We start from the raw sequence: 51,029 nt of genomic DNA on the forward strand, positions 1-51,029 counted from the left end.
GTAGGCAACAAAGAGTTTATCGCCCCTAGGCAGAACCCGAAGGGCAGCGCATGTTTGGCATTTATGCTGCGTTATCGCCTATTTATGTGGAATAACCACACTTCATAGGCTCTGTCTTGCCTAAAAACCAAACATGCTGCTGCAAATTTAACCATCAAAGTTCAACACGCCCTCGAAACATAAATACTAAAAACCCAAGCAAAGGCTTGGGTTTTTATTATGTATGGGTTTGGTTTATTTACGCTTCTAAGTATTTAGCTTTAAACAATTGCTACGCACAAATTCAGAGGGTAGCTCTGTGATTACTGCTGCGCGCTGTTTGTGGCAAAGGTAGGTATACACTTCGTATTCAAAATCATCATTAATTGCGCGGCCAACTTGATAAAGCGCTGAGGTAAAACTGCTATCAACCCTAAAATGATCTTTTACCACATAGTCTTTACTCAAATACCAATATAATTGAATACCTTCGTTTTTAGCGTATTGGTTAAGTACGTCTTTTAACGTTGAGCCGTTTTCAAAGCGTCTGGGTGCACTGGTTCCTGTCCAGCTAGCTGGCATAGGATCAACGGTTCTACCGCGCTCTGCTAAAACACGTTCAAGCGTTTGCTCCGGCTTTTTAAGTTGCAGTACAAACTTGTCGCGCTCCCTATCGGATTTTACTTGATTACGGATAGACGAATAAAAGCGAGAAAGCCCCTCGGCGGCTGCGTTCTTACTCTCTTTTATATCAAACAGGGGCCCTGTACCTACTAACACGTAAACTGCTAATAAAATTAACGCAACAGCTAGTATTAAGTGCTTAATCCAAAACCACATAACTCATGCTCATTTAGTATCATTATTTATTTATACCACTACTTTTTATAAAAAGAAGGGGTATTTTTATCAGGGCGTGTTTTAAAGCGGCGGTGCAGCCACATATATTGCTCAGGTGCGGCATTAATTGCTTGTTCAACACGTTGATTTACGCGTATTACATCCGCTCTATCATCGCCGCTTGGGAAGTTTTCAAGCTCAGGTACAATTTCTAAATGGTATTTACCTTGCTCATCTCTGCGGCTAATTAAGCTCATTGTTTCGCAGTGCTTGCTTGCTGCAAATAATAACGTGCCTGTGGTTGTTGCTGCATCTGGCACTGCGTAAAAAGGCACAAATTCACAGCGGTTTCGGCCGTAGTCTTGATCCGGTAGATAATAGCAAACTTTTTTATTTTTAAGCGATTTTAACAAGCCTTTTACGTCTTTTCGTCCAATTAAATACTCGTTAGAACGAAGGCGTCCATTGGTCGTAAAGTATTCCATGAGCGCATTATTGTGCGGGCGGTAAAACCCAAGCCCTTGGCATTTGGTGCCCATAACACGACTTGCCATTTCTAAATGCAAAATATGTGGCACTAATAGCAAAACGCCTTTACCTTGTGCCTGTACACGCTCAAAGTGCTCTAAGCCTTTGATAGAACCATAAGCTTTTTTAACGCGCCATTGCGGCCACCACCAAGCCATGCCCGTCTCAACCATGGCAATACCGGTATTTTCCATGTTTTTAAGTACAAGCTGTTGCTGCTCGGCTTCGCTCATATCAGGAAAACACAGTTTTATATTAACCTCGGCAATATGGCGGCGACGCTTCATAAACCTGTGTACCAAGCGCCCAAGCAACTTACCTAAGCTAAGTTGAAACTTTTGTGGTAACCACGAAATCAAATATAAAAAGAAAACGCCAATCCAAGTTAGCCAATAGCGAGGGCCTAAAAATGAGGCTTTAAAAGGAGATGAGGTGACCACAAAATACTCTCTAAAATAAAAACGCTAGTTTAACGCTTCACATAATAAAATACAAAAAGCCAGCAATGGCTGGCTTTAAGCGTTACTAATTAACTTATTAGGCTTTTTTTAAACCTTGGTTTATGCTGCGTAAATCGGCGCTTGTTAGTGTACCAGCCGCTTGCTTTAAGCGAAGCGTAGATAACACGTAACGATAGCGCACATCAGCTAAGTTACGTTTAGCATTATATAAATTTTGTGTGCTTACAAGCACATCAACGATAGTACGGGTACCTACTTCAAAGCCCGCTTCAGTGGCTTTAAGTGCACTTTGCGCTGATACCACAGCTTGCTCTAAGGCTTTGTAAGTTGCGATGTCTGATACAACTTGGTTGTATGAAGTAATTACGGTACGCGTTACGGCGCGGTAGTTAGTTTCGTAATCTTGACTTGCAGAAACATAAAACGCACGGGCTTGTTTAGTTGCCGCAACGGTTGCGCCACCTGTGTACAGCGGTACACTCAAATTAACCGCAACCGATGTTGAATCGGCACGTGGTTGGTCGTTAAAGCTTAAACCATTTATATTTTGATCAGTTAACGAGTCACCGTAGCTGGCATCAAGTGTTAACTTAGGGTAGTGACCCGCTTTAGCTAGCGTAATTTGATCTTTAGCAATATCAAGTGTCACTTTTGATACTTGTAAGCTGATATTGTTGTTTTCAGCGACTTTCACAAAGTCAGTCGGTTTTTTAATCGGTTTTACCGTTGAAAATGTGTCGGTGTTTAAAAAATCAAGCTTTGCATGGTATTTACCGGTGATTTCACGCAGTTGCTCGCGTGCTGTTTCAACAGCATTGCTAGCAATAATTTCTTGTGCTACTGAGTTATCATATTGTGCTTGCGCCTCATGCACGTCTGTAATCGCTGTAAGACCAACTGCGTAGCGCTGTTTTGTTTGCTCTAACTGACGTTCTATGGCGCGCTTTTCGGCTTGCACAAATTCAAGGTTATCAATGGCGCTTAATACGTTAAAATAGCCCTCAGCCACGCGCACAATTAAGTTTTGTTTGGCGTTATCGTATTGTGCATTGGCTTGCAGTGCTTGTTTTTCGGCAATATCAAGTGTGTTCCAAGCACCTAGGTCAAATAAGGTTTGGCTTAAACTAACACCGCGAGTGAATTGGTCGGTTTCGCTATTGATTTTAACTTGGTCAGCTAAGTTACCAACGCTCTGAAAAGAGGTAGAATCGCTTTTTTCATAGCCCATGCTTACGCCAATTTGCGGCAGTAATGCACTCATTGCTAAGTCGCTTTCGTAAGATTGCGCATCAGCTTGCGCTTTCGCTTTTAAAACAGTGGGATCGTTAGCAGTAGCAATTTCAAAAACTTGCATTAAATCTTCAGCACTTGCTGTGGTTGTGCCTAATGCGCACGATAAACTAACGAGCGCTGCAAGGATGTTTTTTTTCATGTTAGGTTCAGTCCTTAGACAAATTTTGTACTAAAAGCATGGTAACGTGTTTTGACCAATAACTAAAAAAGAAATTGGTAAAACAGTATGTTCAAATGTAACAGAATATATTAACAAACTTTAATCGTTCAAATAAGCGGGATGTATAATATGGCAGATAAAAGCCTGGTGCAATTTACACATAAAGATGTGAGCTTAAAAGCAGTTAAAAGTCTGTATAATGGCTTTTTTAAGGTGGATATGTATGAGTTTGAGCATAGCCTGTTTAATGGTGGTACATCGCAACTTATAAAGCGTGAAATATTAGAGCGGGGCGATGCAATCGCTGTTCTACCTTATGATGTAACTACGCAAAGTGTCCTTTTAATAGAGCAAATACGTATTGGTGCTATTAACAGCAAACACTCGCCCTGGCTGCTAGAATGTATTGCCGGTATGACCGATGGCAGCACCGATTATGAGAGTGTGGTAAAAAAAGAAGCCTATGAAGAGGCTGGGCTTGAGCTTACAGAACTTGAATTTATGCTTTCTTACCTTTCAAGTCCGGGTGGGACCACTGAGCGCTTACATTTATACTTAGCACGAGCAGATTTAAGCCAAGTACAAAGTGGTGTTTACGGCCTAGAAAGCGAAGGTGAAGATATTAAAACCCATATTTTAACCCTTGATGATGCGCTTTCGCGCCTCAATAACGGGGAAATAGATAACGCGGCAACGGTAATCTGTTTACAGTGGTTGGCGTTAAATCGAGAAAAAATAAGCAGTAAGTGGACATAATTTAACTTTTTAATACGGCGGTACTTTGACAGCACTTTTAGCAACCCAACGATATATTCAGAGCCTCCCAAAGTACATGACACTTTGCGAGCATAATTACGTGCGTCTTTCAAAACTATTACCTAAAGAGCGTAGCGCGAATAGCGTGCGTGAAATTAAATTAGGTCATAGTGAATTTGCCATTATCATTGACGATAGTGCTAAGTACACATTGGATATTTCTATCAAACAGCTAACAGGGATGGTTAAAGGCGTTTCTCCTTTGTATTTAACAGTCAGGCTTTATCAAGATGCAAAAGTGGCTGAAATTATTCATCACGATTACCATCAACGGATAAAACCCTCCTATGGTTATCCAAACCCCAAAATGCACCAAAAAGATGAAAAGTATCAACTTAATGCATTTTTATATGACTGGTTAGTAGCCTGTGTAGAGCATGGCCAAGCAGTACTAAATTGGGATATAAACAATGGCTTGGTTTGATGAGCATTATCACTTTAATACCTCATCGCTGCGTGTTGCGCACATAACCGATAGCCATTTATTTGCCGACCCTAACGCAGAGTACTTTAACGTAAACACCGCCGCGCATTTTGCACAAGCATTAGCGCACATGGCCACGCAGTCATTAGATGCGGTTATATTTGGTGGTGATTTAACACAAGATCATAGTTTTGAATCTTATTTATTATTTGCTGAGCTTATTAATAACGCTGATTTGACCTGCCCAGTATTTTGGGTACCAGGCAATCATGATGAGATTGCCATGCTTAATCGCATCAGTGGTGGGCAAATAGTGTCAGCTAAACGCATTCTCGCACAAGGGTTTGAGCTGTTACTCATTAATTCAAAAGGGCCTACACCTGCAGGGTGGGTATCTCGCGAGCACTTAAATGAAATCACGGAGTATTTAGCAAGTTCGCAATCGCAGCATGTGGTGTTTTGTCATCACAACCCGCTTGCTATTAATGGCTACCTAGATAAACACATGCTCGAAAACGGCCCGCAATTATTAAACGTATTAGTGAATAGTGGCAATGTTGGCGGACTATTTCATGGCCATGTACACAATCAATACATGCAAACTTTTAGAGGGCTGAGTATTTATGCAACCCCAGCCAGCTCGGTGCAATTTACAAAAAATAGCCCGCAATGGCACCAAGAAAACCTCGGCCCCGCTTATCGAATGTTGCATTTAACTAAACAGGACAATGCTTTAACAGTTAAAACGGATGTTGTATGGTTAAACGCGTAATTTATATTCATGGTTTTAATAGTTCTGAAAAATCATATAAAGCTGTGCGCTTTGGCGAGCTTATGGCAAACTATGACGTTGACTATTGTGTACCACGTTTAAATCACGAGCCCTTACAAGCTATTTTGCAGCTTGAGCATTTATTAACGCCAGATACCGCGTTACTTGGGAGCTCATTAGGTGGGTTTTATGCCACCTATTTGTCGCAGCGTTATAACCTGCGAGCAGCACTAATAAACCCAGCAGTAGCACCGTTTAACTTATTAGCGCCGCTTATTGGCCACAATTATAATCCGTATCAAGATTATCATTATGAGTTAAATAGCAGCCACATGGATGCATTAAAAGCATTGTATGTGCCTAAATTAACATCGCCCAAACTGCTTTATTTGTTACAGCAAACGGGAGATGAAGTGTTAAATTATCAACACGCAGTAAATTATTTTTCACAATGCAAACAGTTAGTTGAGTTTGGTGGCGATCACAGCTTTGTAGGTTTTGAACGCACCTTAGATAGTATTGTAGAGTTTCTTAAATTACCTAAAACAAATTAGCCTAAGCGCATAAAAAGATAAAAATTATGAGTCAGCAAAATTATAATGCCGAAGCCATTGAGGTTCTCAATGGATTAGAGCCGGTAAAACGCCGCCCAGGTATGTACACCGATACGGTACGTCCGAATCATTTAGGCCAAGAAGTTATTGATAACAGTGTCGATGAGGCCATGGCGGGCCATGCCACTAAAATTGATGTGATCTTACACGAAGATAACTCACTTGAAGTTATAGACGATGGCCGTGGTATGCCGATAGATATTCACCCAGAAGAAGGCATTCCGGGGGTGGAGCTGATTTTTACCAAGCTACATGCAGGTGGTAAATTCTCAAATAAAAACTACCAGTTTTCGGGCGGTTTACATGGCGTAGGTATTTCGGTTGTAAATGCGTTATCTACACGTGTAGAGGTTACCGTAAGGCGCGATGCACAACAGTACAGAATGGCCTTTGAAAACGGTGATAAAGTTGAAGACTTAAATGTCATAGGCACCGTGGGTAAGCGCAATACGGGTACAACGGTTCGATTTTGGCCTGATGCGAGTTACTTCGACTCAGCTAACTTTTCTATTACTAAATTAAACCATTTATTAAAAGCAAAAGCGGTTTTATGCCCAGGTTTGCGCATTAAGTTTGTCAATAAACAAACAAAAGAAACGCAAGAATGGTTTTACGAAACAGGCTTAAAAGATTATTTAATTGAGGCTGTTAAAGGCTTTGAAGTACTGCCAAAAGACCCATTTGTAGGTGAGTTTTCAAGCTCGATTGAAGGAGCCGATTGGGCTGTTGTATGGCAGCCTGAAGGCGGCGAGTCGATTGCCGAGAGCTATGTAAACCTAATTCCTACCGCACAAGGTGGTACTCACGTAAATGGTTTGCGACAAGGCTTACTTGAAGCAATGCGCGAATTTTGTGAATTTAGAAACTTATTACCGCGTGGCGTAAAGCTTACCCCTGATGACATTTGGGAGCGCTGTAGCTATGTGTTATCGGTAAAAATGCAAGACCCACAATTTGCTGGCCAAACCAAAGAAAAGCTTTCTTCTCGCTCATGTGCAGCGTTTGTAGCTGGCGTGGTTAAGGATTCTTTTAGCCTATGGTTAAACGAGCACACAGATACCGCTGAACTGCTTGCCGAATTGTGTATTTCAAATGCACAGCGTCGTTTACGTGCAGCAAAAAAAGTGGTGCGTAAACGCGTTACCTCAGGCCCTGCACTGCCTGGTAAGTTGACAGACTGTAGTGCAGCCGATAACGACCGTACCGAACTATTTTTGGTAGAGGGGGACTCAGCTGGCGGCTCAGCTAAGCAGGCTCGCGATCGTGAGTTTCAGGCAATAATGCCGCTGCGTGGTAAAATCTTGAATACGTGGGAAGTAGAGTCAGGGCAAATATTAGCCTCGCAAGAGGTGCACGATATTTCGGTGGCGCTGGGTATTGACCCAGACTCAAGTGATTTAACCGGCCTGCGTTATAATAAAATTTGTATATTGGCCGATGCTGACTCGGATGGTTTGCACATTGCTACTTTATTGTGTGCATTGTTCGTACGTCACTTTCCGCAGCTGGTTAAAGCAGGGCATGTTTATGTAGCGATGCCTCCGCTGTTTAGAATCGATATTGGTAAAGAGGTTTATTACGCCCTCGATGAAGACGAAAAAACAGGTATTTTAGCCCGCATAGAGGCTGAGAAAAAACGCGGCAAGGTTAACGTGCAACGATTCAAAGGGCTGGGCGAAATGAACCCCCTACAGCTGCGCGAAACCACAATGGATCCAAACACGCGCCGCTTAGTGCAACTTACACTTGATGAAGAAGAGCAAACATTAGAAATGATGGATATGCTACTTGCTAAAAAACGCTCATCAGACAGACGCCAGTGGCTAGAAGATCATGGTAATAAAGCACAAGTTTAATAGGCTTGTGTTTAACACTTGGAGAGGCAAATGAATAAAATACTAGGAAGTTTATTGTTGCTTGGCTTAACAACAGCCCCAGCAATGGCAAAAGACATACTAGACAAACTCACCGTAGCACCTGGGTTTGAAGTAAGCTTATTTGCTGATAATGTTGAAAACGCGCGCCAAATAGCAGTATCAAAAAAAGGCATTGTTTACGCAGGTTCTCGTAAAGCCGGAAATGTATATGCGTTAATTGATCATAACAGCGATGGTGTAGCCGATAAAAAAATGGTAATTGCTGAAGGGTTAAACATGCCCTCTGGGCTAGCAATTAAAGATGGCGATTTATACGTAGGAGAAGTACACCGTATTATTCGCTTTAAAAACGTCGATACACAGCTAAAAGACCCTAAATTTGATGTTGTTTACAATGCGTTGCCATCGGATCGTCACCACGGGTGGAAGTTTTTACGTTTTGCGCCCACCGGCGAGCTTATTATTCCGGTTGGTGTACCGTGTAATATATGCGCCGAAGATGAGCGCTACGGACGTATTTTTGCATTAGATGTAGAAACTAAACAAATTAAAACAATAGCCCAAGGGGTACGTAACTCGGTAGGCTTTGATTTTCACCCCAGCACGCAAGCGCTTTGGTTTAGTGATAATGGCCGCGATATGATGGGTGATGACATCCCACCGGATGAAATTAACCGCGTAAGTAAAGAAAACGAGCACTTTGGTTTCCCTTACGTTCACGCCGGTGCCATTTTAGACCCTGAGTTTGGTAAAGGTAAAAACATGAGCGACTACAGTGCGCCAGCGCTTGCACTAGGTGCTCACGTTGCGCCTTTAGGTATTCATTTTTACACCGGCAAACAGTTCCCAGCTAATTACAAAGAGCAGTTATTTGTAGCGGAACACGGCTCATGGAATCGAACAAAAAAGTCTGGTTATAAAGTGGCTTTAGCCAATGTAGAACAAGGGCGTATTACTAAATACACACCGTTTATTACCGGCTTTATGCATAACGAAACAACATTTGGACGCCCAGTTGCATTTGCACAATTAAATGACGGCAGTCTGCTGATAAGCGACGATTACGCAAACGTGATCTACCGCGTAAGCTATAAGAAAAACTAGGTAAGCTTTAATGAGTGATACAGATACCTTGCTGATGCAAGGAATTGAACAACAAACAATGGGGCGCTTTACCGAAGACGCCTACTTAAATTACTCTATGTACGTAATTATGGACCGTGCATTACCGCATGTTGGTGATGGTTTAAAACCGGTTCAACGTCGTATTATTTATGCTATGAGCGAGCTGGGATTATCGGCCGCGGCTAAATATAAAAAATCGGCTCGTACGGTAGGTGATGTATTAGGTAAATACCACCCGCATGGCGACAGTGCCTGTTACGAGGCTATGGTATTAATGGCGCAGCCGTTTTCTTACCGCTACCCGCTGGTGGATGGCCAAGGTAACTGGGGTGCAGCAGATGACCCTAAATCGTTTGCGGCCATGCGTTATACCGAAGCGCGCTTATCAAAGTTCTCTGAGGTATTACTTAAAGAGCTAGGCCAAGGCACCGTTGATTGGACGCCAAACTTTGACGGCACCATGGATGAGCCATTAGTACTACCTGCACGTTTACCGCATATTTTATTAAATGGCGTAACCGGTATTGCGGTAGGTATGGCAACTGATATTCCACCACATAATGTGCGCGAAGTGGCCAGTGCGTGTTGTTTATTACTTGATAAGCCTAAAACTGAGCTTGATGAATTACTTGAGCTTGTACACGCGCCTGATTACCCAACCGACGCTGAAATAATTACCCCAAAAGCCGATATTCATAAAATATACAAAACCGGCCGAGGCTCAATTAAAATGCGCGCGGTGTATACTGAAGAGCACGGCGATATCGTGATTACTGCGCTGCCACATCAATGTTCTGGGGCTAAGGTGCTTGAGCAAATAGCGGCGCAAATGAATGCTAAAAAGCTGCCAATGGTTGCCGACTTACGTGATGAGTCTGATCACGAAAATCCAACCCGCATCGTGATAGTACCGCGTTCAAACCGCATTAAAGCTGAGCCGTTAATGGCGCACTTATTTGCCACTACCGACCTTGAAAAAAACTACCGTGTAAATTTAAACATGCTAGGCCTTGATGGCCGCCCACAAGTGAAAGACTTACGCAGTATTTTATCTGAGTGGTTAACGTTTAGACGTGAAACAGTACGTAGGCGTTTACAGCACCGTTTAGATAAGGTGCTGGCGCGGTTGCATATTTTAGAAGGTTTACTCGCTGCCTTTTTAAATATTGACGAAGTGATTGAAATTATACGCACAGAGGATAAACCAAAACCTGTGTTAATGGAGCGCTTTGAGTTAACCGAAATCCAAGCCGAAGCTATTTTAGAGTTAAAACTTCGTCATTTAGCAAAACTAGAAGAGTTTAAAATACGTGGCGAGCAGGATGAGTTGGCCAAAGAGCGCGACAAGTTAGAGCTTACCTTAGGCTCAGACCGTCGTATGTCAACGCTCCTTAAAAAAGAAATTCAAGAAGCGGCCGACATGTACGGCGACGAACGTCGCTCACCGGTTATTGAGCGTGTAGAAGCTAAAGCACTTAGTGAAAAAGATTTAATACCGTCAGAGTCGGTAACCGTTGTGCTTTCTGATAAAGGGTGGGCACGTGTTGGTAAAGGCCATGACATCGACGTAGAGGGGCTAAATTACCGGGCGGGTGATGAATACAAAGCCTCAGCTAAAGGGAAGAGTAATCAGCCAGCGGTATTTTTAGACTCTGCGGGGCGTGCATTTGCAACGGATGCGCACAGCTTGCCATCGGCACGAAGCCAAGGTGAGCCCATGACAGGGCGCTTTAACCTCACCACAGGCGCTAATTTTGAGCATGTGGTAATGGGTGAAGACAATCAAGTACTACTTATGGCGTCGGATGCAGGTTATGGCTTTATAACCGAGTTTAAAGATTTAGTAAGTAAAAATAAAAACGGTAAAGCCTTGGTAAGCGTGCCAAAGGGCGGCATTTTACTATCACCCATAAGAGTGAACGATGTAGCGACCGATTACTGCATGGCTATTTCGAACGAAGGACGAATGCTGTTATTTCCATTGCGCGATTTACCAAAACTGGGTAAAGGTAAAGGCAATAAAATCATCTCTATTCCGGGTGCTAAAGTACAAGCACGTGAAGAGTTTGTAAAAGTACTTGCTGTAGTACCGCAAGGCAGTAGCGTTACACTCCATGCTGGTAAACGAAAGCTAACGCTCAAACCGGGTGACTTGGAGCATTATCATGGCGAGCGTGGACGCAGAGGTAATAAGTTACCTCGAGGCTTACAACGTGTTGATGAAGCTGTTGTCGAGTTTACGCCGGCTGATGAGCAAAGTGATGACACGTTAGCTGAGGAATAAACCCGTAATAGATACCTCTAACGGCCTGCTTTTGCAGGCCGTTTTTGTTTACCCTGTGTTTTTCAGCTTACAGCTGTTCGCTATTGTCTCGAGTTCGTCATAAAATCACGTTATAATAGTGAAATATGCGCGGCTTATAGCGCATTGCACACACATTTTGGAGAAAAGTTTGTTAGCTGTTATACGTATTTTAATTATGGTGCTGTTTATATTTTTCAGCTGCGTGTTTGGGTTGTTACTGTCAATTGTGAGGCCGTTTCATCCTAACAATGTGCATGTGATTGCGGGTTGGTTTGCTTCGATGGCTAAAATGCTTGGAGTTAAACTTGTATTAAAACGCCACCCTGATGCAAAAAATATTGGCCCTGCAGTGTATATATCTAACCATCAAAACAATTATGACTTATTTACCGTACCTGCCATGGTGCCTAAAAATTGCGTAAGTTTAGGCAAAAAAAGTTTAAAGTGGATCCCATTTTTTGGCCAGCTTTATTGGTTGTCGGGAAACATATTAATAGATAGAGCAAATCGCTCTAAAGCAGCAGGTACAATTTCAAAAGCCGCTGAAAAAATTAAACAAAATGGTTTATCTGTTTGGGTTTTCCCTGAAGGCACTCGAAGCTACGGTCGTGGTTTGTTGCCTTTCAAAACGGGGGCATTTCATACCGCTTTAAGCGCAGATGTACCCATAGTACCGGTATGTATGAGCACAACAGATAAAACTATTAAGCTAAACCGCTGGGATAATGGTACAATTTACATTGAAATGTTAGCGCCTATATCACTTGATAAAGAAGTGAGTGCCCGTGAACAGGCCACTCAAGTGCATAGTATTATGGCTGCTAAAATAACTGAATTAGATGCTCAAGTGAGAGATAAATAATGGAAAACTGGCGTGAAATAAGTGAAGACATCGTAAGTTCACTACTTGAAGATGGCTCTGATCCTGAAATACTTTATGAAGTTGAGCATCATTTTGTATGCGAAGATTTTAGCAAATTAGAGCAAGCTGCGCTGGCTGCTTTTAAATTAGGCTACGATGTTGAAGAGCCGGCAGAGCTTGAGCTAGAAGATGGCAGCAAAATTTGGAGCTTTGATATTGTCGTCGAAGCTGAGCTAGACGTTGAAGTTATAATGGAAGACGTTGAGAAACTTGCAGCCCTAGCTGTTGAGTGTGACGTTGAGTACGACGGTTGGGGCACTTACTTTCAAGAGTAAGGCGTTAGCTAGTTGATAAAAGCGAGCATTTATATGCTCGCTTTTTTGTGTTTAGGGCAACATGATTCTTTAAACTTTTGCCTATTTTAGATATTAATGCACATTTTTTAGTGTAATGGCGCACTAATCCCCGCCTTTATTTTGCCTTATTTAACGGCAAAAAATATAATTTTTTAGTATTACCAATTTTATTTTTGTTATAACCAATTATTATTTTTCATGTAAAAATTTAATTTATCTAAATTTATTCATTAAAAGTTAAGCTTGCTATATTTTTATTGGTAATAGAGTTTTTCCGGCGTACTACTTATTTATTAAATAGAAAAAATATTTTTATTTATCGCTAATCTGTCCCTAATATATAACCTGTTGAATAGCTAACATTATTTAAAGTTTTCAAATACAATTATTAATAAAACTAATACTTATTTGCTATTAGATTTGCTGTTGACATATTGGTAACAAAAAATATAGCCTTTACCTCGCCATGCGGCATTAATATTGGTAAGTCCAATTTGGGGTTTTATATTGATTTTTGCAACCTGAATTGTCTTGCCAAATCAATTCATACACAAAAGTAGAAACCTGTTTATACAGTGTGATCTAAGTTTTAGTGGCTACCACAAAACTAAGTAGTTAGGTTATTTTTATGTTCAGGTTTAAAGGAATAAAGATAATGATTAACCATAAAAAACTGTTTTTTTACAGCGCAATTGCGACAAGCTCAGCACTATCACATGCTGCAACAATTAATAATGCAGGCTTTGAAAGTGGCTTTAGTAACTGGAACGAAACTGACCCAGCCGCTATTTCCTCAGATGCTTACAGTGGCTCAAAATCGCTAAAAATTCAGGGTAGCCCAGCACGCGTTTATCAAGTAGTCGATGTGCAGCCTAACACTGAATACACCCTAAGCGCTTATGTGCTCGGTAAAGGTCAAATTGGTGTAAACGACTTAAATGGTTTATTTAAAAACCAAACCTTTAATGTTTCTTCGTGGACTAAAGTAACAAAAACATTTACTACGGCTAATACCAATTCACTGCAGGTTTTCGCTAAACATTACAATAACACCAGCGATGTACGATTTGATAATTTTGCCTTGGTTGAGGGTAGTGGCAGCAATGATGGCGGCTCAGATGGCGGCAGCGATAACTCAAATGGTTCAACAATTCCTAGCAGCATTACCAGTGGCAGCATTTTTGATTTAGAAGGGGATAACCCCAATCCTTTAGTTAACGATAGTACTTTGGTGTTTGTCCCGTTAGAGGCGCAACATATTACGCCTAATGGTAATGGCTGGCGTCATGAGTATAAGGTAAAAGAAAGCCTGCGCGTTGCTATGACTCAAACCTATGAAGTGTTCGAAGCTACGGTAAAGGTGGAAATGTCTGACGGTGGAAAAACGATTGTATCACAGCACCATGCAAGCGATACCGGCACTATATCTAAAGTGTATGTATCAGATACTGATGAATCGGGCTTTAATGATAGCGTAGCGAACAACGGAATTTTTGATGTGTACGTACGTTTACGTAATACCAGCGGTAATGAAGAAAAGTTTGCTCTAGGTACTATTACCAGTGGTGAGTCATTCAACTTACGAGTGGTTAATAACTACGGTGATGTTGAGGTGACGGCTTTTGGTAATTCGTTTGGTATACCGGTAGAGGATGATTCGCAGTCATACTTTAAGTTTGGTAACTACTTGCAATCACAAGACCCATACACATTAGATAAATGTGGTGAGGCCGGTAACTCTAACTCGTTTAAAAACTGTTTTGAGGATTTAGGCATTACAGAATCAAAAGTGACGATGACCAATGTGAGTTATACGCGCCAAACTAATTAATCAGCGACTCAATCACGGCCACTCACCTGAGTGGCCGCATTAAAAATTTTTTTATAACCACTTTTTATTTTTAAAATACAGCCCTATACCACCTGTAAGCACAATCAAAAAAATCACAAATGTACTAAATGCATAGGGGTTTTCGGTCCCAGGTATACCGCCTACATTTACCCCTAAAAGGCCTGTTAAAAAGCCCAGCGGTAAAAAAAGCGCCGCCACAACTGACATAACGTACATGCGTTGATTTAGTTGCTCAGACACTTGGTTGGTAATGGTTTGCTGAATAATTTGTGCGCGCTCTATAGCGCTATCTAGCTCTTCTAAATAGCGAATAAGTAAGTTAGTGGTTTCGTTTAGTTTTGCTTTATCTTCATCTTTAAGCCAAAGGTAGTGGTTATTTATCAGTAAACTTAGCGCTTCTTTTTGTGGTTTTAAGTAACGTTTCAAGGCAATAGTTTGACGCCGTAGTTGTGATAAACCTTGGTTATCAAATTTTTTGCTTGGCTCGTCTATTTCCTCTTCAAATTCATCCAAGGTTTCATCGAGCTTATTAATGACACTTTGCATCCGTGATGTCAGCTTTTGGGTTATACAGCAAACCAGCTCAGAAATAGAGCATGGGCCTTGGCCAGCATTAAGCTCTGCTAATATATCTTGGATTGAAAGTAAGCGACGCTTGCGCGTAGTAATAACTATTGATTCGTTAATAAATAATCGAATTGAAACCATGTCCTCAGGGCTTTGTGCAGGATTTAAATTTACACCACGTAAAAACAGCATATGGCCATTGGTACTGGGTGTTAAGCGTGGGCGAGTTTCATCAGCAATAAGCGAATCAAGCTCAAAGTCACTAAGATGTTCTTGGTTTTTTAACCACGTTACTGCCTCGCTTTGGCTGTAGTCCATATGTATCCACAGTTTACCTTGTTTAGGGTGCCAGTTATTTAAATCGCGAGTGTTTTCTATGGCGTGCGCACCACCTTTTTCGTCAAGCACCAATGCATGCAGTAAACCATTAATCATATTTAAGGCCTATATAATAGTGTGTTTTTAATACAAATAACTATAGCGTATCTGCAAAGTGCTTTTTTAAAGCTACCTTAATTTTTTAGTCAGTTAGCTTTAAGGCTTAATCCCATATGCAGCCTTTAATTGCTAAATAAAACGCTAAGCAACAAGGTGGGCATTGTGTGGTCAGTTTCTATAAAAGATCAATTTAATTTACTCATCGACTAGATAAATTTATTTCGCTGGTGTTTTTTTCGCCTTAGCGTATAAGTCACTTTTTTATTAAGGGCACATTTATGACAGCAAAGTTGACCGTGGGTTGGCGTGAGTGGTTGAGTTTACCGGAGCTTGGTATCGAGAAGATTAAAGCAAAGGTGGATACTGGCGCCCGCACCTCATGTATTCATGCAGTTAATATTGAAGAGTACCAAAAAAATGGCGAAAAATGGGTGAAATTTATAGCGCAACCATTACAAGGTGATGAACAAACACAGGTTAAATGCTCCGCGAAGGTTAAAAAAATTAAAGCTGTAACCAGTTCAAGTGGGCAAAAAGAAATGCGCTATTTTATAGAGACCACACTACATGCAGGCCAACATAGCTGGCCTATTGAAGTGACGCTAACAAATAGAGCAACAATGAAATTTAGGATGTTACTTGGCCGTACAGCCATGGAAAACCACTTAGTCGTTAACCCGGCTTTATCACATTTATTAGATAGTTAAGGTTTTAACTATGAAAATTGGTATTTTATCTCGCAGCAGTAGTTTGTATTCAACGCGACGCCTAATAGAAGCGGCAGAAGCCCGCGGGCATGAAGTAAAAGTAATTGATGCGCTACGTTGTTATATGAACATAAACTCACAGCAGCCAGAAATTCACTATCGTGGTGAAAATTTAAAAGATTTTGACGCCATTGTTCCACGTATTGGGGCATCGGTAACGTTTTATGGCTGCTCAGTGTTGCGACAGTTTGAAATGATGGGGGTTTACCCGGTTAATGAATCAGTGGCTATTTCTCGTTCGCGCGACAAATTACGCTCACTTCAGCTGTTATCACGTAAAGGTGTAGGCATGCCGGTAACAGGTTTTGCCAGTAAGCCAGATGATGTAAAAGACCTACTAGAAATGGTAGGGGGGACACCTGTGGTTATTAAGCTACTTGAAGGCACACAAGGCATTGGTGTTGTACTGGCCGAAACGCGTAAAGCAGCTGAAAGTGTGATTGAAGCGTTTATGGGCTTAAAAGCCAATATTATGGTTCAAGAATACATTAAGGAAGCTGGCGGTGCCGACATTCGGTGTTTTGTATTAGGGGATAAAGTAATAGCGGCCATGAAGCGCCAAGCGCAAGAAGGCGAGTTTCGCTCAAACCTTCACCGTGGTGGTAGCGCAACATTAGTACGCATTACCCCAGAAGAGCGTAAAACAGCTGTTGCTGCAGCAAAAGCAATGGGCTTAAATGTAGCGGGTGTTGATTTACTTCGCTCATCACGTGGGCCACTGGTTATGGAAGTGAATTCTTCTCCAGGGCTTGAAGGGATTGAAGTAGCAACAGGTAAAGATATTGCTGGTATGGTCATCGAATTTATCGAAAAAAACGCTGCTATTAAAGGAACCGCAACCCGTGGCAAAGGTTAAAATTAATCGCCCTTTTACTTTATTAGAGGAAAGTATTGGGGTGGGCGAGCGCAAAACTCTCGCGTTGGAGGCCGCTAAACTTTACACCCATTCACCACTTAATATTCCTATTGAGGTGGTTAATGGTGTGATGGAAGGCCCTGTTTTAATGATATGTGCAGCTATTCATGGTGATGAGCTAAATGGTGTAGAAGTTGTGCGCCAGCTGCTATCTAAAATAGATGTAAGCCAATTACGCGGAACCATAATTGCCGTGCCAATTGTTAATGTGTTTGGCTTTATTCATAAGTCGCGTTATTTACCCGATAGACGCGATATGAACCGCAGCTTTCCGGGCTCTGAACGAGGATCGCTGGCGGGGCGTATGGCGCATATGTTTTTTAATCAGGTGGCGGTACATTGTACCCACATTATTGATTTACATACCGGCGCTATCCATCGTACTAACTTACCGCAAATACGCGCTAACTTAGATGATGAAGCAACCGCTGAGATGGCTAAAGCATTCGGCACACCCGCGGTTATAAATGCTTCACTTCGTAATGGCTCATTACGAAGTGAAGCCGCTAATTTAGGTATACCGGTTATTACTTACGAAGCGGGTGAGGCCTTACGCTTTGACCCTATAGCCATTGCAGCTGGAGTACAGGGTGTGGACTATGTGATGCGGCATTTAAAAATGGTCCGTGGCAAGCGCCCTAAAAAACTGCCCGATCCTATTATTGCCGGTTCTACAAGTTGGATACGCGCTGAGGTAGATGGCATTGTACGCGCGCAGGTATCGCTGGGTGAACACGTAGAAAAAGGCCAAGTGCTGGCATATATAAGTAGCCCATTAGGTGATGCTGAGCTTGAGCTTTTAGCGCCTAAAGGCGGTATTGTAATAGGTCAGCAAACTATGCCACTGGTAAACGAGGGGGATGCGGTGTTTCACCTTGCTTATTTTGCAAATGCAAATAGCCTAGTAGAGCAGCAGTTAGAGCATTTTATTGACGAAATAAATGATTTAGATGAAGAGCTTAAAACAGCGGAGCTAAATAATTAGCATTGTGTTAGCTAGTAAAAAGCCGCAGTAGGTAATTTATCTACTGCGGCTTTTTTGTGAACATGACTTTTTAAACTATGTTTTTTTAGAGCCAATTATGCGTTTTATTACCGGCGCTTTAGTAGGCTTTGGCTCCTTATTTAACACCATTACAGGGCGGGTAACAAACAGGTTATTAGGATAAACAACTCTATGCCCATCTACATGTTCAAGGAGTACGTTCATTAAACCTAATTCGACTATGCGTCCTTCTATGTGGTTTGCGCCATCAACAATACGTACCCAATTACCTACATGAAAACCGTTTTGGATAAACATGAGTAAAAAAGCGGTAAGGTTACTAAGCAGCGACCAAGCGGCAAATAAAGCGACTCCAAGCATTGCAAATAATGATGAGCCAAGTACTAATAACCCGCGCAGCTCAATGCCCCAAAATATCAGCACTAAACACAGTACAACAAACGCTAAAATGATTTTTAATAAAAGCTCAGCCCTAAATTTACGATGAACATCTACTTTTCCTTTAATGGCTTTTTCGAGCAGTTTTTTTGTTGCTTTTAATAACAGTGGAAAAAGTAAAACGGCAATAAGGGTAACAATTAATTTATATTGTGTACCCATTAGCTCTAAAAGCGTAAACAATTCCAAAGTGAGATCCCGTACTGTTTTTAGGAAAATTTAAAACGCGAGTGTAACGCTTTCGTTTATTACCCGCTATTTAAAAAGTGTTTTTTACACTCACAAGCCATTGCACCGAATCAACATCATCGTAGCCATCTAGTGGAGCGGCAATATCAAGGTGGATCATGGTGCCAGAGTTTGCTCTGCTTGGCGCTAAGCGCAAACCCACCCCAACATTTTTTAAAACATGATCGTTCTCGCCGTTATCTTCATCGTTAAACCAAGCGCGGCCAACATCAACAAAGCCCGCTGCACCTACTTTAAATAACTGCAGTAAATCGTACTCCCAGTAATAGCGTTTTTCTAGGCTGACTAAAAAGCTTCGGTCGCCGTGCTGGTAATCCATGGGATAGCCACGAAGGCCTGTTTCGCCGCCAAGTGTTAGCTGCTTATCGGCAGTTAGGTTTTTAGCATACTGGGCGCGGGCTTTAACAAACCAGGATTGGTTTTCGCTGGTATTTAAGTAGTACTGCACTTCGCTGGTGGCCAAAAAGTTTTCAAGCTGTTTTTGCTCTTTATTCCAATAACCATCCACTTGTGCACTAAAACGCCACAGCGTTCTGTCGGTAGTAAAGTGCGCTTTTTTAGCTTTTAACGAATACACGGCTCTGCTGTCATCATTACTAAGAGACTCATCGGAGTAACCTAAAAGCGCTTTAATGTTCCAGCCTAAATTTAAATCTTCTGTTCGCGAAATACTGTCAAAATTACGTACTTTTATATAACTGTCTTCAAACCAATGACCGCTAACATAGGGGTAACTTAGCTGCCTATCTTTGGCTAAGGGAGCAAAGGTTGTTTCTATTTCTGCAAAGCTGTCTTCTTGGTTTACATAGCCAAGTGTCAATCGCTGCGTCCAGCTATCAGATAATGCTTTAGAGTGACCTAAAAAAGCGCTAAAAAAATTGGTTGTTTGATCAAACTCGCTGTATTCGTCACCCCGGCGATACAGCGCCTCTTCTCTTTGTTCAGAAAAGCTTTTAATACCATAGCTATAGGGCGTATCTATGGCATAAAACGGGTAAGTTAACTCTAATAAGTGGCGTTTACCATCGCTGTTATCGGCATATTCTAAGCGCCCGCGATACCGGCTTGATAATATATTAGGATCGTCATAAACAAATAAATAACCATTGCGATCGCTGTCGGTGGTGCGTGAAAACGATAAACGCTTACCCCAACCTAGTAAGTTCGACTCGCGAAAACCTATGCTCGATTTATTTTCGCCACCGCTGCGGCTAAAGCTTATTTCGGGTAGTAAGGTCCATAAATCGCGAGTTACTACGGTTACATCTACGTTGCCGTCGCAGTTTTCAATCGCGCTTATTTGCGCATCGTATAAATAGTTTTGTTGGCGTAATAAACGCTCTGACTCAGCGAGTTTTCTGGCATTGTAATTATCGCCTTGTTTAAATAACAAAATATTACTAATTACATCTGGCTCTGTTTGGATATGCGCACGGTTAGCAAAACGAAAAAGCGCGTTATTTTCCTCTTCCCGTTCGGTATTAAACACATTGAGTTGTTTAAGGGTAATTGACGCTATTTGAGCATCGCTGCGGCTATTAACGAGCGTGGTTGTATCTTCAACTTCGCGGCGTAAATTATTGCTTTTATTTGAGTGCGATTGCACTGTGGGGCAGCTGCTAGTTTTATTGCTTGGTTGTTGTGCAAAGGCCTTAGGCGCACTAAAGCTTACGAGAGCTAAGCTTATACAACAGTGTGCAATCCATTTTTTATTCACCATTGAACCTCTTCAATACTACTGCCAATATGAGTCGTAATATCAGCTTACATCATTGTTATTACAATGTAAGTAAAAGGTATGGATTTTGAAACTAATTAATTGTTATCGTTACGCACCTTTGTTAATTAACCTCAACGCTGCTTGTTTAGAGCATAGGGATGCGTTTTAGCTTAAGTAAAAGGCCAGGGCTGCTAATAAGTGCTCGGCTTCATGGCCTTCGCCATTAATCCAAATACTTTCGCTGTAGTGTTCAAAATTTAAATTAAAGGTTTGCTGTTGATAGCTAAAACGTAATTGATGACGATCAGCCCCTTGTGCGTAATCAATAATGGTTATCTCATCAGCGTGTAAAAACAGTGTGCTCCACAGCTCAAAGTCTTCATCATGAGGTGCCTCTAAGGGGCTGATAACAATGCATTTATGGGCGTGATTGTATTCAATTTTGGTCATGATTTACTTAATTATTAGCAAGGTAGTTACGAATGGCCGTTAAAAATTCGCCGCCATATTTATTGAGTTTGGTAAAGCCAACGCCCGACACCTTTAAAAACTCGCTGTCGTTGGTGGGCATTAATTGCGCCATTTCGGCTAAGGTTTTATCGTTAAATACAACGTACGGCGGTACATCGTCTGCATCAGCAAGTTCTTTACGTAGCGCGCGTAAGCGGGCAAATAGTTTTTTGTCGTAATTAAACTGCGCCAGTTTATCTTGGTATACGTGTTTAGCTTGTAAGCGCGGCTCGGCAAGCTGTAGGGCATATTCGCTTTTAAGTACTGCGCGTGCAGCTTCGGTTAAGCGCAGTGAAGCACCTTGGGTAATATCTTGGCTTAACAGGCCTTGGTGTATAAGTTGGCGTAATATACTAAGCCAAAACTCACTGCTTTTGTCTTTGCCTATCCCATAGGTGCTGAGTTCGTGGTGGTTATTATCGCGAATGCGGCTGGTATTAGCCCCGCGTAATAGTTCTACAATATAGCCTAAGCCAAAACGCTGCCCAGCTCGGTACACACACGAAAGCGCTTGTTGCGCTACTAACGTGCCATCAAAGCTTTTTGGTGGGTTTATGCAAATGTCGCAGTTACCACATTGCTCGCGTTTATACTCGCTAAAGTAGTTTAAAAGTATTTGGCGACGACATGTCTGCGCCTCGGCAAAACTGGCCATGGCATTAAAACGCTGCTCTTCTACGCGGCGGCGTTGTTCATCGTCTATGTCTTCAAAAAAGCGCCTAACGCGGCCAATATCGGCGGGATCAAAATACATAATGGCTTCTGCGGCTAAGCCATCACGCCCAGCGCGGCCGGTTTCTTGATAGTAGGCTTCAATACTTTTTGGAATATCGTAATGCAGTACAAAACGCACATTTGGTTTATTTATGCCCATACCAAAAGCAACGGTTGCAACCACAATTTGAATGTCATCGCGGGCAAATCCGGTTTGCACGAATTGGCGTTGCTCGTTACTCATACCAGCATGATAGGCGGCGGCATTTAGCCCTGCATCAGCGAGCTTTTCGGCAATGTCATCAACGCGTTTACGGCTAGTGCAGTAAATAATACCACTTTGATTTTTTTGCTCTTTTAAATAGCGCAGTAGTTGCGCCATCGGTTTAAATTTTTCTTCGATGGTGTAACGAATATTAGGCCTATCGAAGCTGCCGGTATGTATATAGGGCTGTTGTAATTTTAATTGCTCAACGATATCAAAGCGGGTTGCTTTATCGGCCGTGGCGGTCAGGGCCATCATAGGGACATAGGGAAAACGCTGTTTAAGCTCGTTTAATCTAAAGTAGTGCGGTCTAAAGTCATGCCCCCAATGCGATACACAATGTGCTTCGTCTATGGCAAATAGGCTTATATTTAAGTGGCTGAGCCGTTCGGTAAATTCATGCTGAAGCACTTTTTCAGGGGCAACATACAGTAATTTTATTAGCCCTTGGTGCAATTGTTGGTACACTAATTGTTGCTCTTCGCGAGCAAGGCTATTATTAATGTAAGCGGCTTTAACACCTAACGCTTGCAGTTGCGTTACTTGGTCTTGCATGAGTGAAATAAGCGGCGAAATGACCACAGTAACCCCTTCTAGCACTAACGCTGGTACTTGGTAACACACTGATTTACCACCGCCTGTAGGCAGCAGTACCAAAGAGTCTTGGCCATTAATAGCCGCATCGATAACCGCTTTTTGGCCATCACGAAACTCGCTGTAGCCAAACACTTGTTTAAGAACGGTGTCGGGCTTGCGGACCAATGTGCTAGGAGTAGGGGTTAGAGTATTCATCGCGGCTATTTTAGTGTTTTTTTTATAGGATGTCTTTAGCTTAGCGGTAAATGATTTAATTAGTGCCTCGTGGTTTTGCTTCAGGTATGCTTAACTCATCGTACCAGTCTTAATTTAAACATAGAGAATAACAATGAATAAAGAAATGTTAATTGAACAAGTGGGCGCACTGTTTGTAAATGGCATGCCATTTAACCAGTTTTTAAATATCTCGGTAGAGTCACTCAGCCCTGAGCAAGCTAAAATTACGTTCCCGTGGCAAGATGTATTTATAGGTAATCCTGCGCAAAAAATTCTTCACGGCGGTATTATATCGGCGGTGCTTGATAATGTGGGCGGCATGCTTGCAGCAGCCAGTGTTATCGATAAATTAACCGACTTAGATATTCCAAGCGTACAGCAAAAGCTGGCTACCTTAGGCACTATAGATTTACGTACAGATTATTTACGCCCTGGCAAAGGGGAAGTATTTACAGCCAGTGCCACTTTGATCCGCTCTGGAAATAAAGTATGTGTATGCAGAATGGAGCTGCACAACGAAAAGGCAATACAAATCGCTTTTGGTACAGGTACGTATTTAGTCGGATAATGATGTTAAAATAAACTGTCTTGGGTTTAGGTTTACTCGCCTCAAAATAAGTCACTTAATAGCGCGAATTGGTATAAACTGTCGGCCTTTTAATACGGATAAGTAGTATGTATGTCGATTGCAAACGAGCAGCGTAAAGGCGGGATTTTTGCCTGTTTAGCTTTTTTAATGTGGGGCTTAGCGCCTATTTATTTCAAACAAATACAACATGTTTCTGCCTTTGAAATTTTAACTCACCGTGTTCTCTGGTCTGTGGTTTTTTTAATACTTGTGGTCAGTGTGCTCAAATACTGGGATAGGGTTAAACGTATCGTTGTCCAGCCCAAAATTATTTTAATGTTAGTGCTTACATCCTCTATATTAGGCTTTAATTGGGGGTTGTTTATTTGGGCGGTCAATAATAACCATATGCTCGATGCCAGTTTAGGCTATTACATAAACCCATTACTGAATGTGCTGTTGGGCATGCTATTTTTGGGCGAGCGACTGCGTAAGTTGCAAGGGGTTGCAGTGTTTTTAGCCTTTGCTGGTGTGGTACTGCAGTTGGTCAGTTTTGGCTCGTTTCCGGTGGTGGCGTTTTCGCTTGCCACGTCTTTTGCTATTTATGGCTTACTTCGTAAAAAGTTACCGGTTGAAGCGCTGCCGGGCATTTTACTTGAAGCGCTAATTTTATTGCCTGTTGCATTAATTTACTGGTGGGTGATGGCCCCAACGCCTACCTCTGATTTAGCCGTTAACGATTGGCTGACCAATGCGCTGTTAATTAGTGCTGGTATTATTACGACCTTGCCGCTGTTGTGTTTTACCGGCGCAGCTAAGCGTTTGCAGTACACAACTTTGGGCTTTTTTCAGTACATAGGACCCAGTTTAATGTTTATGCTTGCTGTGGTGTTTTACGATGAAGTGTTTGATGCCGAGCGAGTGATCACGTTTGCGTGTATTTGGAGTGCTTTAGCTATATTTACGTGGGATTCTTATCATCAATCACGTAAGCGTAAAAAAGCGGCGGTAACCGCCGCTGAAGTCTAATCCCAATGCGCAATAATAGTTTAAGTAAGTAGCTATAAAGCAGCGTTAAGGTTTAGCTTATTACTTTATTACGGCCGGTTTCTTTTGCATCATATAGCTTTAAATCGGCCTGTTTTAACAGTTCATCTATCTGGTAAATTGGGCCGCTTGCAAAACCAATAGAAATTGTAAATTTAATTTTTTCTTGGCTAAACTCTTGGCTATTTAGCTCTATAAACTGCCTAAAGCCTTCTAAGCGTTTTAGTGCTTGTGCTGTGGTTGCATCAGTAAAGTAAACGGCAAATTCTTCCCCACCTAAACGAGCAACTAACTGCTTTTCAAAGTACTTTTTAAAACACACTGCCAACCCTTTGAGCACTTCATCTCCGGCATCGTGGCCGTATGTATCGTTAATCGATTTAAAATGGTCTATATCAAGCATAGCGAGTGCGCCATCTTGATTCGATTTTTTTAAATACTTGAGTGACTTGCTCGACTCTTCAAAAAAGTAGCGGCGATTAGGTAGCTTTGTTAAGTAGTCTGTATTTGCCTGGCGTTTAATTGTGGCTATTTGCTCAAGCATGTCGACGTTTTGACTTAGGCGGCAGTAAAACTCTTCGCTGTTAAAGGGTTTATGGAGGTAGTCATTAGCACCATTTTTTAAAAATAGGCTCGATAATGCTGATGAGTCAGCCCCAGAAATGCCGATAATGGCTTTTTCATCATTACTGTAAAGTCGGCGAATTTCAGCGCATAACTCATCACCATTCATGTTTGGCATTTCGTTATCGGTAATAATAACAGACACGTCTTTTTGGCTTTCGAGCACCTCTAGCGCGTCTTTTCCGTCCTTTGCTTCGAGTATTTGATACTTATGGCGCTTTAGTAAGCTGCAAATGTATCTACGGGTAGACGTTGAGTCGTCGACAACCAGCACTTTTACGTTTTCGTTACGGGGTAAACGGCTCAGTTGTTTTTCTAGGTATTGGTAAGCTTGTTTGTTTTCTTTGATTATGTAATCAATGATTGGGTACTTTTCTACTGTGTCGCGAGTTTGCTTATCTATGTTGCCTGTCATTACGATGGTAGGAATGTCAGCATTAATAGTATACGGAATCGCCTCACCCGCAGGCGCATCAGGAAGGATAAAATCTACAACAGCACAAAAGTAGCTATTGTTTTTTATTAGCTCTTTTGTTGCCGCCAAAGACTCGGCTATATCAACTTCATAACCCACTTTGAGCGCGATATGCTTTTGCACACGCGCTATAGTAGGCGTATCTTCAATTATAAGTATTTTTCGCGTCACGTAACAACCTTGTTTGATATTTTGCAAAAGTGTTTGCTTATACAAGTTGTAACTGCTAAAACGCAAAAAAGCAAATAACTTAGAGGGTTATACGCTATCTGACTCGCCATAATCGTCTTGGCTTATTGGCATTGACCCTGACATTTTTGAGCGACCAAAAAGTGTATGAAACTTGGTTTTACAAGTTGTTAGTTTTAAATATTTAACCCAGGCTTTTTCGATTGGGTTTGTAGGTTCTTTATTGCCACAAACTACATCAACAAATTGCGCTTGTAAGGTATTTTGTGGCGCTAACGTTTTATTATAAAGCCCTTTTAGTATTACGCCATGTTGCTCTAATATACTGGCTTCTAATAAGGTAAAGTTTCCGCTGCGGCTAAACCCGCGAGGAAAGTTTTGATCATCATAAAATTGACGCTGGCTAACAAACGCTTGGCGAAGTAGTGAAATATCGTTGCTCATAACTGTATCCTCATACCCTGTTTATTGCTGGAGTATGATGCAAGTTTGACAATTTATTAAACAAGTTATTTTTATCGTGAGGATAAAAAATTGGATATAGATTTATTAAAAACATTTGTAGAGGTTGTGCGCACGCGTCATTTTGGTAAAGCGGCTGAAAACCTATACATCACTCAATCGGCAGTCAGCTTCCGCATTCGTCAATTAGAGCAGGGGCTGGGTGTAAACTTGTTTATTCGTCAGCGGAACAATATTCAATTAACGGCGCCAGGAGAGAGATTGCTTCCGCATGCTAAAATGATCATCACCGGCATGCAGCGTGCCAAAGTGGATGTGGCATTGGCCGATAACATGCACAAGCAAATAAGCTTAGCAGGGACACCCAATATATGGGATGCCTTTTTACAATTTGGCATTACTAATATAGTGTCGGCTATGCCTGGGGTGTCGCTAGTTGCAGAGGTTAAAGCCCAGCAAGAAAGCACACGGTTATTATTAGAGCGGACGCTTGATTTAGCCATTTTATTTGACCCACCTAAAGTGGATGAGCTTGTGGTTGAGCGAATTTGCGAGCTACCAATTATTCCTGTCAGTGGCTATGACACAGCAACTAACGAAAACTTTTTTGATAACCAATATGTATATGTTGATTGGGGCACTACTTTTTCGCTGTGGCATGCGCGTCAATTTACGGGTAAAACGCCTCCTTATTTTAGAACCAGTACGGGGCGTATCGCGCTTGATTTAATTATTCAGTGTGGTGGCAGTGCGTTTATACCCGAGGTGCTTGTTGAATCTCATTTAGAAAAGGGTGAGCTGTTCCATGTAAAAGATGTTGAACATACCTCGCGTGATATTTTTGTGGCCTACCACAGAGACAACGAACAAAAAGAGTTAATAGAAACCTTGATTAACTTATTACCTAAAATAAATGCTCATCAGCCTATTGATGAACACTAAATACCGACTATTATTTTTAGTGAGATTGAGTGGGTACAATTTTGTTTATTAAATATTCATGTCAGTTTGTTTTCAGGATTTAGACACTTTTATTAAAATAAAAAGACAAAAATGTTTCCTTTGTAATATATCTGTCATTTAACGATGACAAACTGCAGCTGTTTTAAAAAATTAGTTTTGTGATTATCGAGGAAATAACATGAATTTTGTAAAATCGAGCTTATGTATTGCTCTAGTAAGTGGTTTATCTTTTAGTGCGTTTGCAGATGTTGATGTTTACGGTAAAGCGAATGTTACTGTGCAATCATCTGATGACGGTGAAGGGTCTTTCACTGAAATTAAAAGTAATGCATCTCGCTTTGGCCTAAAGGGATCTGAAAAGATCACAGATGGATTAGAAGCGGTTTATAAGTTTGAGTTTCAAGTTGATGTATCTGACGCTGACTCTAAAGGTGATAACGACGACAATATTTCTGCACGCAACCAATACGTAGGTTTAAAAGGTGCTTATGGTCAAGTTGTTGTGGGTCGTAACGATACGGCACTTAAGCAATCACAAGGCAAATTAGATTTATTTAATGATCTTGAAGGCGATATTAAAAACGTCTTTAAAGGTGAAAACCGCTTGGGTGATTCAATCACTTATACATCTAAAAGCTACGAAGGTTTTAAAGTACTTGCTACATTTATTGCCGAAGATGACGTAGATGCAGATAACGGTTATTCAATGGCGGTTACCTACGGTGACGCTGCACTTAAAAAGAGTGCGGTTTACGCCTCGGTTGCAGCCGATAGCGAAGTAAATGGCTACGATGTAGTGCGTGCGTCAATCCAAGGTAAAGTAGAGAGCTTTAAATTAGGCGCTATGTACCAAACTCAAGAAAAAGTAGACGGTAGCGCAGAAGCGGATGGCTACTTATTAAACGCAGCCTACAGCATGGGTAAAAACACGTTTAAAGTGCAGTACCAAGCAATGGACTTTGATGATAGTGATGACAAAACGGCAGTTTCTGTAGGTGTTGATCATAAGTTTAATAAAAACATTAAAGTATTTGGTTTTTACTCAAGCTTTGATATGGACAACAATGTTGACCAAGATTACGTTGGCTTAGGTATGGAATACAAGTTTTGACTATTCGCTAAATTAGTTAAAACGCTCCCTTTTTAACCGCGCTCCTTTGAGCGCGGTTTTTTTGCTTTAAATTATTTACTTACCCGCCCATAATAGACGCTCATTTGGAATGGGGTGAAATTCCTCAACTATTCCCGTAACTGTAATGAGCACCGTGCTTTAAGTCAGATACAAATGAATAAAATATTTTAACGAGCGGGTAAACTCATTTTATTAGTGCACTATTTTTTTAGTGGTGTCTTAGTGAGTGCGCGTTTTTAAAGGACTCACTTTGCAAACTACATTAGCGCCAAACACGCCTTTATTAGACATTCAAAATGTGTCGTGGGAAGTTGATAATCACGCCATTTTAAACACTATTAATTTGCCTATAACAAAGGGTAAATTTATTGGCTTAATAGGCCCAAATGGGGCGGGTAAGTCGAGCTTACTGCGCTGTTTGTATCGCTTTAATAAACCCACCACAGGCAAAATTACTTTTAATCAGCAGGATATTTGGCAGCTTAAAAGTGAAGATTACGCAAAATATGTTGCTGTCGTTCTGCAAGAAACGCCTGCTCAATTTAACCTAACGTTATTTGATGTGGTTGCCCTTGGGCTTACGCCTCATAAACCACTATTTAGCGCCACCACCCACAGCGACAAACAAAAAATTACACAGGCAATAAAAACCGTAGGGCTTGAGCAGCAGTGTAAGCAAAATTTTGAATCACTTTCGGGGGGCGAAAAGCAACGAGCATTAATTGCCCGCGCCATAGTGCAACAACCGCAATTACTCATTATGGATGAGCCAACCAGCCATTTGGATGTTAAATACCAAATACAAGTGATGGAATTAGCAAAATCGCTAGGGGTCACTGTGTTTGCCTCATTTCATGATTTAAATTTAGCAGCTGCTATGTGCGATGAACTGGTGGTTATTAATAAAGGCAAAATAACACATACAGGCTCGCCTGAACAGGTACTTAGTGAAGAGATGCTAGCAGATGTTTTTGGGGTATGTGCGCACGTAACCAGCCACCCGCAGCGCACAGAAAATGGCCAAACTATTCCTCATATTACTTACTTTTATGGCTATTAATTAAATGGATATAACAAACATAAACCCGTGGACTATTTTTATAGCTGCCTCATTAATTGCACTGGGCAGCCTTTTTAGTGCACTGAGCTTTGGCGCAGCAGATACACCGTTAAGTGATGTGTTCACCGGAGTTTTATCGGCAGGGGAGGGCTCGCTTAACGCACGTATTATTTATGAGCTTAGGTTGCCCCGTACTTTACTTGCCTTTATGGCGGGCGCAGGTTTGGCTATTGCTGGGCTTATTTTGCAAACGGTTACTCGTAACCCGCTCGCCGATCCATACTTATTTGGTATATCGTCAGGTGCGTCGTTTGGGGTTGTACTGCTTATGGCTGTGACAGGTATAAGTGCTGGGTTTATGTTATCGACTGCTGCCTTATTAGGGAGCTTTTTAGCTATGGGCTTATTGATACTTATTGCTGGGCGGCAAAAAAATACGCACGTAGAGTCTATGTTGTTAGCAGGTGTGGCGCTGTCGTTTTTATTTAGCGCATTTACCAGTTTATTGTTGTATTGGAGCGACCCGCAAGCAGTGGCTGGTATTTTATTTTGGACGTTAGGTAGCTTTGCCCGCGCACAATGGGCCACGTTATGGTTGCCATGTATGGTTATAGTGGTGTGTATTGGCTTTATGCTGAGCTTTAAAAGACAGTTAAATGCGCTGCTTCTTGGCGATGAAAGCGCCATAACGCTTGGGGTGCGTGTGCACCGGTTTAGAATTTTTATGCTGGTATTGAGCTCCTTAATAACGGCCGTGCTGGTGGCCTTATGTGGCGGTATTGGTTTTGTAGGTTTAATGGTGCCGCACATAGTGCGCTTTTTTATATCTCAAGGCAGTACTGCTGGCTTACTCATCACAAGCTTAGTGGGTGGCACGTTTATGGTGTGGGTCGATGTGCTTTCGCGCTCATTACTTAAAAACCAAGAGCTCCCTGTAGGGGTGATTACAGCAGCTATGGGTAGCGTATTTTTTCTAAGCTTGCTCTTTTTTAGAAAAACAAAGGCATAGGGCGGATGAAAACCTTAATGATTCAAGGCACTACGTCAGATGCCGGAAAAAGCACCTTAGTCGCTGCGCTTTGCAGAGTATTTGCAAAGCGAGGTGTAACGGTTGCGCCTTTTAAACCGCAAAATATGGCGCTTAATAGCGCGGTTACGAAAGAAGGCGGCGAAATAGGCCGAGCGCAAGCTTTGCAAGCAATAGCGGCTAATGTAGAGCCTCAAAACGACTTTAATCCTATATTACTTAAACCAAATAGCGATACGGGCGCACAAGTTATTATTCATGGCAAAGCCATTAGTAATATGGAAGCGAGCAACTATCACGACTACAAAAAAGTGGCGATGGATGCGGTGCTTGCCTCGCATAAACGCCTAGCTAAACAGTTCGATTTATTATTGGTTGAGGGCGCAGGCAGCCCCGCAGAAATAAACCTTCGCGAAAACGACATTGCCAATATGGGGTACGCAGAAGCGGTAGATTGCCCTGTCATTATTATTGCCGATATAGACAAAGGCGGTGTGTTTGCGCATTTAGTGGGCACACTTGCGCTGCTAAGCGAATCTGAGCAAGCGCGCGTAAAAGGCTTTGTTATAAACCGCTTTAGAGGCGATATCAGCTTATTGCAAAGTGGACTAGATTGGCTTGAGCGCTATACGAAAAAACCTGTGCTTGGGGTGCTGCCCTACTTGCATGACCTAGCCCTTGATGCCGAAGATGCCGTTGCAATAGATAATAAAGTGACACACGCCACCATTAATATAGCTGTACTTTTATTGCCGCATATTAGTAACCATACCGATTTTGATGCATTGCGACTGCACCCAAATATTAATATAAATTATGTGCGCCATACTCAAGCAATTCCGCCGGTCGATCTGGTTATTATTCCAGGTAGTAAAAACGTGCTGGGTGATTTAAGTTTTGTAAAAAATGAAGGTTGGGATACGCAAATAAAGCGCCACATACGCTATGGCGGTAAAGTGTTAGGGGTGTGCGGCGGTATGCAAATGTTAGGGAATAGCATTACTGATCCCATGGGGGTTGAGTCGTCATTAAAGCGTGTTAAAGGCCTTGCATTAAGTGACTTTGATACCACTCTTAGCACCCAAAAAGTACTCACTAAAGTAACCGCAACTATGCAGTTAAATAATAATAAAACCCCCTGTAGTGGCTACGAAATTCATGCGGGTATTAGTGAAGGTGCAGCACTTAATAGGCCATTTTTAACGTTTAACTCGCACCCTAAAGGATTTGTAAGTGATGGCTTTATTAGTGATGATAATGCCCTTGCTGGTACTTATTTACACGGTTTATTTGATGAGCCAGCTGCCACATCGCAAATTTTAAAGTGGGTAAAACCAGAGGCCGCAATAACGCCAATTAGTATTGCTAAGCACCGTGAACAGCAGTTAGAACGTTTAGCAACTATGTGCGAGGAACACTTAAACATACAACACATTATATCGATTTACGAAGGACATAATAATGACAGATAAAAGCAACGATAAGCATAAGCAGCGTCAACAAAAAGTAAAAGAGCAAGTAGATGCACGCGTTGCTGCAGCGCAAGATGTTAAAGGCATATTTCAGGTAATTACGGGTAATGGTAAGGGTAAATCAACCTCTGGGTTTGGTGTGGTTGCACGTTGTGTAGGGCATGGTAAAAAAGCCGCTGTTTGTCAGTTTATTAAAGGCACATGGGAGTGTGGAGAGCGTAACCTACTACAAAGCGCAGGGGTTGAATTTGCGGTGATGAATACCGGCTTTACGTGGGATACGCAAAACAAAGAAGCCGACACTGCCGCAGCGCAAGCAACGTGGCAAGAAGCCAAGCGCATGCTTGCCGATAGCAGTATAGATTTAGTATTACTTGATGAGCTTACCTATATGGTGACTTATGGCTACATTGATCTTGATGAAGTAGTAAGCGCGTTAAATAACCGTCCTCCTATGCAGTCGGTTATTATTACAGGTCGTGCAGCGCACCGCACGTTAACAGAACTTGCCGATACAGTAAGCGAAGTACGTAATGTTAAACATGCATTCGATTCAGGCATTAAAGCACTTGAAGGGTTCGACTACTAATGTACAGGGCATTTATAGTTGGCCTTGGGCTATGTAGTTTAATAGCCAGTGCTGTTGCAAACGAAACAACGCCCCCAAAAAAGCTGCGTGTAGTTGCACTTGCGCCGCATATAGTAGAAAACCTATTTGCTATAGGTGCGGGGGATAATATTATTGGCACTGTTGATTATGCCGACTACCCTGCTGAGGCTAAAAATATTGAGCGCATAGGTGGCTACTATGGTATTTCCCTTGAAAAACTACTAGCGCTAAAACCCGACTTAGTGATTGGTTGGAAAGGCGGGAATCAAAGTGGAGACTTAGAACAAATTAAGCGCCTTGGTATAAAAATACATTTAAGTGATCCAAAAAAGATAGAAGAAGTAGCAAATGAGCTGATCACTTTTGGTAAATTTACTGGGCGTATTGAGCAAAGTAAGCAAATAGCAAACGCGTTTAATACCAAACTTAAAAACATAAAAAAACAGCAGCAAGGTAAAAAAGTATTAACTGGTTTTTATCAATTATGGCCAGAGCCAATGATGACGGTAAGTGAAAATACATGGATAAACCAGCTTATTGAAACATGTCATGTAAGCAATGTATTTGCACAAAGCGATACCGACTACCCACAAATAAGTATTGAAAACGTGGTAATGGCTAAACCGCAAATTATTATAACCCCTGATGAAAAATCAAAAACACCACAACCGGTAGTTAATTGGCAAAAATGGCCTGAAGTACCCGCGGTTAAAAATAATCATTTTATACGTGTAAACGCCGATTTATTACACCGTTTTTCACCACGCATGTTAGAAGGGCTTGCCGATATGTGTGATAAAATAGATGCATCACGCAAACAAATTAAGAGTACACAATGAGCGATTGGCCAGCCTTTTTAGAAGATGAATTACAGCACCCTTATATGCAGCAAACATTAGATTATGTAGCAAAACGCCGCGCAGAAGGGATTGCTGTGTACCCACCCAAAGAGCAAGTATTTAGCGCCTTTGAAGCCACAGCCCTTAACGATATTCGCGTGGTTATTTTAGGCCAAGACCCATACCACGGAGAAGGCCAAGCCCATGGTTTATGTTTTTCAGTATTGCCAGAGGTTAAAAAGTTACCGCCGTCGCTAAAAAATATGTACAAAGAATTGGCAACCGATATACCTGGTTTTGCAATACCCGAGCATGGCTACTTACAAAGCTGGGCTGAGCAGGGCGTATTTTTACTCAATACGGTACTTACTGTAGAGCAAGGGCAAGCGCACTCGCATAAACACTTAGGGTGGGAGCAATTTACCGATAACGTCATTGCGCATATAAACGAGCACTGCCGAGGCGTGGTATTTATTTTATGGGGCGCTCATGCGCAAAAAAAAGGAAAAAATATTAACAGCACTCGCCATCATATTTTAAAAGGGCCGCATCCGTCTCCGCTTTCTGCGCACCGAGGTTTTTTTGGCTGTAAGCATTTTTCACAAACTAATGAATTGTTACAAGCCCAAGGGGACAGCCCCATAAATTGGCAAGTTTAATGGATATATTAAAAAGGCTTTCATACACTGAAAGCCTTTTGTTTATGAGCGTTTATAGGATTAAAAATCTAGCTCATCAATTTCAATACTGTCTGTAAAAAAGTCCAACTCCTGTAGTTCTTTACGTAACCGTTGCTTGTCTTTTATGGCCTCAATCTCGCGCCACTTTCTTTTTTTATTCTTTTGAGAGGTTTTTCTTGTTGTATCAGGACCTTCTAATATCTCTAATATATCGTTTAGGCTATCCATGACTATCTCCTATTGATTTTAGTGAACCTCGAGAATACCTATACCACAGGCCTAGCTAAAATAGAATAAAAAAGTGACAATAATGTTGCAAGTATGTGATGCCTTAATGAATGTTAACTTAGTTCAGCAAATAACGTAGGCATAAAAAAACGCCGCAAGTGCGGCGTTTAATATAGCGTAATTAGCGTGTATTACATTGCTTTAAAGCGTGCTTCTAGCTGCTCTTGTGCATCTGCGAATGAGCGAATGCCTTCAGCTAGCTTTTCAGTGGCCATTGCATCTTGGTTATGTAACCAACGGAACTGCGACTCAGTAAGTGGAGCAGGCTTTGGCTCTTTAGGAATATCACTTTGTAGTAAGTACTCTTCTGCGCCTTCTAAATTGCCTAAGTCTTCTAGTAGATTAGGGCTAATTGTTAGCTTGTCACACCCTGTAAGCGCAATAATTTCGCCGGTATTACGGAAGCTCGCGCCCATAACAACGGTTTTGTAATCATGGCGTTTATAAAACTCAAAAATGCTACGTACTGATTGAACACCTGGATCTTGTAGCGGATCGGTTGGTTTTTCCATACCATTTGCTACGTGCCAATCTAAAATACGGCCAACAAATGGCGATATTAAAAATACGTTTGCATCAGCACATGCACGTGCTTGAGCATCGCTAAATAATAAAGTTAGGTTACATTTAGTGCCTTCTTTTTCTAGTTGCTCAGCAGCTTTAATACCTTCCCATGTAGACGCAACTTTAATTAAAATTTTGTCTTTGCTTACACCTTCTTTTTCATAAAGGCTAAGCAGGGTGTGTGCTTTATCAATAGTTGCTTGGGTGTCGAATGATAAACGAGCATCTACTTCAGTAGAAATATAACCAGGTACAATTTCGCTAATTTCTTTACCAATTAATACGGCAAAGTAGTCACATGCAAGTTCAAGCTGTTTAGCTGCATCTTGCTCTGTTTCTTTTGCATAGCTCCAAGCTTTATCTAGATAAGGCTTGTATGCTTCAATCTCGCTTGCTTTTAATAAAAGCGACGGGTTTGTGGTTGCATCTTCTGGTTGATGCTTTTTGATCGCTTCAATATCGCCAGTGTCGGCTACGATAGATGAATGTTGTTTTAGCCTTTGTAGAGCGCTAGTCATTTGCCTTCCTCATTCCAAGCAAGTTAAAAGAAAATCTAAACTACCTTAATATAAGTATTCAATACTGCAACAGTGTGACAATGCTTGATAGGTCTTATGTCCTTATCAATAGAAAAACGACGATGCATGATTTATTAAGGTAGGATTTAGGCCATTGCGATTAATTTTCAATGGTATTTTATAAACAAAACGTGCTTTTCGTCTCATTTAATGTTGAAATTGACATTAAATAAATTACAAGTCAATAGCTAACTATGATCACTGTTATTTCACCAGCAAAAAATCTTGATTACGAAACGCCACCCGCAACAGATAAGTTCACTCAGCCTGAATTACTAGAGCACAGCGAAGAGCTCATGAAAGTATGCCGTGAACTAACGCCTGCGCAAATTGGCAGTCTAATGAAAATTAGCGATAAGCTTGCAGGGCTTAACGCTGCACGCTTTAGTGAATGGTCACAACCGTTTACGCAAAGCAATGCTAAACAGGCGGTACTAGCTTTTAACGGCGATGTGTACGGTGGTTTAGATGCCGCAACACTCACTGCAGCTAACCTTGATTATGCGCAAAGTCACTTACGTATACTTTCAGGTTTATACGGCTTATTAAAGCCGCTTGATTTAATGCAAGCCTACCGCCTAGAAATGGGCACTAAGCTTGATAACCCTCGCGGGAAAAATTTGTATGAGTTTTGGGGCAGCATTATTGCGAATAAATTAAACGAGGAATTAAAAGCGCAAGACGCACAATACCTCGTTAACCTTGCTTCAAATGAGTACTTTAAAGCGGTAGATAAAAAAGCGCTTAATGCGCAAATAATTACGCCGCATTTTAAAGACTGCAAAAATGGTCAATATAAAGTAATTAGCTTTTACGCTAAAAAAGCACGCGGCATGATGGCCCGTTACATCATAGAAAACCAAGTAACGCAGTTGAGCCAATTAAAAGAGTTTAGTGTGGCGGGTTATTACTTTAGCCCTGAAGCAACCACTAAAGATCTTGAGCCTGTATTTATGCGCGACGAGCAAAACTAGCGTTTATACCCAGCAAACAATGAGTTAAAAAGCCATGCAATGCATGGCTTTTTTTATGCTGGCGCTAAACTTGCTAACTTCACCTACTATTAATGAAATAAAAAACAGATAGGTGTAAAAATATGATCAGTATTCCCTCAGTTGGCGAAGCCGAAAAGCTTATAGAAGAAAAACTTGGCGGTTGGTTTGATGTTGTAATTAGCCATATCCCAAACTTTATTGTAGCTGTTGTAATCGCTATTTTGTTTTCAATAATAGCGCGCTTTGCCGGCCAGCTAATGAAAAACCTATTAAGGCGCTCACTCGACTCTAAGCAAATAGCTGATTTAATGGCCTCTATTTTTAAAGTGATTGTGTTATGCGTAGGTTTATTTATAGCACTTGATTTTATGGGGCTAAAAGGCACTGTAACATCGTTACTAGCGGGTGCAGGTATTGTGGGTTTAGCCATAGGTTTCGCATTTCAAGACATGACCGAAAACCTAATTGCCGGTATTGCTATGGGAATACGCAAACCATTTAAAGCGGGTGATGTAATTGAAACCGACGACGTATTTGGTTCAGTGCATTCTATAAACCTGCGTAACACGCTAATAGAGAGCTTTTACGGGCAGTTAATACTGGTACCTAACAAAGTATTATTTAGAAACGTGCTAAAAAATTACACCACGTTAGGCGTTAGACGCATAGAGGTACCGGTGGGTATTTCATATGGCGACGACATAGAAAAAGCCAAAGAAGTGATAGTAGATAAAATTAACGAATTTGACTTTGTAATACGTAAAGATGAAACCGCTGTATACGCAGAAGGTTTTGGCGACAGTAGTATTAATTTACTGGTGTGGTTTTGGATTAAATACCCAGGTGAGCCAGACTTTATGACAGTACGCCACAAGGGCGTAGTAGCCGTTAAACAAGCACTTGATGACGCTGATATTAGTATTCCATTCCCAATACGTACGTTAGATTTTGGCATTAAAGGCGGTGAAAAGCTCGATGCCATGATAAGTGATAAAATAAGCCAGCAATCAGCAAATAAAAAGGGTGATAATAATACTGATGCAAGCCAAGGTGAGTAAATAATTTAAAACTCACAACGCAAAAGCATTGGGAAATAGTTACCGACTATCAGCGCGTTTTTACAAAGTAAAAGCGCGCTTTTTGTATTAAAAAGGAATTGGTAAGCAAAAATACTTTAAGTTTTGCTACTCCCTTAAATACCCCGCGGGTATATGCACACTTTTTTACCCGATAGAGTCTTTCAGGCTCTAGCGCTTTCACATTGTTGCTAGTTTAAGCTAAGTAAAGCTAACCATCTACGCTGTTAATATTTCCAGCCTGCAATAGTACCAGCCCATAATAATGCTTAACTAATTTAAGAGCTCACACATGTGCTAGCTGCGTTAAAACCGCTGCAACTATAACAACTGCATCAGCGAGGTTACCCTATATTAAAATAGATTAATTAAATTACTACTGACGTTGGTTAAAGCTCTACAGAGTTTGTCGCTTCTTAAAGAACGTTTATATGAGTAGGGCACTGTGTGTTTTTTGTGTGAAGGGAGTAAGCTAAAAGGCATTTACTAAGCTATTTAAACTGGTTTATGAATAGGTTTGCCGCCGTTGAGATTATGTAGGCCATAAAAAGCGCCGCTTGTGTTGGAGTAACAAGCAGCGCTGAGGAATAAGTTAGGAAGAAGGTATTTTAAATAACACTAATTTTATTACGGATAATTTTAACGCCATCCATGTTTTCTAAAAACTTTTGTGCAAGTGCACGCTGAAAACCTGTTTGCGCTTCACCGTATAAATCTACTTCACCGTCTTCAACCTGCACGCGAATATCGTTTAATGCTAAATTTGGGTTAGTGCGTAACGTGTTGGTGATTGTTTGTTGTAAGTTAGGTTGAGTAGCCACACTGCTTACTACGGCTAAGTTAGTTGCTGCACTTACTTTTGTAGCGCAAGCTAATAAAAATAAACAACAAAATGATACTAAAGCGATAGTTAACTTAAAGCGGTTCATAACTTTATCCTTACATTACGGTTAATTGTGCAGCTGTTCTTAGCTGAGTTACTATCTCAGTTACAATTTCGATGCCAATTTTAATGCTTTGAAATATAAGGGTATTTTATTAATAAAGAATTCAGGTGGGCAATAATTACATTTTAATGGGAATGAGTTACATGCTTGGGTTACATTTGTAACGGGTACAAATAAGCCGGCAATGGCCGGCTTATTTAGGGGGTTATTTCTTTTTGTTTTTAGCTTTGGCTTTTTTCTTGGCCTTCATTTTAACAGGGTCTTTACGCTTTTTAGCGGGTGGCTTAGCTTCTTTATGCTGTGGCTCAAGCCCTTTAATTATACGACGCTTAAGCTTTTGCTCAGTGTAGCGTTCAACCTTGTATAAAATACCAATGTCGTGTGCTTCAACTAATGAGATAGCAATCCCTTTTTTACCAGCACGGCCAGTACGGCCAATACGATGTACATAAACATCGGCTGTGCGTGGCATGTCAAAGTTAATGACGTGGCTAATATCAGAAACATCAATACCGCGGGCCGCGACATCGGTGGCTATTAATATGCGCGTTTTGCCACTGTGGAAATTTTCCATCGCTTTCATGCGCTTATCTTGCGGCATTTCGCCACGCAGCCACGCGGCTTTTACGCCATTGTTAGTTAGCTCACCAATTAGGGTTTCTAGGCGCTCACGGGTTTTTACAAACACAATGGCTTTACTTACATCTGGGCCGTTTAGGGTATTAACCAACAGCTCAAGCTTGTGGTGGTAGTCATCAGCAAGGTGCACCCATTGATGAATTTTTGCTTTTTCTTTACGCGACGATTCGGCTTCAAGTAAAGCTGGGTCGTTTAAAATACGCTCTGCAAATAACTCAACGCTATCGCCTTCTAAAGTCGCAGAGAATAAAAAGCACTGACGACGATTTTTAGCTTCGTCACATATGCGTAGCATTTCTTTTCTAAAGCCCATATCTAACATGCGGTCGGCTTCATCAAGAATAAGCATTTCTACGTTTTCGGCATGGAAATTTTCGGTTTCAAGGTATTCCATTAAACGCCCAGGTGTGGCGATTAAAATATCGTTATTGTTTTCAAAAATTTCTTTGTGGGTACCGTAGTTTATACCGCCTGTTACTACACCAATTTTAAGGTGAGTGCCTTTAGCAAGCAGTTCACATTGCTCATGAATTTGATAAGCCAGTTCACGGGTTGGGGTCATTATTAGCACACGTGCAAAACCTGGGTCGCGACGTGGAAAATCCATTAAGTATTGAATAGCCGGAATTAAAAATGCCGCCGTTTTACCTGTGCCAGTAGGTGCTGATGCTAAAATATCGCGACCTTGCAGCGCTTCAGGTATAGCTTGTTGTTGAATGCTGGTTGGTGTCTCGTAGCCCATTTTATCAATGGCGTTGAGGAGTTTAGTATCAAGATCAAATTCAGAAAATTGCATAGAGTGTCTAAAATAAGGGACAATTACTTGCAATTATACGCGCTATACGCCAGTTGGTGAATGAAAAGGTGAAAAAATGTCAGGGTTTACGTTTAAACAATTTAAGGTTGAGCACGATAAGTGCGCCATGAAGGTCTCAACCGATGGCATTTTACTTGGTGCATGGGCGTATTTAAAAGGGGCCAACACATTACTCGATATAGGCACAGGCACCGGTCTGCTGGCGCTTATGTGTAAACAGCGCCAACCGGCACTTAGCATAACCGCAGTTGAAGTTGATGAAGCGGCTTACAATCAGGCACAACAAAATATAGCCTCTAGCCCGTGGCCCAATATCACAGTAAAGCACACCACTATACAAGCGTTTAAACAAGCGGCGCCATTTGATGTGGTGATTTCTAACCCCCCTTATTTTAACCACAGCTTAAAAGGGCTAAGCGATGCCCGTAACACCGCACGCCATACCGATGGTTTAAGTTTTGACGAGCTAATAAATGCCTATATGCGTTTAAGTCATAAGCATTCGTGCTTTAACGTAATTTTACCCACCACAGAAGCGAGCCTATTTATTGAATTAGCAAAACAAAGCGGGCTTTATTTAAACGCGCATTGCCAAGTAAAAACCACACCAGGTAAAGCATTTAGCCGCAGCTTAATGCGCTTTAGCTTAATAAATACTTCGCCTGAGCTTACTTCCCTATGCATAAAAAATGAAAACAATTGCTACAGCGATGATTATATTGCGTTATGTAAAGCGTTTTACTTGAAGATGTAATTTTAAGGCAGGTAATTATCTAGTAATAAAGGATAGTTTACCCATTATGCATACGTATTCAGTTTTTATTTGAGCAACTCTCAAACTAGTGTTAACCACTTGTAAATAACGTCGAGTATGTTGTTTAACTCGCCCAACACTGGAAACACACACTATGAAACTGAATAAAATGATCACCACTGCAGGTTTTAGTTTAGGTTTAACCTTACCAAGTTTAGTATCGGCTGCGCCTACAACATTTGTGCATTTATTTGAATGGAATTGGCAAGATGTAGCCCAAGAATGTGAGCAGTTTTTAGGACCAAAAGGGTACGCTGCTGTACAGGTGTCTCCGCCTAACGAGCATATTACAGGTAGCCAATGGTGGACTCGCTATCAACCGGTGAGCTACCAACTACAAAGCCGAGGCGGTAACCGTTCGCAATTTATAGATATGGTTAATCGCTGTAACGCCGCAGGCGTCGATATATATGTTGATACATTAATAAACCATATGGCAGCCGGCAGTGGTACGGGCACTGCTGGTAACACTTTTGGTAATAAACAATACCCTATTTATAGCCCACAAGATTTTCACGAAAGTTGCTCTATTAACCCAGAAGATTACGGTAATAACCGTTATCGCGTGCAAAATTGTGAGCTAGTAGGGCTGGCTGATTTAAACACTTCTTCAAATTATGTGCAAAATACATTAGCGGCATATACTAATGACCTTCAAGCTATGGGTGTTAAAGGTTTTAGGTTTGATGCTGCTAAGCATGTTGCTGCAAGTGATATTCAAAGTTTAATGGCAAAAATAAATGGCTCGCCTGTGGTGTTTCATGAGGTGATAGATCAAGGTACTGAAGCGGTTGCTGCCTCAGAGTATTTAAGTACAGGACTAGTTACCGAGTTTAAATACAGTACGCAGCTTGGTAATACCTTTAGAAATGGCTCGCTTGCATGGTTAAGTAATTTTGGTGAAGGCTGGGGCTTTATGCCAAGTTCATCAGCTGTGGTATTTGTAGATAACCACGACAATCAGCGCGGCCATGGTGGTGCGGGTAATGTAATTACCTTTGAAGATGGCCGTTTATACGACTTAGCTAACGTATTTATGTTGGCGTATCCGTATGGGTATCCAAAAGTAATGTCGAGTTATGATTTTCACGGCGATACAGATGCGGGTGGGCCAAGTGTACCGGTGCACAATAATGGTAATTTAGAATGTTTTGCAAGTAACTGGAAGTGTGAGCATCGTTGGTCTTATATTGCTGGTGGTGTCGATTTTAGAAATAACACAGCCGACAACTGGGTAGTAACAAATTGGTGGGATAACACCCATAACCAGATTGCATTTGGACGTGGTAGCTCTGGTCATATGGCAATTAATAAAGAAGACTCAACGCTTAATGCAACAATTCAAACAGGTATGGCGCCTGGACAGTACTGCAATGTGTTAAAAGGCGAGCTTTTGGGTAATGCTACTAGCTGTAGCGGTGAAGTAATAACAGTTAATAGCAACGGCACCATAAATTTAAATGTAGCGCCATGGGATGCAATAGCAATTCATAAAAATGCTAAGTTAACCCAAGGGACAGCACCTAATAATAGCGACTGGCAAAGAACCGTTGTTTTTATTAATGCTCAAACACAAAGCGGACAAGACATGTTTGTACGCGGTGGTATAGACCACAACTATGCAAATACAAACCTTGCTAGAAACTGCCAAACAACAAATGTTGAATGTGCTATGCCAATTCGCCATAACAATCTAAAAAACAACACCACAACACCTTGGAAAGCAAACGATAACTACCTAGATTGGTATGGAATTGAACAAGGCCAAAGCAGAGAAGCGCAAGGTACTGCCATGGATTGGACTACAAATGTTTGGCCAAGTGAATATGGCGCCCACAAATCGGTAACAGTAGATGGCTTTGGTGTTACACCCCTTAATATATGGGGCGAACACTATTGGATGCTTGATGTTGATATGGATTGCAGTAAAGCTGTGAACGGATGGTTTGAATTAAAAGCATTTATAAAAAATGGCCAAGAGTGGGAGGGCGATATAAGCCAAGCAAATACCCCCTATACAAGTACTAACCATATGGCACAGTGTGGCAAAATTAATATGTTTGAATTTAACAGCTCAAGTGTAGAGGTACGTGACTTTTAAATACGTACTTTAAAACGCGTACATTAAAAAACTATCAGCCAATTTAAAAACCAAGTGGGTTAACGCGCACTTGGTTTTTTACTTTTATATGTACCTAAATAGCAGTTTAATTTAATAGTGCGTTTATAAATCAGCTGGTATTATCGTTTTATTCGCCATTTTTAATTTAGGCAACACAATGAAAAAGTTAAACAAATTACCGTTACTAACAACACTCGCTGCGGCTTTATTTATAAGCCAAGGTGCGCTTGCAAACATGACTCCTGTTGGGCTTTGGAAAACCATAGATGAAGACACCAACGAGGCTAAATCGTATGTACGCATTACTCAAAATGATAAGGTGCTCAGTGGTAAAGTTGAGACTATTTTAGACCCAGCTAAACAAGACGGTATTTGTAAAGAGTGTGATGGGGCATTAAAAAATCAACCTATTTTAGGGATGACCATTATTACTGATGTAAAGCCAGAAGATGGTGGCGTGTGGGGCGATGGTGAAATACTTGACCCTACAAATGGTAAAACTTATACCGTGCAACTAACGCCGCAAAACGACGGTAAGACGTTAGAAGTGCGTGGTTATATTGGCTTTTTTTACCGTAACCAATATTGGCAACGCGTAGAGTAAGCTTTTTAAAAAGCGCCGCAAACGCAGCGCTTTTAATCCTGTTATAGCGTTTCGCTATACTCTGTCATTATTTGTTCGACCCAAGTGGCTATGCGCTCATCGCTTAGCTCGTATTGGCTATCTTCATCAAGGGCGAGGCCAACAAAGTGTTTGCCATCGGGGGTAAGTGCTTTTGACGCTTCAAACTCGTAGTTTTCATCGTTTGGCCAAAAACCAAGTTGCGTAAACGACTGGGTATTTATTTCATCGTGAAGCATACCAAGGGCGTCTTGAAACCATTGTCCGTAACCTTGTTGGTCGCCCATGCCAAATAAAGCAATGGTTTTACCATTTAGGTTTACATCTTTAATGTCGTCCCACTTAGACTCCCAGTCTTCTTGTATTTCTCCAAAATCCCATGTTGAAATACCAAAGATGATAAAGTCGTACTGCTCTGCATTTTTTAGTGGTTCGTCTTTAATATTGTGTAAGGTCACTACATCGGCGCCAATAAGGTCGCGAATTTTTTCTGCTGCCATCTCTGTGTAGCATGTAGTAGAGCCAAAAAATAAACCAATCTGCATCGTATTTATCACTGTGTAATTGCCTGTTATGATAGGGCGCAGTTTACCGTAAGGTATTTTTAATTGATACCTTCTACCGTGGGTATTACCAACATGAGATCACAACGTGACAACGCTACCTGACGATTTACCTGAACCAAATACTGAGCTAACAAGCAATAGCGACTTTTTAGAAACCTTTTTAGATAGCTTGTACTTAGAGCAAGGTGTAAGCGAAAACACCCTTAGCGCGTATCGCAGTGACCTAGATAAGTTTTGTCAGTTTTTAAAAGGCGAAAGCTTAATGACGGTAACCAGCTTAGATATAGAAAGCTATCTAGCGTATCGCGTAGATTTAGGGTTAAAACCACGTAGCACGGCTCGCAGCATAAGTGCGTTAAAGCGGTTTTATCAGTATTTTGTACGTGAAAAACGTATCACAAGCTCACCGCTTGAAAACATTGCGCAACCAAAAGCGGGTCAATCGTTACCTAAAACGCTCTCAGAAGCCGAAGTAGAGGCATTATTAAGTGCGCCCAATATTGAAGAGCCAATGGGGCTGCGCGATAAAGCCATGCTAGAGCTACTTTATGCAACAGGCTTACGTGTAACCGAACTTGTAGGGCTGCGTATGGAGCAAATTAACTTGCGCCAGTCGGTTGTGTTTGTAAAAGGTAAAGGCAACAAAGAGCGCTTAGTACCTTTAGGTGAAGAGGCGATGTACTGGCTTGAGCAGTTTTTAAAAGGGGGGCGTGCGCAAATGATAAAACATGCCACCGATTTTGTGTTTCCTTCAAAACGCGGTGTAGGTATGACCCGACAAACCTTTTGGCATCGTATTAAACACTATGCTATTTTGGCGTCTATTGAGTCAGATTTATCGCCGCATACATTGCGTCATGCCTTTGCAACACATTTACTTAATCATGGTGCCGACTTAAGAGTAGTGCAGATGATGTTAGGGCACAGTGATTTGTCAACCACACAAATTTATACCCATGTTGCCAATGAGCGATTAAAATCGGTACACTCAGAGCATCATCCGCGCGCTTAATATGAAATTTATTATCAGCTTAGCGGTCAATTTAGTATGTATTATTAGATAGAGAAAATTATGAAAAAATTAATGTTAGCAAGTGCAATGTTGTGCACAAGTATGAGTGCATTTGCAAATGGCGAAGCCACAACGCCAGATGCTAATGATCCTATAGTTACTAAATTTGCCACGTTAGGTGTAACCGTTAAGCAAATAAATCCAAGCCCTGTTGCTGGTTTAAAAGAGCTTATTACAAATAAAGGTGTACTTTACGCCAGCCCAGATGGCCAGTTCTTAATGCAAGGCACATTGATTGATCTAAACAACCGTAGCAACTTAACCGAGCAAGCGCTAAATGGTGTACGTGTTGAAGGCATTAAAGAATATGAAGACTCAATGATTGTTTATAAAGCGCCAAACGAAAAACACCAAATTACTGTATTTACAGATATTAGCTGTGGCTATTGCCGTAAATTACATCGCGAACTAGACGACTTGCTTGATGCAGGCATTACTGTTCGTTATTTAGCGTTTCCGCGTGGAGGGCTGCAAGGTTCGGGTTACGCCGATTTAATGAATGTATGGTGTGCACGCGACCAACAAGAAGCCCTAACAGAAGCTAAATCGGGCGAAGATACAAAAGTGGTTGCCGGTTGTAGCGCACCAGTAGCCGAGCATTACCAGTTAGGCCAAAGCTTTGGTATTAGCGGTACGCCAGCCATTATTTTAGAAGATGGTACAATGATCCCTGGTTATCAGCCAGCAGCCGCACTAAGTGCAGCGCTTGAGGCAAACAAAGCGTCTTAATAAGGCGCTTGCGTTTATTAAAAGGCCGTAATGGCCTTTTTTTGTTTTTATTTTGAATTTATAAGTAAACCTCAGCATGAAAAAACTGATCATTGCGCGCGAAAATGTAGACGATTCTTACCTGCCAAGCGATCTGCACCCTGTTATTAAACAAATTTATGCCACACGTAACGTGCAAAATGCACACGAGCTAAATAATAGTGCAGCCACGCTAATCGACTTTAAACTGTTTAAAGACATCGACAAAGCCACCGAGCTATTAATTGATGCGCTGAATGCGCAAAGTCGCATTTTAATTGTTGGCGACTTCGATGCCGATGGCGCAACCAGTACTGCCACCTTAATGCAAGGCTTAGCCATGTTTGGCTTTAACAACTTAGACTACCTAGTACCAGACAGGTTTAGCTTAGGTTATGGCTTAAGCCCAGCGCTTGCTGAGCAAATTGTTGATATAAAACCAGAGCTGGTTATTACGGTAGATAACGGTATTTCGTGTATTGCAGGCATAGACATATTAAAAAAAGTGGGCATTAAAGTACTGGTTACTGATCACCACTTACAAGGTGAGCAGCTCCCTAATGCCGATGCAATTGTTAACCCAAACCGCCATGATTGTAGTTTTCCTTCAAAATCTATTGCCGGTGTAGGCGTTGCCTTTTACTTGCTTATAGCCCTTAGAAGCACGCTGCGTGAGCAAGGCTACTTTGAAAACCACGCTATGCCAAACTTGGCCGACCTACTTGATATAGTTGCCCTTGGCACTGTAGCTGATGTCGTTGCGCTTGATGCAAATAACCGCACTTTAGTGCACCAAGGTTTAGCACGTATTCGCAGTGGTAAAACACGCCCAGGTATAACGGCACTTATTGAAGTGGCTAACCGAAATGCCGCACGATTAAGCGCCAGTGACTTTGGTTTTTCGCTTGCGCCGCGTTTAAATGCCGCAGGGCGATTAGACGATATGAGCTTAGGTATAGCGTGCCTATTAAGCACTGATATAAACCAAGCAAGGCGCATTGCCAGTGAGCTTGATAGCTTAAACCATGCACGGCGTGAAATAGAGCAGGGCATGCAAGCCGAGGCGCAAGCTGTACTTGATAGACTCGCCTTTAACGACGACAACATTCCCGATGCTATTTGTTTATACCAAGAGGATTGGCACCAAGGTGTTATTGGTATTTTAGCGGGCCGCTTAAAAGAAAAATACCACCGCCCAACCGTTATTTTTGCTGGTGGCGAAAACGGTGAAATAAAAGGTTCGTGCCGCTCAATTGAGGGGCTACACATGCGCGACCTACTCGAAGGGCTAAATACCACCGACCCGCACTTAATTAATAAATTTGGCGGCCACGCCATGGCGGCAGGCTTGAGTATTAATGAGCAAAATTTTAATGACTTTAAAAATGCGTTTGATGCCGCTGTAAGTGCGCAGCTGAGCGAAGAAAGTAAACGCTGTATTGTATTTACCGACGGCGAGCTGCCAAACGAGTGCTTTACAATGGACTTTGCCCAACTATTAAAGCAATCAGGCCCGTGGGGGCAGCAATTTCCTGAGCCGGTATTTGAGCACACCTTTGAAGTTATTCAACAGCGTATAGTCGGCGAAAAACACTTAAAGCTGGTGCTTAAACATCAATCAGGGCGATTAGTTGACGCCATTGCCTTTGGCATTGATGTAAAAGCATGGCCCGACACCGAAGCTCGTTTTGTTAAAGTGGCGTATCAGCTCGACATAAATGAATTTAGAGGCAAGTTTAGCTTGCAATTAATAGTAAGAGAGCTTGAAAAAGTGCATTAAAAAATATGCACAATGCATGCATAAAAGGCTAATAAAGCGCGCGGTTTTTTGTTAAAATCGGGCGTTTTTATCATTTGACGATAATTTATTGCGTTTAGTGCTAATTTTAGCGCGCAATAATCTAGCCATTTTGGAGTAATGTACATGTTTGAAGTGAATCCTGTGATTAATCAAATCAAGGAAATTCGCGAACGTACTGAACTGCTTCGGGGGTACCTTTGACTACGCTCATAAACAAGAGCGCCTAGAAGAAGTAAACGCCGAACTTGAAGATTCAGCCGTATGGAATGAACCTGAGCGCGCACAAGCACTTGGCCGTGAAAAATCAGCCTTAGAGGCCGTTGTTGAGACAATCGACAACCTAGTAGCCGGTGCTGACGACGTAGAAGGTTTATTAGAGCTTGCAGTAGAAGCAGAAGACGAAGACACGTTTGTTGAAGCGCAAACCGAACTAGAAGGCTTAAATAAACAGCTTGAGGGTTTAGAGTTTCGTCGTATGTTTTCGGGCTCTCACGATGCAAACGACGCTTACCTTGATTTACAGTCGGGGTCGGGCGGTACTGAAGCGCAAGACTGGTGTAACATGTTATTACGCATGTATTTACGCTGGGGCGAAGCTAAAGGCTTTAAAGTTGAGCTAGTAGAAGCAACTGACGGCGATGTAGCCGGCATTAAAGGTGCAACAGTACGCTTTGTGGGCGAATACGCATACGGTTGGCTGCGCACAGAAACAGGGGTACACCGTTTAGTACGTAAAAGCCCATTTGACTCAAGTGGTCGTCGTCATACCTCGTTTGCCTCTGCCTTTGTTTACCCAGAAGTAGATGACAATATTGAAATTGATATTAATCCGGCTGACTTACGTATAGATGTTTACCGTGCATCGGGCGCGGGTGGTCAGCACGTTAATACCACCGAGTCGGCAGTACGTATTACTCACGTACCGACCAACACGGTTGTACAGTGTCAAAATGAGCGCTCGCAACATAAAAATAAAGCCCAAGCAATGAAGCAGTTAAAAGCAAAATTATTTGAGCTTGAACTTCAGCAGCAAAATGCTGAAAAGCAATCGCAAGAAGACGCAAAATCGGATATTGGCTGGGGAAGCCAAATTCGTTCTTATGTACTTGATGATGCACGTATTAAAGACTTACGAACTGGCGTTGAAAACCGTAATACGCAATCGGTACTTGACGGCAACCTAGACAAATTTATTGAAGCCAGCCTAAAATCTGGCCTATAACCACCAAGCTAAAAAAGAGCTAAAAAATGACTGATCAAATCCAAGACGAAAATAAGTTAATCGCTGAGCGTCGCGGCAAATTAGACGCTATTCGCGAAAATTGCCCAGCCAACGGTCATCCTAATCAGTTCCGTCGTGAACATTACACGGCTGATTTACAGGCTGAGTTTGGTGATAAGAGTAAAGAAGAGCTGGTAGAGCTTGCGCACGTTGTATCAATTGCTGGCCGTATTTTAGCTAAGCGTGGTCCTTTTATGGCCATTCAAGATATGAAAGGCCGCGTTCAAGCTTACGCATCTAAAGATGTGCAAAAAGATTTAAAAGCAAAATATGGCCAACTAGATATTGGCGATATTATTGGTGTTAAAGGCGCACTTAATAAATCAGGTAAAGGCGATTTATACGTAGAAATGACCGAGTACGAACTACTTACTAAGTCACTACGCCCATTACCAGAGAAGTTTCATGGCTTATCAGATCAGGAAACTAAGTACCGCCAACGTTATGTTGATTTAATTACTAACGAAGCAACGCGTGAAACATTCCGTATTCGTTCACAAGTAGTTGAAGGCATTCGTCGCTTTTTAGCAGAGCGCGACTTTATGGAAGTAGAAACGCCAATGCTACAGGTTATTCCTGGCGGTGCATCTGCGCGTCCGTTTGTGACCCACCATAACGCACTTGATATAGACATGTACTTACGTATAGCGCCAGAGCTTTACCTTAAGCGTTTAGTGGTAGGTGGTTTTGACCGCGTATTTGAAATTAACCGTAACTTCCGTAACGAAGGGTTATCAACGCGTCACAACCCAGAATTCACTATGATTGAGTTCTACCAAGCGTACGCTGATTACATCGATTTAATGAACATTACCGAAGACATGCTACGTACAGTTGCAACTAACGTTTTAGGTAGCCCAATCGTTGTTAATACAACGAAAGACGAAAACGGCGACGTTATCGACTCAGTAGAGTACGACTTTGGCAAACCGTTTGAGCGCCTAAGCATGGCTGATGCTATCTTAAAATATAACCCTGAGTTTGATGCTGCGGTATTTAATGACCCAGAAAACCACTTTGAAGAATTAAAAGCGTACGCTAAACAAGTGCACGTTAAAATTCCTGAAAATTGTGTATGGGGCCCAGGTAAGTTTTTATGTGAAATATTTGAAGAGACGGCTGAGCACATGCTTATCCAACCTACATTTATTACAGGCTACCCGTGGGAAGTATCGCCACTTGCGCGCCGTAACGACGAAAACCCATTTGTTACCGACCGCTTTGAGTTTTTTGTTGGCGGACGTGAGCTTGCAAATGGCTTCTCGGAGCTTAACGATGCACAAGACCAAGCTGAGCGCTTTACTCGCCAAGTTGAAGAAAAAGACGCCGGCGATGATGAAGCAATGCACTACGATGAAGACTACATACGCGCACTAGAGTACGGCTTACCGCCTACTGCCGGTGAAGGTATTGGTATTGACCGCTTAGTCATGTTATTTACTGATTCACCAACCATTAAAGATGTTATTTTGTTCCCGCACATGCGCCCACAAGCTGACTAAGCTTTAACAAAATAAACGTAAAAACGCCGCTAAATTTTAGCGGCGTTTTTGTGTGAGTATAAAAATAAGCGCCAATGCAGAAAAAGTTGGAGAGTAAATTGCTCTATAAAAATAGACGAAAGAGAGGATAAAATTTCGCTTTTTAATTAATTAGTACTAAAATAAATTTTAAAGCTAGTTATTAATGGTTAATTCAGATTGGGTTCTTTACTGTAGCTCTGTATTAAATATCCTTAATAACGGTGCTACAACGTAATTTATGACTGTTTTTTAAACATTATGTTGTATTTATGTAAAAAACTTAGCTAGAATACGCCAAAATTTTGAGCTGGGTTAAAATAGCACGCTAAATATGAATTCTCAAATGGACTTAGAATATAATATGAAAGACAACCGAGTTGAAGAATCGCCAGAAACCGATACAACAGAGCAAAAGCGACAAGCCTATTACAGAGCCTGTATTGCAGAGTTTCAGCAATTAGGTTACCAAGAGCAATATTTAGCGCAGCTAAAAGATGATTTAGTGCCTTTAATGGGCGTTAACCCGCAAGACAAAAACATTTAAATCGTATACTTTTCAAACCAATTATATAATTAATGCCTACTTATGCGCGTTCTCTAACCAGATAGTCATTTTTGACATAAAAGTGTTTGACATATTTTCTGAAATCTTTATTATACGCCCCACAAGACGGAGAGGTGTCCGAGTGGCCGAAGGAGCTCCCCTGCTAAGGGAGTATAGAGTTTGTAGCTCTATCGAGGGTTCGAATCCCTCCTTCTCC

The 51,029-nt window shown here is 41.5% G+C and carries 49 protein-coding genes, 1 tRNA gene and 1 riboswitch; of the genes, 35 read left to right on the top strand and 15 right to left on the bottom strand.

Annotated features, from left to right (window positions below):
* Positions 1-246: 246 nt before the first annotated feature.
* From AN391_RS15905 to tolC, 3 genes are all read right to left on the bottom strand, one after another.
* Positions 247-819 carry a toxin co-regulated pilus biosynthesis Q family protein gene (locus AN391_RS15905; protein WP_055016308.1) on the bottom strand — a complete coding sequence of 191 codons (573 nt, stop codon included), beginning with the start codon at positions 817-819 and terminating at the stop codon, positions 247-249.
* Positions 820-857: 38 nt separating this feature from the next.
* A complete protein-coding gene (lpxL, locus tag AN391_RS15910) occupies positions 858-1,787 on the bottom strand; it encodes an LpxL/LpxP family Kdo(2)-lipid IV(A) lauroyl/palmitoleoyl acyltransferase (protein WP_055016309.1) in 930 nt (309 codons plus the stop codon).
* Positions 1,788-1,884: 97 nt separating this feature from the next.
* A complete protein-coding gene (tolC, locus tag AN391_RS15915) occupies positions 1,885-3,240 on the bottom strand; it encodes an outer membrane channel protein TolC (protein WP_055016310.1) in 1,356 nt (451 codons plus the stop codon).
* Between the two features lie 150 nt (positions 3,241-3,390).
* Here tolC and AN391_RS15920 point away from each other — a divergent pair, with 150 nt between their 5' ends.
* The 10 genes from AN391_RS15920 (at position 3,391) to AN391_RS15965 (ending at position 14,243) form a co-directional block, all read left to right on the top strand.
* Positions 3,391-4,017 carry an NUDIX domain-containing protein gene (locus AN391_RS15920; protein WP_055016311.1) on the top strand — a complete coding sequence of 209 codons (627 nt, stop codon included), beginning with the start codon at positions 3,391-3,393 and terminating at the stop codon, positions 4,015-4,017.
* Between the two features lie 25 nt (positions 4,018-4,042).
* Positions 4,043-4,501, top strand: coding sequence for a DUF1249 domain-containing protein (locus tag AN391_RS15925; RefSeq protein WP_055016312.1), 459 nt, complete (start codon positions 4,043-4,045; stop codon positions 4,499-4,501).
* A complete protein-coding gene (locus AN391_RS15930; RefSeq protein ID WP_055016313.1) occupies positions 4,488-5,273 on the top strand; it encodes a metallophosphoesterase in 786 nt (261 codons plus the stop codon). Before AN391_RS15925 ends, AN391_RS15930 begins: the two co-directional genes overlap by 14 nt.
* A complete protein-coding gene (locus tag AN391_RS15935; RefSeq protein ID WP_055016314.1) occupies positions 5,258-5,827 on the top strand; it encodes a YqiA/YcfP family alpha/beta fold hydrolase in 570 nt (189 codons plus the stop codon). The genes AN391_RS15930 and AN391_RS15935 overlap by 16 nt, the downstream gene beginning before the upstream one ends.
* A gap of 26 nt (positions 5,828-5,853) precedes the next feature.
* Complete coding sequence (parE, locus tag AN391_RS15940) at positions 5,854-7,743, top strand: DNA topoisomerase IV subunit B (protein WP_055016315.1); 1,890 nt, start codon at positions 5,854-5,856, stop codon at positions 7,741-7,743.
* Positions 7,744-7,773: 30 nt separating this feature from the next.
* Complete coding sequence (locus AN391_RS15945) at positions 7,774-8,868, top strand: sorbosone dehydrogenase family protein (protein ID WP_055016316.1); 1,095 nt, start codon at positions 7,774-7,776, stop codon at positions 8,866-8,868.
* Positions 8,869-8,878: 10 nt separating this feature from the next.
* The gene (gene parC, locus AN391_RS15950) at positions 8,879-11,173 is read left to right on the top strand and encodes a DNA topoisomerase IV subunit A (RefSeq protein ID WP_055016317.1); all 2,295 of its coding nucleotides are present in this window, start codon (positions 8,879-8,881) and stop codon (positions 11,171-11,173) included.
* 169 nt (positions 11,174-11,342) lie between these two features.
* Positions 11,343-12,056, top strand: coding sequence for a 1-acylglycerol-3-phosphate O-acyltransferase (locus tag AN391_RS15955; protein WP_055016318.1), 714 nt, complete (start codon positions 11,343-11,345; stop codon positions 12,054-12,056).
* On the top strand, positions 12,056-12,391 hold the full coding sequence (gene rraB / locus AN391_RS15960) for a ribonuclease E inhibitor RraB (protein WP_055016319.1): 336 nt from the start codon (positions 12,056-12,058) through the stop codon (positions 12,389-12,391). The genes AN391_RS15955 and rraB overlap by 1 nt, the downstream gene beginning before the upstream one ends.
* Before the next feature lie 676 nt (positions 12,392-13,067).
* Positions 13,068-14,243 (top strand): polysaccharide lyase family 7 protein, encoded by a 1,176-nt coding sequence (locus AN391_RS15965; RefSeq protein ID WP_055016320.1) that lies wholly within the window; start codon positions 13,068-13,070, stop codon positions 14,241-14,243.
* 51 nt (positions 14,244-14,294) lie between these two features.
* Here the strand turns inward: AN391_RS15965 and AN391_RS15970 are convergent, their stop codons facing one another.
* Positions 14,295-15,266 (bottom strand): zinc transporter ZntB, encoded by a 972-nt coding sequence (locus AN391_RS15970; RefSeq protein WP_055016321.1) that lies wholly within the window; start codon positions 15,264-15,266, stop codon positions 14,295-14,297.
* Between the two features lie 281 nt (positions 15,267-15,547).
* Here AN391_RS15970 and AN391_RS15975 point away from each other — a divergent pair, with 281 nt between their 5' ends.
* The 3 genes from AN391_RS15975 to AN391_RS15985 are packed head-to-tail and all read left to right on the top strand — an operon-like array spanning position 15,548 to position 17,937.
* Positions 15,548-15,976 carry an ATP-dependent zinc protease gene (locus AN391_RS15975; protein ID WP_055016322.1) on the top strand — a complete coding sequence of 143 codons (429 nt, stop codon included), beginning with the start codon at positions 15,548-15,550 and terminating at the stop codon, positions 15,974-15,976.
* A 10-nt stretch (positions 15,977-15,986) separates the two neighbouring features.
* Positions 15,987-16,892 (top strand): 30S ribosomal protein S6--L-glutamate ligase, encoded by a 906-nt coding sequence (gene rimK / locus AN391_RS15980; RefSeq protein WP_055016323.1) that lies wholly within the window; start codon positions 15,987-15,989, stop codon positions 16,890-16,892.
* Positions 16,879-17,937, top strand: a complete 1,059-nt coding sequence (locus AN391_RS15985; RefSeq protein ID WP_055016324.1) for a succinylglutamate desuccinylase/aspartoacylase family protein — start codon at positions 16,879-16,881, stop codon at positions 17,935-17,937. Before rimK ends, AN391_RS15985 begins: the two co-directional genes overlap by 14 nt.
* A 75-nt stretch (positions 17,938-18,012) precedes the next feature.
* Here the strand turns inward: AN391_RS15985 and AN391_RS15990 are convergent, their stop codons facing one another.
* From AN391_RS15990 to recQ, 4 genes are all read right to left on the bottom strand, one after another.
* Positions 18,013-18,585 carry a mechanosensitive ion channel domain-containing protein gene (locus AN391_RS15990; RefSeq protein ID WP_055016325.1) on the bottom strand — a complete coding sequence of 191 codons (573 nt, stop codon included), beginning with the start codon at positions 18,583-18,585 and terminating at the stop codon, positions 18,013-18,015.
* A 70-nt stretch (positions 18,586-18,655) separates the two neighbouring features.
* Positions 18,656-20,365 carry a POTRA domain-containing protein gene (locus AN391_RS15995; protein WP_055016326.1) on the bottom strand — a complete coding sequence of 570 codons (1,710 nt, stop codon included), beginning with the start codon at positions 20,363-20,365 and terminating at the stop codon, positions 18,656-18,658.
* A 165-nt stretch (positions 20,366-20,530) separates the two neighbouring features.
* The gene (locus AN391_RS16000) at positions 20,531-20,815 is read right to left on the bottom strand and encodes a DUF3630 family protein (protein WP_055016327.1); all 285 of its coding nucleotides are present in this window, start codon (positions 20,813-20,815) and stop codon (positions 20,531-20,533) included.
* A gap of 7 nt (positions 20,816-20,822) precedes the next feature.
* Positions 20,823-22,646 carry a DNA helicase RecQ gene (gene recQ / locus AN391_RS16005; RefSeq protein WP_055016328.1) on the bottom strand — a complete coding sequence of 608 codons (1,824 nt, stop codon included), beginning with the start codon at positions 22,644-22,646 and terminating at the stop codon, positions 20,823-20,825.
* Between the two features lie 133 nt (positions 22,647-22,779).
* On the opposite strand from recQ, the gene AN391_RS16010 reads away from it, so the two are divergent.
* Together AN391_RS16010 and rarD are read left to right on the top strand one after the other, a co-directional pair.
* Complete coding sequence (locus AN391_RS16010) at positions 22,780-23,235, top strand: thioesterase family protein (RefSeq protein ID WP_171042098.1); 456 nt, start codon at positions 22,780-22,782, stop codon at positions 23,233-23,235.
* 111 nt (positions 23,236-23,346) lie between these two features.
* Positions 23,347-24,264, top strand: a complete 918-nt coding sequence (gene rarD, locus AN391_RS16015) for an EamA family transporter RarD (RefSeq protein WP_055016329.1) — start codon at positions 23,347-23,349, stop codon at positions 24,262-24,264.
* A 52-nt stretch (positions 24,265-24,316) separates the two neighbouring features.
* Here rarD and AN391_RS16020 read toward each other — a convergent pair whose 3' ends face one another.
* A complete protein-coding gene (locus tag AN391_RS16020; protein WP_055016351.1) occupies positions 24,317-25,552 on the bottom strand; it encodes a response regulator in 1,236 nt (411 codons plus the stop codon).
* A gap of 87 nt (positions 25,553-25,639) precedes the next feature.
* Positions 25,640-26,014 (bottom strand): DUF413 domain-containing protein, encoded by a 375-nt coding sequence (locus AN391_RS16025; RefSeq protein WP_055016330.1) that lies wholly within the window; start codon positions 26,012-26,014, stop codon positions 25,640-25,642.
* A 90-nt stretch (positions 26,015-26,104) separates the two neighbouring features.
* Between AN391_RS16025 and AN391_RS16030 the strand changes: the two genes are divergently transcribed.
* From AN391_RS16030 to ung, 8 genes are all read left to right on the top strand, one after another.
* Complete coding sequence (locus tag AN391_RS16030; protein ID WP_055016331.1) at positions 26,105-26,974, top strand: LysR family transcriptional regulator; 870 nt, start codon at positions 26,105-26,107, stop codon at positions 26,972-26,974.
* Positions 26,975-27,173: 199 nt separating this feature from the next.
* Positions 27,174-28,106: a porin gene (locus AN391_RS16035; protein ID WP_055016332.1), complete on the top strand. Its 933-nt coding sequence runs from the start codon at positions 27,174-27,176 to the stop codon at positions 28,104-28,106.
* Positions 28,107-28,162: 56 nt separating this feature from the next.
* Positions 28,163-28,299, top strand: a riboswitch (cobalamin riboswitch).
* A gap of 78 nt (positions 28,300-28,377) precedes the next feature.
* The gene (locus AN391_RS16040; protein WP_055016333.1) at positions 28,378-29,187 is read left to right on the top strand and encodes an ABC transporter ATP-binding protein; all 810 of its coding nucleotides are present in this window, start codon (positions 28,378-28,380) and stop codon (positions 29,185-29,187) included.
* A gap of 4 nt (positions 29,188-29,191) precedes the next feature.
* Positions 29,192-30,196, top strand: a complete 1,005-nt coding sequence (locus AN391_RS16045; protein ID WP_055016334.1) for an iron ABC transporter permease — start codon at positions 29,192-29,194, stop codon at positions 30,194-30,196.
* Between the two features lie 5 nt (positions 30,197-30,201).
* Positions 30,202-31,686: a cobyric acid synthase gene (locus tag AN391_RS16050; RefSeq protein ID WP_055016335.1), complete on the top strand. Its 1,485-nt coding sequence runs from the start codon at positions 30,202-30,204 to the stop codon at positions 31,684-31,686.
* A complete protein-coding gene (gene cobO / locus AN391_RS16055; protein WP_055016336.1) occupies positions 31,676-32,275 on the top strand; it encodes a cob(I)yrinic acid a,c-diamide adenosyltransferase in 600 nt (199 codons plus the stop codon). The genes AN391_RS16050 and cobO overlap by 11 nt, the downstream gene beginning before the upstream one ends.
* Complete coding sequence (locus tag AN391_RS16060; protein WP_055016337.1) at positions 32,275-33,135, top strand: cobalamin-binding protein; 861 nt, start codon at positions 32,275-32,277, stop codon at positions 33,133-33,135. The genes cobO and AN391_RS16060 overlap by 1 nt, the downstream gene beginning before the upstream one ends.
* Positions 33,132-33,794, top strand: coding sequence for a uracil-DNA glycosylase (ung, locus tag AN391_RS16065; protein WP_055016338.1), 663 nt, complete (start codon positions 33,132-33,134; stop codon positions 33,792-33,794). The genes AN391_RS16060 and ung overlap by 4 nt, the downstream gene beginning before the upstream one ends.
* A 60-nt stretch (positions 33,795-33,854) precedes the next feature.
* Here ung and AN391_RS16070 read toward each other — a convergent pair whose 3' ends face one another.
* Entirely contained in the window at positions 33,855-34,043 is a 189-nt protein-coding gene (locus AN391_RS16070) for a DUF3545 family protein (protein ID WP_004587992.1), read from the bottom strand.
* Positions 34,044-34,234: 191 nt separating this feature from the next.
* On the bottom strand, positions 34,235-35,185 hold the full coding sequence (tal, locus tag AN391_RS16075; protein ID WP_054983753.1) for a transaldolase: 951 nt from the start codon (positions 35,183-35,185) through the stop codon (positions 34,235-34,237).
* A gap of 254 nt (positions 35,186-35,439) precedes the next feature.
* On the opposite strand from tal, the gene yaaA reads away from it, so the two are divergent.
* Both yaaA and AN391_RS16085 read left to right on the top strand, forming a co-directional pair.
* Positions 35,440-36,219: a peroxide stress protein YaaA gene (yaaA, locus tag AN391_RS16080; protein ID WP_055016339.1), complete on the top strand. Its 780-nt coding sequence runs from the start codon at positions 35,440-35,442 to the stop codon at positions 36,217-36,219.
* Between the two features lie 122 nt (positions 36,220-36,341).
* The gene (locus tag AN391_RS16085; RefSeq protein ID WP_055016340.1) at positions 36,342-37,298 is read left to right on the top strand and encodes a mechanosensitive ion channel family protein; all 957 of its coding nucleotides are present in this window, start codon (positions 36,342-36,344) and stop codon (positions 37,296-37,298) included.
* A 626-nt stretch (positions 37,299-37,924) separates the two neighbouring features.
* Here the strand turns inward: AN391_RS16085 and AN391_RS16090 are convergent.
* Positions 37,925-38,245, bottom strand: coding sequence for a BON domain-containing protein (locus AN391_RS16090; protein ID WP_054983750.1), 321 nt, complete (start codon positions 38,243-38,245; stop codon positions 37,925-37,927).
* A gap of 223 nt (positions 38,246-38,468) precedes the next feature.
* A complete protein-coding gene (srmB, locus tag AN391_RS16095) occupies positions 38,469-39,698 on the bottom strand; it encodes an ATP-dependent RNA helicase SrmB (RefSeq protein ID WP_055016341.1) in 1,230 nt (409 codons plus the stop codon).
* 76 nt (positions 39,699-39,774) lie between these two features.
* Between srmB and AN391_RS16100 the strand changes: the two genes are divergently transcribed.
* From AN391_RS16100 to AN391_RS16110, 3 genes are all read left to right on the top strand, one after another.
* Positions 39,775-40,473 (top strand): tRNA1(Val) (adenine(37)-N6)-methyltransferase, encoded by a 699-nt coding sequence (locus tag AN391_RS16100; protein WP_055016342.1) that lies wholly within the window; start codon positions 39,775-39,777, stop codon positions 40,471-40,473.
* 154 nt (positions 40,474-40,627) lie between these two features.
* On the top strand, positions 40,628-42,634 hold the full coding sequence (locus AN391_RS16105) for an alpha-amylase family protein (protein WP_055016343.1): 2,007 nt from the start codon (positions 40,628-40,630) through the stop codon (positions 42,632-42,634).
* A gap of 178 nt (positions 42,635-42,812) precedes the next feature.
* Entirely contained in the window at positions 42,813-43,259 is a 447-nt protein-coding gene (locus AN391_RS16110; RefSeq protein ID WP_055016344.1) for a DUF2147 domain-containing protein, read from the top strand.
* Positions 43,260-43,300: 41 nt separating this feature from the next.
* Here AN391_RS16110 and fldB read toward each other — a convergent pair whose 3' ends face one another.
* Entirely contained in the window at positions 43,301-43,822 is a 522-nt protein-coding gene (gene fldB / locus AN391_RS16115) for a flavodoxin FldB (protein WP_055016345.1), read from the bottom strand.
* A gap of 106 nt (positions 43,823-43,928) precedes the next feature.
* On the opposite strand from fldB, the gene xerD reads away from it, so the two are divergent.
* The 7 genes from xerD to AN391_RS16150 all read left to right on the top strand — a co-directional run bounded on the left by xerD (position 43,929) and on the right by AN391_RS16150 (position 51,029).
* A complete protein-coding gene (gene xerD, locus AN391_RS16120) occupies positions 43,929-44,855 on the top strand; it encodes a site-specific tyrosine recombinase XerD (protein WP_055016346.1) in 927 nt (308 codons plus the stop codon).
* 60 nt (positions 44,856-44,915) lie between these two features.
* A complete protein-coding gene (gene dsbC, locus AN391_RS16125) occupies positions 44,916-45,644 on the top strand; it encodes a bifunctional protein-disulfide isomerase/oxidoreductase DsbC (RefSeq protein ID WP_055016347.1) in 729 nt (242 codons plus the stop codon).
* A gap of 76 nt (positions 45,645-45,720) precedes the next feature.
* A complete protein-coding gene (gene recJ / locus AN391_RS16130; protein WP_055016348.1) occupies positions 45,721-47,442 on the top strand; it encodes a single-stranded-DNA-specific exonuclease RecJ in 1,722 nt (573 codons plus the stop codon).
* 144 nt (positions 47,443-47,586) lie between these two features.
* A protein-coding gene (prfB, locus tag AN391_RS16135) for a peptide chain release factor 2 (RefSeq protein WP_096041210.1) occupies positions 47,587-48,685 on the top strand; the annotation gives its coding sequence in 2 pieces (ribosomal slippage) (positions 47,587-47,661 and positions 47,663-48,685; 1,098 coding nt in all).
* Positions 48,686-48,711: 26 nt separating this feature from the next.
* Complete coding sequence (gene lysS / locus AN391_RS16140; protein WP_055016349.1) at positions 48,712-50,247, top strand: lysine--tRNA ligase; 1,536 nt, start codon at positions 48,712-48,714, stop codon at positions 50,245-50,247.
* Between the two features lie 382 nt (positions 50,248-50,629).
* The gene (locus AN391_RS16145) at positions 50,630-50,812 is read left to right on the top strand and encodes a hypothetical protein (RefSeq protein WP_024031585.1); all 183 of its coding nucleotides are present in this window, start codon (positions 50,630-50,632) and stop codon (positions 50,810-50,812) included.
* Positions 50,813-50,940: 128 nt separating this feature from the next.
* Positions 50,941-51,029: transfer RNA gene (locus AN391_RS16150), tRNA-Ser, on the top strand.

Origin of the sequence: Pseudoalteromonas sp. P1-13-1a, assembly GCF_001401875.1 — a bacterium.
Lineage (GTDB): Bacteria > Pseudomonadota > Gammaproteobacteria > Enterobacterales > Alteromonadaceae > Pseudoalteromonas.

What these genes read in the sequence shown, in the direction of transcription:
- AN391_RS15905 (WP_055016308.1), bottom strand. Translation starts at nt 819, where the DNA reads ATGTGGTTTTGGATTAAGCACTTAATACTAGCTGTTGCGTTAATTTTA.
- tolC (WP_055016310.1), bottom strand. Translation starts at nt 3,240, where the DNA reads ATGAAAAAAAACATCCTTGCAGCGCTCGTTAGTTTATCGTGCGCATTA.
- AN391_RS15920 (WP_055016311.1), top strand. Translation starts at nt 3,391, where the DNA reads ATGGCAGATAAAAGCCTGGTGCAATTTACACATAAAGATGTGAGCTTA.
- AN391_RS15930 (WP_055016313.1), top strand. Translation starts at nt 4,488, where the DNA reads ATGGCTTGGTTTGATGAGCATTATCACTTTAATACCTCATCGCTGCGT.
- AN391_RS15935 (WP_055016314.1), top strand. Translation starts at nt 5,258, where the DNA reads ATGGTTAAACGCGTAATTTATATTCATGGTTTTAATAGTTCTGAAAAA.
- parE (WP_055016315.1), top strand. Translation starts at nt 5,854, where the DNA reads ATGAGTCAGCAAAATTATAATGCCGAAGCCATTGAGGTTCTCAATGGA.
- AN391_RS15945 (WP_055016316.1), top strand. Translation starts at nt 7,774, where the DNA reads ATGAATAAAATACTAGGAAGTTTATTGTTGCTTGGCTTAACAACAGCC.
- parC (WP_055016317.1), top strand. Translation starts at nt 8,879, where the DNA reads ATGAGTGATACAGATACCTTGCTGATGCAAGGAATTGAACAACAAACA.
- rraB (WP_055016319.1), top strand. Translation starts at nt 12,056, where the DNA reads ATGGAAAACTGGCGTGAAATAAGTGAAGACATCGTAAGTTCACTACTT.
- AN391_RS15965 (WP_055016320.1), top strand. Translation starts at nt 13,068, where the DNA reads ATGATTAACCATAAAAAACTGTTTTTTTACAGCGCAATTGCGACAAGC.
- AN391_RS15970 (WP_055016321.1), bottom strand. Translation starts at nt 15,266, where the DNA reads ATGATTAATGGTTTACTGCATGCATTGGTGCTTGACGAAAAAGGTGGT.
- AN391_RS15975 (WP_055016322.1), top strand. Translation starts at nt 15,548, where the DNA reads ATGACAGCAAAGTTGACCGTGGGTTGGCGTGAGTGGTTGAGTTTACCG.
- rimK (WP_055016323.1), top strand. Translation starts at nt 15,987, where the DNA reads ATGAAAATTGGTATTTTATCTCGCAGCAGTAGTTTGTATTCAACGCGA.
- AN391_RS15995 (WP_055016326.1), bottom strand. Translation starts at nt 20,365, where the DNA reads ATGGTGAATAAAAAATGGATTGCACACTGTTGTATAAGCTTAGCTCTC.
- AN391_RS16000 (WP_055016327.1), bottom strand. Translation starts at nt 20,815, where the DNA reads ATGACCAAAATTGAATACAATCACGCCCATAAATGCATTGTTATCAGC.
- recQ (WP_055016328.1), bottom strand. Translation starts at nt 22,646, where the DNA reads ATGAATACTCTAACCCCTACTCCTAGCACATTGGTCCGCAAGCCCGAC.
- AN391_RS16010 (WP_171042098.1), top strand. Translation starts at nt 22,780, where the DNA reads ATGAATAAAGAAATGTTAATTGAACAAGTGGGCGCACTGTTTGTAAAT.
- rarD (WP_055016329.1), top strand. Translation starts at nt 23,347, where the DNA reads ATGTCGATTGCAAACGAGCAGCGTAAAGGCGGGATTTTTGCCTGTTTA.
- AN391_RS16025 (WP_055016330.1), bottom strand. Translation starts at nt 26,014, where the DNA reads ATGAGCAACGATATTTCACTACTTCGCCAAGCGTTTGTTAGCCAGCGT.
- AN391_RS16035 (WP_055016332.1), top strand. Translation starts at nt 27,174, where the DNA reads ATGAATTTTGTAAAATCGAGCTTATGTATTGCTCTAGTAAGTGGTTTA.
- AN391_RS16045 (WP_055016334.1), top strand. Translation starts at nt 29,192, where the DNA reads ATGGATATAACAAACATAAACCCGTGGACTATTTTTATAGCTGCCTCA.
- AN391_RS16050 (WP_055016335.1), top strand. Translation starts at nt 30,202, where the DNA reads ATGAAAACCTTAATGATTCAAGGCACTACGTCAGATGCCGGAAAAAGC.
- cobO (WP_055016336.1), top strand. Translation starts at nt 31,676, where the DNA reads ATGACAGATAAAAGCAACGATAAGCATAAGCAGCGTCAACAAAAAGTA.
- AN391_RS16060 (WP_055016337.1), top strand. Translation starts at nt 32,275, where the DNA reads ATGTACAGGGCATTTATAGTTGGCCTTGGGCTATGTAGTTTAATAGCC.
- ung (WP_055016338.1), top strand. Translation starts at nt 33,132, where the DNA reads ATGAGCGATTGGCCAGCCTTTTTAGAAGATGAATTACAGCACCCTTAT.
- AN391_RS16070 (WP_004587992.1), bottom strand. Translation starts at nt 34,043, where the DNA reads ATGGATAGCCTAAACGATATATTAGAGATATTAGAAGGTCCTGATACA.
- tal (WP_054983753.1), bottom strand. Translation starts at nt 35,185, where the DNA reads ATGACTAGCGCTCTACAAAGGCTAAAACAACATTCATCTATCGTAGCC.
- yaaA (WP_055016339.1), top strand. Translation starts at nt 35,440, where the DNA reads ATGATCACTGTTATTTCACCAGCAAAAAATCTTGATTACGAAACGCCA.
- AN391_RS16085 (WP_055016340.1), top strand. Translation starts at nt 36,342, where the DNA reads ATGATCAGTATTCCCTCAGTTGGCGAAGCCGAAAAGCTTATAGAAGAA.
- AN391_RS16090 (WP_054983750.1), bottom strand. Translation starts at nt 38,245, where the DNA reads ATGAACCGCTTTAAGTTAACTATCGCTTTAGTATCATTTTGTTGTTTA.
- srmB (WP_055016341.1), bottom strand. Translation starts at nt 39,698, where the DNA reads ATGCAATTTTCTGAATTTGATCTTGATACTAAACTCCTCAACGCCATT.
- AN391_RS16100 (WP_055016342.1), top strand. Translation starts at nt 39,775, where the DNA reads ATGTCAGGGTTTACGTTTAAACAATTTAAGGTTGAGCACGATAAGTGC.
- AN391_RS16105 (WP_055016343.1), top strand. Translation starts at nt 40,628, where the DNA reads ATGAAACTGAATAAAATGATCACCACTGCAGGTTTTAGTTTAGGTTTA.
- AN391_RS16110 (WP_055016344.1), top strand. Translation starts at nt 42,813, where the DNA reads ATGAAAAAGTTAAACAAATTACCGTTACTAACAACACTCGCTGCGGCT.
- fldB (WP_055016345.1), bottom strand. Translation starts at nt 43,822, where the DNA reads ATGCAGATTGGTTTATTTTTTGGCTCTACTACATGCTACACAGAGATG.
- dsbC (WP_055016347.1), top strand. Translation starts at nt 44,916, where the DNA reads ATGAAAAAATTAATGTTAGCAAGTGCAATGTTGTGCACAAGTATGAGT.
- recJ (WP_055016348.1), top strand. Translation starts at nt 45,721, where the DNA reads ATGAAAAAACTGATCATTGCGCGCGAAAATGTAGACGATTCTTACCTG.
- lysS (WP_055016349.1), top strand. Translation starts at nt 48,712, where the DNA reads ATGACTGATCAAATCCAAGACGAAAATAAGTTAATCGCTGAGCGTCGC.
- AN391_RS16145 (WP_024031585.1), top strand. Translation starts at nt 50,630, where the DNA reads ATGAAAGACAACCGAGTTGAAGAATCGCCAGAAACCGATACAACAGAG.